Below are 57,671 nucleotides of genomic sequence, written 5' to 3'. Positions count from 1 at the left end.
TGAACTTGCCAGATGAGGGTTAATAGACCGATAATCTAAGTATGCAAATTTAACTAAAATCTAAAATATGGAAATCAACCGAAATCCTCTTGAATCGCTAACCGCTAAGGTGCAAGCAGCAGTTACCGATACTCAAAATTTGGCTAACCAAGCCATTTCTAAAGTTCAAGAAACTACAACTCAGATCGTCGATTTTGCTCAAGCAGCGCCCAGTTCCATAGCTAGTGCTGGTATAATTGCTACTCAGGAAGCTTTCAAAATAGCCAACAATATCCGGTTTGAGAACTTGCCAGCAAGTTTGCAACTCAAATTTGCACGGGCTGGTGTGCGCGGTGGAATGCGAAATATTCAAGAAGCAGCGAAAGTATTTGAAAGCATTCCGGCACAAATTCGCGCTCAAGGCCCAGAGGCAATTCGTGAATTTTGTCAAGATAAAGACTGGAGCCATATTCAAGCTCATGTCAATGGTGGCGGAAGCGAAGCTACTAACGGCATTTTTGAGCAATTTTGGGTTAATCGCGCCCGTGGTGGTGTGGATATGACTCCAGAAGAACTAGCAGTTGCCAAGCAGGTTTTGGCTGATGCAGCATTTAAAGCAGCAGTTGCAGAGGTAGTTGGCGCAGTTATCAAAGGAGCAGTTGCCGCCGCAGTAATTGAGTTAGTATTCTCCATATTGGAAAACTCATTATTATGGGTTGAAGGGAAAATTACACAGCAGGAGTTAGTGCAGAAAGTCGCCATCGCTACCGCCAAAGCTGGCATTTCTGGTGGTGTAATTACAGGAATTCTTTTAGCAATCTGCATGATATTTCCGCCAATTGCGGCACTTTTAGGCGCAGCAGCAATTCCCTTGGCAGTTGCAGGTATTGGTTTTATGGGAGTTCGCGCTTGGGAAATATTCTGTCATGCAGATAGCTTATTTGGTATCACCGCACAAACACAAAAATTCTTGGGAATGACCCAAGCAACGAGTTAAATCCAACTTTAAAAAGATTCTTCCTGAGATCTATCGCTAAACAAACCTAAAATTGGCCCCAGAATCGCCCCAAAAATAAAACCACCGGCATGGGCCCAATAAGCGATTCCGCCACCCTCCATGCCGATGTTGGTAGGTGCTTCTATCGTAGCGACTCCGTAAAAAGCTTGTTGGAGAAACCAAAATCCTAAAAAGAAATATGCAGGAACACGAAAGGTAGGGAAGAAAATACCTAGAGGAACCACACCAAGAATTTCAACGTTGGGAAAACGGAAAATGTATGCACCCATTACACCAGCTATGGCTCCACTCGCACCCAACGAAGGAATGTTAGAGTTTTGAGAAAAGTACCATTGGGTTAATGATGCTAAAACACCGCAAGATAAGTAAAAAAGTAAATATTTAAAATGACCTAATTTATCTTCGACATTGTTACCAAAAACCCAAAGAAATAACATATTTCCAGCTAGGTGCAAAAAACCACCGTGCAGAAACTGGGAAGTAATTAAAGTTGCCCATTCTGGCACTGGTTGATGAACAGAAATTCCTGCAAAGCTTAAAGTAAGTTCCTTTGGTACTACAGCCGCAAGATGTAAAAACCCATTTAATGCTTGGGGAGGAAGACTAGCTTCATAAAGAAAAGCGAGGACATTGGCAGCAATTAGCCCATAAGTCACATAGGGCGTAATTTCTGTAGGATTGTTGTCTTTAAGGGGAACCACTGGCGTTTTCCTGATTTTTGATCCACTAGCTTCAAGGTAACGAATTTTGCCAGTAGTCGCTTCTATCTAGAGGGCAATTTTTGTCTAAAACACTTTTCAGTCTTTTACAGTTTATGATTTAATTATCACAGGCATTACGATAATCTACTTAGAAAGTGACTAATATGGACTTTGTTATCTTAGATACTGAAGGCAACCCAAATTTAAGTGAATTAGCTATTGTTAATAGTCAAGGTGTGGTAATTTATGAAGGTTTTTGTGATGGTAATTCTCATGGTTTTGAAAATGTCTTAAATCTCAAAAGTCTGAAAACATTATTAACGGAATTTCTGACTATTGTTGAAGATAAAAAAATCATCTGTCACTATGCAGAACATGATATTGATATCCTCAAACGTAGTTTTCGACAAGTTGGTTTAGCTTGGGAAAATTTACAATTTGATTGTACCTGGATTCTAGCTAAAAACTGTTTTCCAGATTTAGAAAGTTATTCTTTAGAGTATTTGAGTAAATATTTTAATCTTCGAGCTAATAATCAATATTTTCTTCCTAATATGGCACATACTGCTCGCTATGATGCCACTTTTACATACCATCTTTATAGGAAAATTATGTTAGAAAATCTCAAACAAAAACCTAATCCATTTAGTAGCAGTCGAGTTGATACTCCTTTCCAACATCATCCAGATTATCTTGATACTTATCATCGAGAATTCCAGATTTTACAAACTGCTTTAAATAGCATCAAATCAGATTCTAATCATCAGAGTAAAGGTGTAGTGGTGATTGGAGAACCAGGTACTGGTAAAACTCATTTAATGATGCGACTTGCCAATGAGAGATTATCCAGTAATAGATTACTGTTTATTCGTCAACCAAATAATGCTCAATCTGTACTTTATCATATCTACAGTAGAATTTTAGAATCCCTAGTTGAAAAAGCAGTAAATTTACCTCAATTAGACTCTTTAATTATTAACAGCTTTCGCAAAATAGTTAGTCTGAATGATAGAGAAGTTAAACAAAAAGACATAGAGATTATCAAAGCTTTATATGATTTAGAAGATAATAGTATTAATGCTCTGGGTAAAGAAAATACTCAACGTAAACGGGAATATTGGCAATACATAGAAAAAACTATTAATGAATGGTGGATAAGCAATTATGCTGCCGGAAGTTTTGCTTTATCTATCATTAAAGGAATGGTTAAATATTGCAGCTATACAGATTATAAATATAGAAATGTCATCACTCGCTGGTTAGCAGGAAATATTTTAACTGACGAAGAAGCCGAAAAAATTAGTTTACCAAATTGGGGAGAGGAAATTAGTAAAGAAGCTTTTTCTCTAGAAGCTATTTCAGTTTTAGGTAAATTATCTACTCTCGATGAACCTTTAATTATTATTTTTGATCAATTAGAAGGTTTAGGACTTTCTCATAATCAAGAAATTTTGTTAAATTTTGGAGAAGCAATTAAAGAAATTTTTACCCATGTTCCGAATAGTTTAATTATATTGAATTTATTTCCTGACAGGTGGGAAAAGTTTCAAACAACATTTGATCAATCTATTATTGGACGAGTAGGTCAATATCAAGTTTCTTTACGTCAACCTACAGAAGTGGAAGTTAAATCTATTCTCAAGGTGAAAATGCAATCTGTAGATATTACCTTAGAACAGCTATTTTCCCCTGAAGATTTAGAGGATATTTTAGGAAAACAACCTATTCGTGCTGCTTTAAATCGTGCGGCTAAATACTATGACTATAGAGTTAATGGTATTCCTTTACCAGATGAAAGAAAACCCATCCGTGAATTAGATAGTAATGAAAAAATAGAACAGCAATTAAAATTTCTACAGCAACAACAACAGACATCAATAGAAGTTTTGAGTCAACTAATTCAAGCTATACAAACATCTAATTCTATTGATTTCAGTAACTTACAGGATCAATTAGCACCCTATTTATTCGGTGAAACTGCTATTCCTCCAAATCCGGTGATTGAATATTTAAATGAACATGGAACAGAGTTGGAACAAAAATATCATAATGCAGCGATTATTAGTGATGGTGATGATATTGGTAAATTGAGGAATATTGCTGAAGCTTTAACTCACATCCAGTCATTTAAATTAACACAATATCGTTTAGGTAAAAGGGTATTACCAGAACATATTGTCATAGAACATGGGCAGAAACATCATGTAATTGCTTTTCTAGAAATTAGTGGAACTCCATTTACGAGTCGTATTAATAATTTCAATGAATTAGTTATTAATAATCCTCAAAGTAAATTTGATTTAATTAGAGATGAACGTCAACCAGAGATTACTGGTAAGGTAGGCAAGGAAAGAATCAAACAACTAGAAAATAGTGCTAATGGGAATTTTATTTTATTCAATAAAAAAGATAGAATTCTCTTTGATTTGATTTATGATCTCATTATCAGTATTTATAACAAAGATTTAGATGTAGATTTGGAATCAGCTTTAACTTTTGTGACTACTCATCAAGAATGGTATCACTGGATTTTTTCTATATTTGGTTTTACTCCACCCAAAAAATAAAATATCAGGAATAATGGTGGGTTACGCTGCGCTCACCCACCCTATAATTTTTGTTTTTGTTTTGGTTTTGGGTAATTTATTTTTTGGTGTTCCCTTAGAGGATGTTTTAAAAATCGCCAAGTTTACTAGAAACCCTTCTCCATAGACGCGAAGCAGCTTTCCCTAGGGTATCTCCCACAGAGAGCGAAGCTTTGATTCTTACTCCCATTACCTGGTAGGGAAAGGGTTGGGGGTTAGGTTTCCAGCAATTTGATATCTAAATAAAATACTTTGAAAACATCCTCTAAATTTTCTAGAACTTAATAAGAGTATTGTACTTATTAAGGCTTATACTAGATTAAGCTGTATATATTTCCTCTGTATCGGTTTTCAGGTGCAATTAGACTATGCTACTAGGTGGACGTTATGAGATGATCGAAGTCTTAGGAACTGGTGGTTTTGGCATTACCTATAAAGCTACAGACACCCAAAAACCCAGTAAACCTATATGTGTGGTGAAGGAACTTCTACCTCAACACCATTTCAATACTCGCATTGCCAATTTTTTTGAAAAAGAAGCGAGAATATTAGAAATGTTGGGTACACATCCCCAAATTCCTCACCTACTAGCGTACTTTGAGGAAAACCAAAAATTCTATATAGTGCAAGAATTTATTCAGGGACGGTGTTTAGACAAAGAAATTCTGCGGGGTAAGCCGCTGAGTGAAGGTTATGTTACTAAATTATTACAGGATGTTTTAGAAGTTTTAGCTTTTGTCCACCAGCAAGGGGTTATTCACCGCGATATCAAACCGCCAAATCTGATTCGGCGACAGCAAGATGGCAAAGTATGTCTAATTGACTTTGGTATAGTCAAGGAAATGGCTTCCCAAATCGTGAATAGTCGTGGTAATCCGCAAAGTTCCATTGTGGCAGGTACTTATGGTTATATGCCATCAGAACAAGCTAGAGGAAAAACGGTTTTTCAAAGTGATATTTATGCCGTGGGGATAACCGCTATTCAAGCATTAACAGGCTTAAGCCCGCAAAGTCTCGAAGAAAACCCGGAAACAGGAGAGTTAGAATGGAAACAAGAAATTCAGCTAAGTGATAATTTAGCGGAAGTACTCACAAAAATGGTGCGTCGTCACTATAGTTTACGCTATGCCAATGCTCAAACGGCTTTGGATGATTTAAAAAAATTCACTTCTTCTGTACCTTCAGCAATTCCAGCACCCCCAGTTATTGTTAATCCTCCCAGAAATATATATTTTCAGGAAGTGGCTAGTCGCGCTCAACAAAGTCAGGGAGATTTTTCTGTTGTGGCGTTGAAAGTATTGGAACTAAAAAGAATTGAGTTAGGTTTATCTGAACTCGAAGCACGGGAAATTAGAGCAGAAGTTTTACAACCCTATCGCGAGTCTCAACTTCATCAACAAAAACTGCATCAAGAACAAGAACGCAAGTTAAAAAAGTATGAACAAATATTTACCGCTGCTGTTAATCAAGAATATCCTTTTAGTGCAGAGATGATTAAATACCTGCAAGAATATCGTCAGTATTTAGGGTTAAAAAATGAATATATATCTGTTATAGAAAAAAAAGTTCTGGCTTTAAAAGAGGCAGAGTATGAACGTCAGAGACAAGAAGCCAAAAAATTTCCTCAAAATCAGCAACTAGTTTCAAAAACAGAGGAAAATTATAAAACTGAAGATCGAAATAGACAGGAACCTCTAGCAAATAAATTGAGTGATAATGCCCGATCTTCATCCAATTTTAAAACTAGCTTATTTGAGTTTGAGACAGCAAAATTAATTTTAAAACCTGGATTTTTTGGTTTAGGAATAAAGTGGGAAATTCAGCGCCTTAGGAAAACAGCAGCTTTATTTTTAGAAGAATTAGAAAATGGCATAATTTTAGAATTAGTTGCAATTCCTGGTGGTAATTTTTTCATGGGTTCGCCAGAAAATGAACTGGAAAGCACGGATAGGGGAAGTCCTCAACATCCAGTGACTATTAAACCTTTTTTTATGGGAAAATTTACTGTCACCCAAGCACAATGGAAAGCCGTTTCTAGTTTACCAAAAGTTAAAATAGATTTAAACCCAGACCCATCTCATTTTAAAGGTGCTAACCGACCAGCAGAACAGATATCATGGTATGAAGCACAGGAGTTTTGCGCGAGATTATCACGGAAAACAGGTAAATTATATCGCTTACCCAGTGAAGCAGAATGGGAATATGCTTGTCGCGCAGGTACAAATACACCGTTTTATTTTGGCACTACCATTAGCACTAATTTAGCAAATTACAATGGTGAATATGTTTATAATAATGGCGCAAAAGGTGTTAACCGCAAAGAAACTACAAATGTAGGAACTTTTCCCGCTAATGCTTTCGGTTTACATGATATGCATGGTAATGTATGGGAATGGTGCGAAGATGGTTGGTATGATAATTATATAGGTGCGCCAATTGATGGTAGTGCGCGATTGAGTGGAAGTGATAATCACCCTCGTCGTCTGCTGCGCGGAGGTTCTTGGTCTTACCGTCCTGTCTACTGCCGTTCTGCGTATCGCGTTAGTTACGTTGCGACTTGCAAGGATTTCAATCACGGTTTTCGTGTTGCTTGTTCTGCTCCGTCGAGTTAGTAGTTCTTTATATTCCTACTTCACAAAATAAGATTTTTCAATTTCACAAATCATGTTTTCTACCAATTCTCTAGAGAATCAACTTCAACGCTGGAACGAAATTATTCGTAATCAACCAAATAATCCTAATGCTTACATTCAGCGAGGGATGTTTTACTTTAAACTGGCTAAAATTGAGGAATCAATTCAAGATTTTGACACCGCAGAAAAGTTAGATTCTAGAATCACACCCTATCTTTGGCAACGGGGTTTATCTTATTATTATGCCCAAAGATTTGCTGATGGTGCAAAACAGTTTGAAAGAGATTTAACTGTAAATTCTCAAGATGTGGAAGAAACAGTTTGGCGATATCTTTGTATTGCTCGTTTATCAGGTGTGACAGAAGCGCGTAATTCTCTCTTACCTGTGAAAAATGACTCCAGACAAATTATGCGCTCTGTCTATGATTTATTTGCAGGAAATTGTACAACTGATGATGTGTTAAATGTTGGGAAGTTGCAAGGAGTAAAGGGTAATTTTTACAGTCATCTTTATTTAGGTCTGTATTACGAAGCTGAGGATAATATTGAATTAGCGCAAGAGTATATTGTTAAGGCTGCTGATAATTATAAGATTGATGATTATATGTGGTATTTAGCGGTGGTGCATAAGAATGTGCGAGGATGGTTTTGATAAAATACTAAAGTAGGGGAATCGAGCAGTTTGAGTCAAAAAGATAGAGCTTCTCAAGATGATTATCAACTTGTGGAAGTTGTGCAATTGGAAATAACTAATCCTAATATAGAAGTAGGAAGCGGGTATGAGTGGACAGGGAAAGGAGCAGAACCACAATGGGACAACTTTAAATCAACCAAAGCCTATGATCATATTGAACGTCATCATGGACCGAAACTAACACCAGAGCAGTTAAGGGGAAGAATGGCGAGTAAAAATAAAAACCAAGGTCAATGGTTAAATGCTGATGACTGGGTAAAAGCACAACAGCTTACCTAAGTATCCTGGTAGATACATTATAGATTTTAAACGTCCTATTGGTAGGGTTTATCACCCAAATGGAACTCTAACGGAAAATGTAACTCGTGCATTTGTACAAAGAAATGATGATGGAACCCTTAACTCTGCATATCCTGTACCAGATAGCTATATTTTGACATCATTAAATAGGAGTGACAAAAGTGAATAGTACACAAAAATTTTCTATTCAATTAACTGAACGTTGTTGTGAAAATTGGTTTCTACCTCCTGAAGATACATTGGGAGAACTTTCTCATTTAGAAATGGGACTAAGACGTTTTTGTTTTGAGCATAATCAAAAAGTATTACTAGAGATGGGAGACAAAAAACAAGAACTTTTTTTAGATCCTGATATTATTCTTATTTTGGATGAACTACCAGAAAAAATATCTCAACTTTTGAGTAATCAAAAAATTGAATTAAGCTTTCCTGAAAGTTCGATAGTCATATATTTAGAACCTATAGATTCTCTAAATATGAATTTTATATGGAAAAATTACGGTTATTCAGTCTCAGAACAAAATTTTCTGGTGGAAAAATATGATGTCATAAAAATGCTCAAGAATTTGCTAGGGAAAATTATAAATCAGGCAGTGCTAACAGGTTATATTACAGATAGTGAAAAAGAAGAATTCTATAACCGCACAGCTAGTGACACAAGACAAGTATTAACGTCATAAAGTTTTATCTATTGGGTGAAATATTCCCGTTTCCGCCATTTGGTGATATTCTGTAACGGTAATTTGACGAATGTTAGTTAGCATAAGATTTAGTTAATTTTTTCCTGTTATCTACCCAACATTTTATCTCGAAGATGCTTAATGCGATCGCGCAATTTTGCAGCATCTTCAAATTCCATCTTTTTCGCTGCTTCCTTCATCTGTTTTTCTAACAAAGTAATTAACTCTGGAATATCTTCTAACGATAATTCATCTAAATGTTCATCCACCACCTTTAAATCACCTGAATTTAACCGCCGAGATACATCTAAAAACGACAAAATTGCATTACCTGATTTTTTCACAATTGGTCGCGGTGTAATTCCGTGCATTTTATTATGTGCTATTTGAATACCCCTTCTGCGGTCGGTTTCCTCAATAGCTTTAATCATGCTCTGTGTTAAATTATCAGCATACATGATTGCTTTTCCGCGAATATGACGTGCTGCGCGGCCAATGGTTTGAATTAAAGAACGTTCCGCACGTAAGAAACCTTCTTTATCTGCGTCCATAATTGCAACTAAAGAAACTTCTGGTAAATCCAAACCTTCTCTCAGCAAGTTTACCCCAACCAACACATCAAATTTACCTTCGCGTAAATCTTGTAAAATCTCAATGCGTTGAATTGAATTAATCTCAGAATGCAAATATCTGACTTTAATCGCTTTGTCTTCCAAATATTCAGTTAAATCTTCCGCCATGCGTTTAGTTAAAGTAGTAATTAACGTTCTTTCGTGGCGGTCAACTCTATCTTTTATTTCTCCTAACAAATCATCAATTTGTCCTTCAGTGGGACGGACAAAAATTTCCGGGTCAACTACTCCCGTGGGTCTAATTACTTGCTCAACTATATTATCTTCAGAAATTTCTAATTCCCAATTTCCAGGAGTAGCAGAAACAAAAATACATTGATTAGGCTTTTGCCAAAATTCCTCTGCTTTTAAAGGACGGTTATCCGCCGCACTGGGAAGGCGAAAACCATGATCAATTAATACTTTTTTCCGGGCTTGGTCGCCGTTATACATCCCTCGAATTTGGGGAACAGTAACGTGAGATTCATCTATTACTAATAACCAATCTTTAGGAAAATAATCAATTAAACATTCTGGTGGTTCTCCAGCTTGTCTACCTGCTAAATGACGAGAATAGTTTTCTACACCGTTACAATATCCGACTTCCCGCAACATTTCTAAGTCGTAACGGGTGCGTTGGTCTATGCGTTGTGCTTCTACTAATTTTCCTGATTCTTCTAATAATAATTTTTGCTGTTTTAATTCTGCGGAAATATCCTCACAAGCAACTTCTAACCGTTCTTCTGGAGTGACAAAGTGACGTGCAGGGTAAATATTTACAGCTTGCAAACTACTGAGAATTTCCCCAGTTACAGGGTCAATATAGCGAATTGCGTCAATTTCATCACCAAAAAATTCAACGCGAATAATTCTATCTTCGTAAGCGGGGCCAATTTCTAAAACATCACCTCGAACGCGGAATTTTCCCCTGCCCATTTCTATATCGTTGCGGCTATACTGCACAGATGTCAAATCGCGCAAAATCTGCCTTTGATCAACTTCCATACCGATCTGAAAAGGGATGGCTGCTTTTAAGTATTCTGCCGGCATTCCTAAGCCGTAAATGCAGCTAATGGAAGCCACAACGATGACATCCTTGCGTTCAAATAGAGAACGGGTGGCGGAATGTCGCAACATATCTATCTCATCATTAATCGCCGCTGTTTTTTCTATATAAGTGTCGGTGACAGGAATATAGGCTTCTGGTTGATAATAGTCGTAATAGCTGACAAAATACTCAACAGCGTTGTTGGGGAAGAACTCCCGTAATTCATTACATAACTGCGCGGCTAGGGTTTTATTATGCGCCAAGACTAAAGTCGGTTTCCCGATTTTCTCAATCACTGCGGCGATGGAAAAAGTCTTACCAGTTCCCGTCGCACCGAGTAAAGTTTGGTAACGATTACCTGCTTGGATGCTGGCTACAAGTTGTGCGATCGCTTGAGGTTGATCGCCAGTTGGAGTAAAGGGAGCTTGAAGACAAAATTCCGTCATACAGTTTTGCTGAAGATACCCTTTACCATAGTAGCTGCCCCATCTGTTACCGTGGGGTTTGACAGCAGAATTCTTGAGTCAGTAGGGGACGCGGGGATGGAGAGACGCGGGGACGCGGAGATGGGGGGATGTGGGGAAATAGGGAGAACTCAGCAGCGGATTTCGCAGGAAAATACCCTTGATACCTGATTTTTGGTTGAAATTTTCTACTGCATTTACCTGCAATCTGCCGTATATGAATTCACTTAATTTAAACCTACAGATGAATCGCCTTCCTCGTCTATTGATTTGTATCAATCTAAAAGTGAAACAGTATTGGTAATTAAAGCAATTATTAGCAATAATTTTTAACAAAATTTGACTCTTTACATTTACTTATGTATCAGTTGTAAAGAAACTTATCTTTAAAGGAGGTTTTTTAAGGTTACACTCTCATATATAGGAAAAAATATATCTTTCCTTACTTATTGTAAAATTCACTTAATAAGCCATAGGTGTTAATTTATCAAGCGCCTGAGCTTCACAGGAGACATAACAGTGGAAGAAAATAACCAGAGTAATAATTCAAACACAGAAGAAGGTTCTCAGGGAACAATTATAGTTGCTGGAGAGCGTCCCATTGGCAGCAGTGGCTTACAAGTCGCAGAAACAGTCTCAATCGCTGGGTTGCGTCCTATTGGCACGAGTAACTTGGAAGTGGTTGACACCTATAATGCTATGGGAATTCGTCCCGTCGGTGCTAACACATTCCAAGTCGTTAGTAGTATTAACCTGTCTGGTATTCGTCCTATTGGTTCCAGTTCAATAGTAGTTTCTGAAAATTATTCAGTCTTCGGTAATCGTCCAATAGCACCAAATATTGTTGATGATTCAGAAATTCTGATGGGTTTTCTAGATTAGAGCCGATCTAAAATTTTTTGGGCGGATATAATAGTGCCTCTAGCAGGCTACGATTTAGCAGTTACGTAGTTTGCCGGAGGCATAATTACTTGAAAATAATCACGTTTTAGCGATAATTAGGTTTAAATAACCAATCTTAAAAGTTAGTTTTATCGTTCCCATACTCTGTATGGGAATAAATTCTAGAAGGCTCTGCCTTTAATAACCGCTTGAGGCAGAGCCTCTGTGATCACATTACCAGTCAGAGACTGGGAACGAGATATATAACGTTTGACACTAATGGGCAATGCGCTTTACCCCTACAGAAATGATATTAGTAAAATTAGGGAAACAGCTATAAAATTTACGTAAATTTTCTATAGTAGGTTGTTAGCTGTATATGTATTAATCTTAATAAATAGCTGGCTTCTGCCCTGAATATGTGGATAATAACGTGGCAGTCTGCCTAGAGTATTAGAAAAATCGACATTATCAGCAGGGTGAAGATCAGCAATGGGTAAGGCAATAGGAATTGATTTAGGGACAACTAACTCTGTCGCTGCTTTTAAGTTGGCAGAAGTGGAAGTAGTGACAGCAAATGATAACACGCCTCCAGAGAGGAAACTGACGCGTTCTGTCGTTGCTTACGACCAAGGTAAATTTTTGGTCGGAGAACAAGCTTACAACCAGCTACGCCATGACCCCGAAAACGTGGTTATTTCGATTAAACGCTTGATGGGTAGGGGTTTTGGTGATTCAGCAGTTCAAAAGCAAAAATCAGAATTTGGTTACAAAATTTCCCAACCGACACAGGGAACAGACAACAGCATTGCGGTGTGGTTAGGAAATCAAGAATATCAACCAGAGGATATTTCAGCGGAAATTATCAAAAAAGTGGTGCAAAATGCCCAAGCTTATCGCCAAGGAATTGGTAAAATCGACCAAGCTGTAATTACTATTCCAGCTTATTTCAACGATAAACAGCGCTATGCTACCCGCACCGCCGCACTTAAAGCCGGACTAACACCCTTGGAACTGCTACCAGAACCGACAGCAGCAGCGATATCTTACGGGTTTTCACCTAATAGCGACGATGTTAAGACGATTTTAGTTTATGACTTTGGCGGTGGGACATTTGATGCTTCAGTAATTACCGCAGCCGGAACTTCATTTATTGAACAGGGGAAAGCAGGAGATTTATGGTTGGGTGGCGATGACATCGACTCCCGGCTAGTGAAGTTTGTCAAAGAGCAAGTTGCTCAACAAGAAAGAATTGGCGATATTGAGGAATTAATCGCCAAAATGCCCTACTACCAACGGGTAAGGTTTAACGCTGATTTAAAGATAGCGGTAGAAAGGGCAAAAGTAGAATTAAGTAGTTTTACCGTGGCGATGATTGCGCCTTCTACGCAATTATTTGATGAATTGGGAATTGCAATTCCCATTGAGGTGAAAATCACCCGCGAACAATTTGAAATCATGATTAGTGATTTGGTGGAAAATTCGCTGCAAATTTGCCGCCAAGCTTTAGAGTATGCTCAATATCACTTGGAAATGGTAGATGTGGTGCTTTTGGTTGGTGGTTCTTCTCAAATTCCTTTGGTACAAAGCAAACTCAAACAGGCTTTTGGCGCTAATAAAGTAGTTTTGCATCCCCGGCCTATGTACGCAGTGGCTGAAGGTGCGGCAATTGTAGCGGCTGGACAAACAGATAAAGTCACCACAGTATCCCGCGATTATGCCATTAAATTAGCAGATGGCAAGTATACAAAAGTGATTAATCGGGGTGATATTTTGCCCGTAAGGACATCCCACACTTTTAAAACTATCGCTGAGGGACAACGGTTAATTCATTTTCAGTTTTTCAGTCCAGATGAAAATAATAATTATGAAAGAATTGGGGAGATGTGGTTGGGTTTAGATGAAAAGTATCCAGCCGGAACCGAAATTACAGTGTATTTAGAGTTGGATGAAAAGAACAGCGATTTGCGAATGACAGCGACTTTGAAAAATGATCCTTCAGTAAAAGTTAGTTGTACTTTTTCTCGTGGTCGTTCCGATGAGAGAATATATCAAGATTTAGAAGATGCGATCGCTCAACTCAATCACCAAAACCTGACTATATTCGGTGTGGAAGAAGCGCTGAAGTTAGCAGTACCAGTGGTGCAATTAACTAATCAAATTATTAATCCTGTCACAGGAGAAGAACGCAGCGACTTACGTCTACGGGCTGGGGAGAATTTGCAAAAATTCCAGGTTTCTATGTGTCCAGAACGCCTAGAAGCAGAAACTCAGATGCATGAGTGCGATCGCATAGTCAGACTTTGTGGGTTTATGATTCTCAAACCCCAGCAAGAACGATTGCAAACACTAAGTCAAGAATTGGAATCTGCAATTAACACCAATAATCGCTCCGCAATGGAGTATCACAGCGAAGAAGCAAGACGAGAACTCACCAACCTACCCGAAGAAGTACAGGTAATTCAAGCTTGTATTATCGCCATCCAACAAGCCAAACCAGTCGCACCAACTCAAGCAAATGCGATGTCTGACAAACTTTCCCGCACACTTTTAGCAATGTCCAATGGTGATAGTAACGAAGCCGAACGTTTGTTGCGTGAATTGCAACCAGATGTCCAACATTGGCTAAATCAAGATTTACCAACTAATAGCATTATCACAGGACTGACGCGATGAATACCAAGCTCAACTGTCCTGTGTGTAGTTATCAAGAAATTGAGGGTAATATTTGCCCCAACTGTGATACTGATCTTTCCCTAATTCGCACACTTCAAGATTTACCTCAACTAGAAAAACCGCTTTCACAAAGCAAATTTAGTAAATGGACTTTGACTGTAGCTTTGCTAATGTTAATGATAGGTATTGGGTTAGGTGCTGGGGGCAGTTTTTTGATTTTAAAATCATCTTCTCCTACTTCAACTATAGTTAGTACTCCCAAACCATCTGTCAATTCATCGGTGACATTGAAACAGCCACAAAAATCAATTACTTACACAGTCAAACCAGGAGATAGCCTCAGTTTAATTGCTGAAAAAATCTGCCGTAAAGGAATTACTTGGGAAGTTATAGTTGAAGCTAATCCCCGATTAGAAAAACGGGAAAACTACTATATAGATCCTGGTGAAAAATTAACGATTCCTCGTAGTTGTCAGGAGAAGAATCAATGAGCCTTCTTGACAGCATTAAGGAAACCAGTCAGAAAGCCGAAAAACTCGCCCAACACAAGCAACTGCGAGAAGCTATTACCGTTGCTCAAACTGCACTCGCTGTTTGGGCAGAAAAACCTGCTTTTTGGGAACGTTGGCTGGGTAAATTATTCATCGGTAATCTTGTAGATAAGCTAGAACAACAATTAGAAGATTGGCGTAAACAAGTTGCACAAGCAGATAATTTAGCTCATCAAGCTCAATTGATTCTTCAACGAGATCATGGTGATCCTTTAGAAACTCAAGCTTTATCTAGTGCGATCGCACTTTATCATCTTCATAACCGAATTCTTCACGATAAGCAGGTATCATTAGCAATTCAAAACAGCCAACAGGAACTGGAAAAGCGAGAACAATTTCAAGTGTTGGTAAAACAAGCACAATCACAGGCAGAAAATCGCTATTTTATCAATGCACTCACCACATATCAAGAAGCTGAAAAGTTATACTCTACAGATTTAATAAAACAAGCTATTTCAGATATCCAAATCCAAGTTCACCAAGAAGAAATTTACACCTCATCCCTAGAGAAAGCAAAGCAAGCAGTATCTGAAGGCAGATTACGGGGAGCGATCGCACTTTTAGATTTTTCTTTGACAAACTTTCCTCGTTCCGACGGCATAAATTTACTCAAAAATATCAAATCAATAGTCCAAGGTAGAGAACTATTCCGTCAAGGATTAGCAGCCGAAAAAGCCGGTTATTTACCAACAGCTAAATCTTTGTATGAAAATGCAAAATCCCTTTTACCTGATTTTACAGATTGCCAAATTCGTTTAGGTTTAGTCGCAATTAAAATGCAAGATTGGGAAAATGCACTATCTCACTTACAAGGTTTATCAGGACAACAAGCCGCTTATCTGCGAGGGTTTGCACTAGCTCAACAAGCAAATTTACAATCAGCTTATCGAGAATGGCAAGATGTATCTGCTGTATCAATAACAGAACAACGAGAAATTATTAAACGCATTGCTCAACATCAACGTTTACTATCTTTACAAAATATTGAAGAGTTAGTCAAAGCTGAAAATCTAGCAGCAGCTAAAATAGCCAGTACAGAATATATCCAAAAATTTGGTGCTAATTCTGTAGTTGAAGTTAATCTTCAAGAACATATTCAACCAAGTTTAGAAGCCGCAGTTTGGAAAGATTCGGACTGGACGAATATTGCTAATGGAATGAAAAATATCTGGATTGCTAATCCTAATATTACGACATTACACAATTGGACAGTAGCAACTTATTATTATTCCCAAACTAACTCTGATAAATTATTAGATTTAATTATTTCTCTATCAACTGCAATAGCAAATTTAACAACAGATCCAACTCTTGAAGATGTACCTTGGCTGGGAAATAAAGCTGTTGATTTTACTTCCATATCTTTAGAATTAAAACGCCGTTTAGAAGCAGCAATTGATAATATCAAAAATACCAATATTGAAAATTATGAAGCTTATTTAAATCTGCGCGATTACTACCGTTGGGAGTTAGTTGCACTCAGATTTATGGGTGAACCTGCAAATTCAGGAATGCAAGTTAATGATGTATTTATTACTCCGGGCTGTTATCAAAAATTTAGTTCCCACTGGCAAAATATTATCATAGATAAAATACATTCTAGTCAAAAAATTCTCCGTTCTCTCTATACCCCTTGGGGTTTAGCTGTAGCTGCTTGTTTAGAAGGTGATAGTCAAAGAGCCATTGAAATCAAACCGACAACTCCACCTACTAATGAAATCGAACAATTTGCTTTTAACTTCATGGCTTATTATCAAGGTTGCTATTACTTACAGCAACAAAAATGGCAATTAGCAATTCTACCGTTGCAAGATGCTAAAGCCGAAATTCAAGATAATCAAGATTGGCAAAAAGAAATCGATAGACTTTTTAGTTTGCAACGTCAAACCATATCAGAATTTTCAGAACATTTAAAATTTGCTCAGTTTTGGTATGATATTTTCAGCAGTAATGCTGCTAAAAGTTATTTAGCTGAATATAAAGCCGAAGAAATCAGAAAGCAACTGATTAATGAAGAAATTACCGCAGTCAAAGCTTTAGAAAAACTGCAAGAAATTAAAAATATTGATGACAGTAATCCTGTTGTCATCAGCATGATCGAAAAAGTTGAATTTAACCAAGATTTGGAAGCAATTGAGCAACTTTTTCATCAAAATCGTTTTGAAGAAATGGTAAGTAACGCTAAAAAATCACGCTATGATAGAGTACGTTATATTGTCGCCGAACTTTTTATTGATTTATTAATTAATGGGATTAAAAATGATACTTTAACTGATGGTGAAGCCATGCTTAATCTGGGAAGATGGGCTTATGAAATCTGCCCAGATGAACCTGCATTCCAAGAAATTTACCGTAGCCTAAGATTGTGTTGAAAAAGGGTGAATGATGAAAAGTAATCCCTACGATATTCTCGGTATATCTCAAGCTGCATCAAAAGCCGAAATTACCAAAGCTGTAGCTTTAGCAATGAAGCGCAAGCAATATCCTGTAGATGTGATTGCTAAAGCGCAAAAAAGCTTAATGAAGTCAGAAGAAAGAATAATTGCTGACTACTTGCGTCCAATATTGCCAACTATTAAGCGCTTCAAGTATAGTAATTTAGAGGCGTTGACACAAACAGCACCGTCACTAACTTTATTATCAGAATTTGATAATTTAGATCATGCGATCGCTCAAGCCACCCAACAAGAAAACCTAGAACGCGAACCTTTACCAATTCCCTTATCAGAACTGTTCACCGAAGGCATGACAGCCTGTAGAGAAGGACGCTACCCCAAAGCGATCAAATACCTAGAAGACTACTGTCAAGGCTGTAAAGAACACAATAGTCAAAACTATCTGCAAGCGCAAATGTGGTTGATTAAAGCCTATCAAATGGGTGGACAATTACAAAGAGCGAAGGCCATTTCGCAAATGTTGAGTAATCATACTCATCCTCAAGTCAATACTTGGGCTAACAAAATCTTAGCTATGTTATCTAAACAAACGTAACCGTGTCTGAATTACCTCCAACTTATCCTCTAAGTCAAGAGTTACGCGATTTACTCATCCAAAAACTGGGTATTCTCGGAAAAGAAAATGTTGTCTTGCAACAATCTCTAAGAGAACAAAAAACTCAAACCGCAGCCCAAACTGAAGATTTATTTTTAGAACTGTTAGAAGTTGCTGATGCACTAGAAGCATTATTAGACTATCTGGAAAATAACCCCAACCCCAGTCCAGAATTTATAGAACGCTTACCCCGTTCCATAGCCGCAGTTAACCGTAAGTTTCTCAGTGTACTAGGAAAACGCCAACTTTTACCTATAGAATTGACAAGTACAGAACCAGATTTTAACTTGTGTCGAGTCATAGATCGAGAAGAAAGAACTGATGTTCCAGACCAAACAATTACTAAAATTGTCCGTCGCGGATTTCGTTGGGGTGAGAAAATTCTCCGTCCTACAGAAGTAATTACCGCTAAAGTAGAATCAAATTTAGATGATAATATAAATGAAACTATAAATGAAACTATAAATTAATATTCAGATTATTTATTTGTAAAGGTTCGCACAGAACCAAAAGTACTAATAAATATACATTTAGAGTCACAATAGTCAAGGTAGTTCCAAATTTAAACTTGCTGAAAAATACTATGAATCCTGACAAAAGTAATATTAAAGAAACTTCCACATCCGCAAAAACATGGCATGGTTGGCAAGAAAATCTGACGTTAATTGCGATCGCACTCACCTTAGCACTACTGATTAGAACATTTATCGCTGAACCTCGGTTAATCCCATCAGCATCAATGTACCCCACCTTACACACAGGCGATCGCTTGGTAGTAGAAAAAGTATCCTATCGTTTTCACCTTCCCAAAACTGGCGATATAGTCGTTTTTTCCTCACCACCAGAATTGCAACGTCGGGGATATGAAAAAAATCAAGCCTTTATCAAACGGGTAATTGGTATGCCCGGAGAGGTAATTAGTGTTAATCAGGGTAAAGTTTACCTCAATGGTCAACCCTTACCAGAAGACTACATCGCCGAACCTCCAAATCAGCCATTCCCACCCGTAACAGTCCCAGAAAATGAATTTTTTGTGATGGGAGACAACCGCAACGATAGCAATGACTCTCGCTACTGGGGCTTTTTACCACGCAAAAATCTCATCGGTCGCGCTACCTTTCGCTTCTGGCCTTTAGACCGTCTTGGGGTAATTTAATCATTAGTCATTAGTCATTGGTCATTGGTCATTGGTCATTAGTCATTGGTCATTAGTCATTAGTCATTGGTCATTAGTCATTGGGGAAAAGGTAATTAAATTATTCTTAATTGTCTCCGCGTCCCCGCGTCTTCCCATCTCCCCATCTCCCCATCTCCCCATCTCCCCATCTCCCCATCTCCCCATCTCCCCATCTCCGCGTCCCCGCGTCTCCCCATCTCCCCATCTCCCCATCTCCGCGTCCCCGCGTCTCCCCATCTCCCCATCTCCCCATCTCCCCATCTCCCCATCTCCCCATCTCCCCATCTCCCCATCCCCTAAAACCGCAGATAATACATTAACTGAGCGATCGCTTCACCAGATAATTCTAGCCGTTGTTGAAAATCAACCAGATTACGATAAGGCCCAGCAGTGGCACGATTCTGCACTACTGCTTGGGCTAGGGGTAAATCGATAAAGGGAATTTTTGCCAAACTCTCTAATGTTGCTGTATTCGCGTTCAGCAAATAAGTAGGTTTATCTAGAGATTCATCATCATAGTAACTAAAATTAAGTAGAGGTTTTAGTGGTTCTAGCCGCTGTACAGGCACACTCAAAGCCGCAGCAATATCCTCAATACAATAAAATTTAACACCAGAGCGGGAAAGTTCCACAAGCGATCGCCCTTGATGAATAGACAAACCAGGTAAACGCAGCCAATCATCAACAGTTGCTTGATTTGCATCAATACGCATACCCAGTTGTGCCGCCATCTGAATTTCTTCCCCAGATTGGAGACGATAGTAGGGATCGTTGAGCAGCTTGGCGCGGAGTTTTTGCAATTTCAGATTTAAAGGTAGCCAGTTGTTCATCGTTTGTGCTTGCCTTAAGAAATCTGGTCTAGGAGATGGCGGCGCTTTTGCTCAAATTCATACTCCGAAATTAAACCATCTTGGCGCAGAGTATCCAACTCACGTACAGCACTAGCTACTGATTCTACTTGATTACTGACCTGAAGAGAAACCTTAGCTGCTGACGACTTACCGAAATTAAAATTCCGGTCAAAAGCCTCTTCATCTTGGGCTAAATACCAAACTCCCTCTATGGCACTAGCCACCTTAGGGATTGGTGTCCAAGACAACAAAACATATAAAATTCCCCATAGTGGTTGTCCTAAGTAAAATTTATGTAATCCTGAAATTGTCATTGTGCCAGAAAAGGCTAAAATAGCAGCAATGCTTCGGCTTTTCCGTTTGTTTAAAATCATCTCCATCAGTCTCCAAATACCACAACTCCTAAGACAAAACCGTCATCATAGCAAATCCACTTAGATTAATTCAACATAGTGAACTATGAAACAAAAAATGCATATCTAAATCTATTTTATGGATTTAGTCAATAGTTATCGGTTACTCCTGACAAGTTAAGTAAATTCAAACAACTAAACTATGTACAATTCCTGTTTAATTGTTGGAAAAAAGCAAACAACATCTTTATTTTCTAACCTTCTGCCTTCTGCCTTGTCATAACTACAATTTTTAACGCCAACCTACTTAACTCTTAACAAAAAACAAGGGAAATCCGGGTACTGAGTTGTTTAAGCCCAGCCAGAACCCAAACCACTTTGGCTCTATCTTGGGTGGCCTTAGCCATACACTCCCCTCAGGTATACAAAAAAATCACATATAACTGCTATATGTAGCATCACAAACCCTTGGCATTAATTCACCTAATTCAACATTTCTGAGTCTGCACTTAGCTTTGCTGCCACCTTAAAGCTTTTATATGCAAATCTTACTAAAATGTCACAGAACTCCCTGCCACCAGAAGTACTTGAACTACTCATTGACCCATATGCTGTTTTGGGAGTTTCTGTAAATGCGGATGATCATCAAGTTCTTAAACGTTATCATGCCTTAGCAAAGCAACTACATCCTGATAACTATATCAATACGAATAATCGAGATGCTGAATTAGGCAGAGTCATATTGACCCGGTTAATTAACCCAGCTTACCAGGAATTAAAACAGGCAAAAAAACGGATTAACCTAGTAGGGACGTTGCGCTCAAAAGCGACAGACTTAGACAAACAGGCAGTTTCAGTTCTTCAAACTGGACTCAATGTCGATATCATGTCCATGTCTCCCAATGAGGCTGAGTTTTTCTATGAAAAAGCCATCACTTCTTATGCATCTGCCCAATATAAATCACTCCCGCAATCACATCAAGTTACTAAACAAATCAGTAAACTGAATTTAGTTTATTTATCCTTACACAAAAATAATGCTTTAAACACAGAACAGTGGACAACTTCATCGAAATCGATCATCCCCCGACCAGAAATCAAACCAGTCGGACTGAAATTACCTCAAGACAAAAATCTTACCCCGGTTCCGATCAACTATGCTCGACGTAACTATGAGCGGGCTGTTCAGTATGGAGAACAAGGAAAATGGGATCTAGCAGTACAAGAACTGCGCGATGCTATCAAGCTAGAACCAAATAACAGTGACTATTATGCTTTACTGGGGGTAGTACATTTCCAACAGAAATTCCTAGGAATGGCTAAAGTTTACATACGTCAAGCATTAAAACTAAACCCCAAGCAACCCCTAGCTTTGAAATACGCTGCTCAACTGAACATTCAACCTACTGAAAACGGTAATCCTAAATCAGTCGCCAAAGCTTTGGGTATTGCCGCCTTATTAAATCGATTTTTGTCTAAAAAAGATTCTTAAAGCCTCACAAGACAGGGGAAAGGTTACGTGAAATTTCGTAGTTGCCAGTTTCCCCTCAGCAGTTCTGGGGAATTTTCTGAAAGTGTCCACCTGTAACCACTAATTTGAATTTTGAATTGATTTGTCCCCTAGACTAAAATAGAAATAGAGGCAAAATTTGAAGTTACCGAGTAATCACACTCGGTTGAATAGAAGCAAAATGGGATTCTTTGATTCTGAAATAGTTCAGCAAGAAGCCAAACAGCTCTTTGAAGATTATCAAGCGCTGATTCAACTTGGCAACAACTACGGCAAATTTGACCGCGAGGGCAAAAAGCTGTTTATTGAGCAGATGGAAGCAATGATGGATCGATATCGCGTCTTTATGAAACGGTTCGAGCTATCAGAAGACTTCATGGCGCAAATGACCATGCAGCAGCTTAAAACTCAGATGGGTCAGTTTGGTGTCACTCCGCAACAAATGTTTGAGCAAATGAATGTCACCCTACAGAGGATGAAAACAGAGCTAGAAAAACAATTATGACTAGAGATGCGGGGACGAGGGGACGGGGTGATGGGGAGATGGGGAGATAGGGTGACGCGGTGACGCGGTGACGCGGTGACGCTCAAGATGGGGTGAAATAATTACCTACTGCCCCCTGCTACCTGCCCCCTGCCCCCTGCCCCCTGCTCCTTGCCTCCAGTAACACTAATTTGATTTAGGACGAGTAAACTGGGAGGGTGACTTGAACTTTTCTACAGGTACATCCTTGAGAGCTTTTACCATAAAATCACGCCAGATGGGAGCCACCATACCACCACCTGTTGCACCACTGGACAATTGACGGTTATCGTCCCTCCCTACCCAGACAGCAGTTGTGAGTTGTGGTACTGTACCCACAAACCAAATATCTTTTTCAGAGGAAGTTGTTCCCGTCTTACCTGCAACGGGTCTACCTATAGCAGCGCCTTTACCTGTACCACTTGTGACTACAGATTGCATGACATCAATAATTGCTGCCGATGCCCAAGGATCAAGGACTCGCTGCGGCTTGGGTGTGTTGTCGAGTAACACATTTCCACTGCTATCTGTGACTCGCACAATTACTGTTGGTGGCGACTGCCAGCCATAATTAGCAAAGGTAGCATAGGCACTAGCCATTTCTAGAGGTGTCACACCAATTGCACCTAAAGGCAAAGAAGTTACAGGTTCCATTGGACTCATAATGCCCAAAGTGCGGCAGATTTCAATTACTCTATTCATGCCCACAGCTTTACCAAGCTTAATCACGGGGATATTGCGAGACTGGGCAAGAGCAGTGCGAATTGACATGGCTCCGCTAAAGCCGCCATCATAGTTTCTCGGATAGTACCAACCATTACCATCTCGGTAGCTGACTGGGGAATCTACTACTGTGCTATCTGGGCCATATTTGCCAGTGGCAAAGGCTGCATAATAGACAAAGGGTTTAAAAGAAGATCCTGGCTGGCGTTGAGCTTGGGTGGCGCGGTTGAATTCACTGGCTTTAGGATCTACACCACCCACTAGGGCTTTGACAAAATGTGTCCGGGGATCAACTGCCACAAGGGCGAGTTGGTTCTTGTATAACCCTTGTCCCAGTAAAGTTTTATGCCACTTGCTGACCGTTGCCTCAGCCATTTCTTGAAATTTGGCATCAACTGTGGTTTGCACCCGCATTCCGCCTTTTAGCAGCGCTTCCCGCCCAAACTTTTTCGCCAATTCTTGGGCTACGGTATTGGTGATATAAGGTGAAGCACTGCCTTGAAATGACCTAATTCTACCAAGTTTAATTTCTTGCTTGAGAGCGTCGTCGTATTCCTTTTGGGTAATCCAAGTCAATTCCAGCATCCGCCCCAGAACTTCTTTTTGTTTATGTTTTGCCAGCTTCATATTGGCAAATGGGCTGTATTCTTCTGGGGCTGGGATTAAACCCGCAATCATTGCTGACTCAGCCAAAGTTAAAGTTTCTGATGACTTGTTAAAGTAACTGCGTGCAGCTGTTTGTATACCGTAGTTGTTATGACCCCAATAAACTTGATTGAGGTACATTTCTAAAATTTGGTCTTTGGTGAGAATTTGCTCTAGTCGAATTGCTAAAACTGCCTCTGCTAACTTGCGGGTAAAAGCACGCTTTTGAGATAAAAACAGGTTCTTCACCAACTGCATGGTGATGGTAGAACCACCTTCTTTCACACCCCCTGCTACCAAGTTGACTATCACAGCCCGCCCAATACCAGTAGGGTTAATACCGTGGTGAGTGTAGAAGTTAGCATCTTCACTGGCTAATACTGCCCGTTTGAGATGGGGGGAAATTTTATCTAGGGGTACAACTTCTCGGTTTGCTTCCCCGTGAACACTTGTTAAGAGTTTACCTTTAATGTCATATATGTATGTAGTTTCTGAAGGAGAAAAGTTACGTAGTTGTCTCACATCTGGCAAATTGCGGAAACTAATGGCTAGTCCAACCAGTCCTCCCGCTACAATAGAGCTTGCCAGCAATGTGATAGATAATAGAGTCCCGCCAGTTACCTGACCTACTCCTTTGAAAAACTCAAAACCAGATGAAGCCTGATCTGGTGGCTGTTTATCTTCAAAAGTCCTAGACGACACGGCGATCTCACTTCCTCACTTGTAAATTTAAATGTAATTCATTCAATGAAATCAGACGGCTAATTTTTTGCAATTATAGTAGTTTGGCAGCGCAGAAAACGGATAATTTGCCAGTGAACATAACTAACCTAATTTCTAAAGTGCAAAGTGTAGTTAATAGTGAATTCCCTAGTATGGCTCAAGATTTCTCTTGGCTGCATCGTGGTGTGGCAGAAATTTTTCCGGAACCCCATCATGATACTGAAACTGAAAGTCTAGAACAGCGTTTAGCAAATGCGAATCGTCCTTTAAGAGTCAAGCTGGGTATTGATCCTACGGGTGCGGATATTCATCTTGGTCATAGTATACCAGTACGCAAACTACGAGCTTTTCAAGATGCTGGTCATACAGCGGTTCTGATTATTGGAGATTTTACGGCACGTATTGGTGATCCTACTGGCAAATCTGATGTGCGTCGTCAACTGACTGAAGCTGATGTAGCACAAAATGCCCAAACTTATCTTGACCAAGTGCGTCCTATTTTAGATTTTGACACACCTGGCAGGTTGGAGGTGCGTTATAACTCGGAATGGCTTTCCCGTCTAGATTTGGGGAAAATTTTGGAGTTGCTCTCGACTATGACTGTTGGGCAGATGTTAGCCAAGGAAGGTTTTTCGGAACGTTATAAAAAGGAGAATCCAATTTTCCTTCATGAGTTCCTGTATCCATTAATGCAGGGTTATGATTCTGTGGCTGTTGATGCTGACGTGGAGTTGGGCGGAACTGACCAAAAGTTTAACATTGCTGTGGGGCGAGATTTACAACGCCATTTTGGTCTAAAGCCTCAGTTTGGGCTACTGCTGCCAATTTTGATTGGTACTGATGGTGTACAAAAGATGTCTAAGTCTTTAGGTAATTATGTTGCTTTGGGAGAACATCCTTCCCAAAAGTATCAGAAGTTGCAAGGTGTGCCAGATAATTTACTGTCACAGTATTTTGAGTTGCTGACAGATTTACCTTTGGATAGTCTGCCAGAAAACCCGCGCGATCGCCAAGAATTTCTCGCTTGGGAAATTGTCCGTCAGTATCACGGCGAACAAGCAGCTAATGAGGCGAAAGAGGCGGCAAAAAGCGGTGGGAAGGAAGGTGCTGTTCCCGAATTTTCTCTGGCTGCTATAGCCCAGTTTCCGGTTAAATTAGCTTATCTTCTCGGTGTTACTGGTTTGTGTAAAAGTACCGCAGAAGGTAAACGGAAAATTCAAGAGGGTGGTGTGCGATTAGATGGTGATAAGGTGACTGATGTGGATACGACTTTTGCCGAACCTGGGGATTTATACGGTAAGGTTCTGCAAGTTGGTAAAAAGAATTTTGTTCGTCTTGTACCATGATTAAGTTAATGAAACGCAGATAAACGCAGATGAACGCAAACGAAAGAGTTATTGTCGCTTTAGATGTACCCGATTTAGAAAGTGCGATCGCTTTTGTTGATAAACTTCCTCAAGTCACTTTCTGGAAAGTTGGTTTGGAGTTGTTTACCAGCACTGGTCCAAGGATTCTGGAAATTCTCAAATCACGCCAAAAGCGGATTTTTCTAGATTTGAAGTTTCACGATATCCCCAACACCGTTGCGGGTGCTTGTCGTGCTGCGGCTAGTTATGGCGTGGATTTATTGACAATTCACTCTACTAATGGTAAAGATGCTCTCAAAGCTGCGGTGGAAGCAGTGCAAGTAGGAGCAGAAAAAGCGGGGACTAAACCACCAAAGTTAATCGCTATTACTTTGTTAACCAGCATTTCTACAAGACAGTTGGCGTTTGATTTGAAAATTCCTTTAGAATTGCCGGAATTTGCTTTACAAATGGCGCTTTTAGCTCAAGAATCTGGTTTAGATGGGGCTGTGTGTTCTGCCCAAGAAGTGGGACAATTACGAGAAAGTTGTGGAAATGACTTTTTACTAGTTTGTCCAGGTGTCCGGCCAACTTGGGCTGAGAAAGCAGATCAAAAGCGATCGCTCTCCCCCTCTCAAGCTATACTTGCAGGTGCAGATTATCTAGTTATTGGTCGTCCCATTACTGCTGCGGCTGAACCTGAACTAGCTTGGAATCAGATTGTTGAAGAAATCAAAACACTCTCATGAAAGCAGGAATCAGCTGGCTTGTAACTTCTGGCTGCTGGCTTTTAATTTCTAATAGCCTTCATTATCCTGCATTTTCCAAAACTCTCACCCCAGATAGCAGCCAGGGGGAAAATGAAAAAACCGGTTTTTCCTGTTCTGAGCAAAGTTTAGAAACAATAACTACTCAGCTATTGCGTGATTTACCAAGTTATGCAAACCGTACCACCCAACGCGCCCGTCGTCTGGGACGAAGTGTAGATATTTTTCCTTATATTGTGGCAGCAGGTAAACCGGAGTTTCAATCTCTACCTTTAAATCCTGGTATTGATGCCGTCAAGTATGAATCAGAGGGAGTTGAACAGGTTTTCTTTACTACCTTGGAACGACAGTATATAAGTAAGAAAGCGATAGAGTTGCAACAATTTCACAGACTGTTTTTAACGAAAACTAAAAATGGTTGGAATGTGGTCATGATGTTGACTCAAACTGCTGCTTATCCAGCCAAATCAACTATTGCACCAGCAAAAGATAGTAGTAACGGTGCGATCGCTCAAGGTGTTAAACTTTGGTTACGCGATTGTCAAGCCGGAACTGTGCGAAGGCGATAAATTCATAGACTTCAGTTCCATCAGCCGTGATTTCGGATTTCATCAAACTTCGACCGCACTGCCTGTATATCCTGCCACATCAACCATTTAGGAGAACCCTTGTCTTTAGAAGGATTACGCAACAAGTAGGAAGGATGGAAAATCGGCATACATAAACGCCCTTCCCACTCCAGCCATTGTCCACGAATTTTCGTAATTCCCTGCTTACTTCCTGTAATGCCTTTGACAGCAGTTGCACCTGTTAATAAGATAATTTTCGGGTTAACCAGACGAATTTGTTCTAATAAATAAGGCTTACAAGCCGCCATTTCATCAAGTGTGGGAACTCGATTTTCTGGTGGACGGCATTTGACAATATTACAAATATATACGTCGTTATCTGGATTTAATTCTACAGATGCCAAAATTTTATCTAGTAATTGCCCTGATTTACCCACAAATGGTAAACCGGTTTCATCTTCTTGTTGCCCCGGTGCTTCCCCAATAATCATGATTGTAGCTTGCAAGTTGCCACGTCCCACTACAGCATGAGTGCGAGTTTTCCCCAATTCACAACGTTGACAGATCTGACAATGCTGTGCCAAATCTGCCATTTGGGGATAAGTTTCGGCAGGAATGGGAATTTTAGAATCTGTGGGAATGAGATCTTTTTGGTTAAAGCTTGATTCGTTAAAAAGGCTAAGTTGGGTATCGTTGCTCATGAAAATTGGGATTTTGGCTGGGCAATTTTTATAAAGTAGGTGCTTATTTAAATATTATTGTATATGAGTATTAGGGTTTTTATTTATTTTCTGTTGTGTTTTTGAGTGTATATTAAATTGATGTATAACCAGTATTCGGAAATTCAACTATTGGCTAAGGGAACACCAAAAAATAAATTACCCAAAAATCGTAGGGTGGGTTAGGTAGTCCGTAACCCACCATAAATTTAGGGGATAGTAATGGTGGGTTAGCGCAGCGTAACCCACCCTACAAATTGGGGATTTTTTTAATTGGAAGTCCCTAAGTGAAAACTTCCTGAGTTTTAGGACAATAGCAAGTTAACCAGGAATACTGACTTATTAGGGTGGCAAAGAATGAACAAATTAACCTTTTATATCGTTTTGTTACACAGTTTGTTTTTAGGAATGGGAACTGCTGGCGCTAAGTCACTACCAATCAATCGACTCAAACTAGGAACTGAAGCAGGGGTAAAAGTGGCTGAGAACACATTACCAACATCAAAAGTATGGGTGATTGATCATAATAAACAAGTAAAAAAACAACCTTTTATGTGGGTAGTGCAAGATCCACATAAAGCCAGACAGCAACCATTTTTACAAATTGCTAAAACTCCTAATCAGCCGACGAAAAAGCCTAACCCTACCACTAAACCCGCTAAACCGGACGAATTAGAGCAATTTAATGAACTAGTAAAAGATGCTGAAAAACTAGAAGGGATGTTTACTCTTTATCGTCAAAAAGAGAAAAATAAAATATATTTAGAGATTAAACCAGAGCAACTACAGAAAAACTTCTTAGCTACAGCCACCTTGGAATCTGGTATTGGTGAAAGAGGTATTTACAGTGGGATGCCATTACAAGATTTTTTATTTTATTTCCAACGAGTAGATAATAACTTACAATTTATCGTCCGTAATGTTAATTTTCGTACCCGTGAAGGAGACCCCCAAGCGCGATCGCTCTCCCGGTCTTTTAGTGACTCTATTCTATATACTATCCCAATTAAAAGTATTAATCCAGAACGCAAAACCGTTCTCATTGATTTAGGTGACTTGCTGCTGACAGATTTAGCGGGATTATCTGCGGGTTTAGAATTGGCTGCTAGTCCTGACCAAAACTATTTTGGAAATGCTAAAGTTTTTCCAGGAAATGTGGAAATTGAATCGGTTTTCAATTTCTCTAGCAGTGGTAAAAGTGGCAATAATCAAAACCAGAATTTTAGTGTGCTACCTGATAGTCGGGGCTTTACTCTGCGAGTTCATTACAGTCTTTCGGAATTACCTAAAAATAATTATCAACCCCGGTTAGCAGACGATAGAGTCGGTTATTTCCTCACGGCTTATCAAGATTTATCCACAGATGATCGTAATGATCCTTTCGTGCGTTATATTAATCGCTGGAATTTAGAAAAACAAGATCCCCAAGCAGCAATTTCTCCACCCAAAAAACCGATAGTTTTCTGGATTGATAATGCTGTACCTTTGGAATACCGGAGTGCGATTAAAGAAGGTGTCTTGATGTGGAATCAAGCCTTTTTAAAAGCGGGATTTAAGGATGCAATCGAAGTCCGACAAATGCCAGATAATGCCACATGGGACGCAGCCGATATTCGTTACAATACAATCCGCTGGATTAATACTGTAGATGGATATTTTGCGATGGGACCATCTCGTAGTAATCCTTTGACTGGAGAAATTTTAGATGCAGATATTCTGGTAGATGCAAGTTTTGTCCGGGTATTAAAAAAGGATTATCGTCAAATTGTTTTACCCAACCAAACACAAACTCGTACTTCCTTATCAGCATTGATGCAAAATCGTCTGCTTTGTAACAAAGGTGATAAAACGGCTAAAGGATTATTAGGTAATTTATCCAAACTAGCAGGAGAGTATGATTTATGCTACGGAATAGAATCTGCTAACCAATTTGCTTTTGGTTCGCTGGCAATGTCACTGTTGCCAAATATTACTCCGACCAAAGAGCAGGTGCAAGATTATATTCATCAATATTTACGTTTAATTATTGCTCATGAAGTTGGTCATACTTTAGGTTTGCGGCACAATTTTCGTGGCAGTACTCTCTTACCACCAGAGGAGATGAATAATCTAGAAATTAGCCGTAGCAAAGGCTTGACATCCTCGGTAATGGATTATATTCCCCCCAATATTGCCCCCCAGGGTACGCAGCAGGGAGATTATTTTCCCAGTATGGTGGGAACTTATGATGATTGGGCAATTCAGTATGGCTACAGTCCCTCTGACGCGAAAACTCCCATTGCGGAAAAACCATTTTTAGATAAAATTGCTGAACAATCAGTAAAACCAGAGTTGAGTTATTCTCCTGATGAGGATACATCTGATATTGATCCGACTTCGGCGGCTTGGGATAATAGCGGCAATGTGCTGGTTTATTCTCAATGGCAGTTGGATAATTCCCGTCTGATGTGGCAACGTTTAAATCAGGGTTATCCAATGGCTGGAGAAAGTTATAGCGATTTAAGCGATCGCTTTGAAACTGTATTAGGTAATTATTTACAGCAGCTATTTTATACTAGTAAATACATTGGTGGACAGTCTTTTTACCGAGTTCATCCCAGTGAAGGGAAAGGAAAATTGCCGTTTGTCGCCGTTCCAGTAGAACAACAAAGGCAGGCATTAGCAACGCTGCAAAAGTATGTTTTTGCTGAGGATGCGCTCAATTTTTCCCCAGAATTGCTGAATAAATTAGCACCTTCTCGATGGCGACATTGGGGTATTACTCCCAAGACAGGACGTTTAGATTATCCAATTCATGATTTGGTGTTGTTTGTTCAGAGTGCTGTGTTAGGGGATTTACTTTCAGGTGATCGCCTTTCTCGTCTCAAGGATATGGAATTGAAAAGTAAAGCTGGGCAATCATTGACTTTACCTGAGTTATTCGATACTTTGCAAAATGGAATTTGGACGGAAGTTTTACAACCCAAAGGTAAATTAAAAATTTCTAGTTTGCGGCGGGGTTTACAACGGCAATACCTGAATCTGTTGATGGCTATGGTGTTGCGGAAAGAAGGTGTACCAGAAGATGCTCGGACTTTAGCTTGGTATAAACTCCAACAATTGAATAGCAAACTTAGAGGAGTGAATTCTGAAGATGAATATACCAAAGCTTTCGTATTAGAAACGCGCGATCGCATTGAAAAAACATTAAACGCACCATTGCAAGGGAATTAACATCTTTCTTAAGACAGCGGTTTTCATCTAGCCTCCTATTGATTGCGGCAGATGGGGATTACTATATGAAGCAGGATTAAAAAACTTCCTTCGTCTATTCCTTAGTCTATAAATTGTTTATAACTTTTGTTAGATGAACAACTAGCTTTTTATTGCTAATTTTGAATTGTGGTAGTGGCGGCTAAATTGGTGATCAAACCAATATGATTTTGCTCAATCATTGCTAATTCAGATTATTAGCTAACCAATAAAGCTCTGCTAAGTGACAAGTTTATTTACATTGAATTGATGGAGTAAAATGATGGCAAATTTACTTACTAAAGCACTAGAGACTATTAAGTTTATATATCAAAGCTTGGAAATTAAACGCTTTTTTGCTGTTGCTTTAGTTGGTTTTTTAGTTCTAGCAACAAGCTTAGATTCTACTATTGAATCTGGACGTGGCAGCAACTCTGTAACCAAAAGACTAGACAAAGTTGTACATCAGGATGATGCTGATAGACCCAAAACTACAGGCGAATGGAACAAAGAAGCTCGTCAAACAGAAAATGCTGCTGGTGAAAGAGCCAAAAGAATTGCTAAAGAATCTGGCGAAGCTCTAAAACAATGGAGTTCTGTGTATCCAGACACTGCTAAGAGAAGTGCTAAAGACCTCGAAAACAGTAATCAGTAGTAGTGCATAATAAATTGCATATTGAGTTGAAGGAACAGGGAATAGTGTAGGAATACGGATTAAATCTGTACTGTAGAGACGTTTGATCAAACATCTCTACATTTTCCGCCCTTTAACTACTCAAAGCCTTGATAAAACGTTGCAAACTCTTAAACACACTGGGTTTTTTTGCAGGTGTTCCATCTGTGGAGTTTACTGGTTGTCCCTTCATGAGAATCAGATCTAACTCATCACCTGCGGGTCTTTTTGGTAATTCGGCAATTTTTTGATATTCGCCTTCAATTTCTAACCATACTTCCCACTGTCCAGGATAGCTACGCAAAACGGCGCTTTCGTCATCCACAGGGCGGAGGTAATAGCAAGATTCAATGGTGCTGATAAAACGGCGACGGGTTTCTCTAGCAGCGTAACCAATACCGACGACACCCGAATCTTCGAGACGAGGATTTAACATGATGAAAGGGCGCGTACCAATTATTTCACATAGCTTTTCTAATTGCGGTACTTCTACGGAAGTTGGGGCGATAAAGAGGAAAATTTCATCTTCTGGCTGAATTTTGGTTTGTAAAGAAGCAGCCCTACCTGTACCAATATCCTCAATTTTAAAGGGTACATCTTGCCAATCTCTACGGGCTAAAGCAGCTGCACCCGCATCAGCAAAAAAGACTTTCAGACGGGATTCATATTCAGCCAACACAGGCAGAAATTGTTCTGCAACTGGCATAAATTTGAGTTCGGGAAACAGAAAATCAACTTGAATGCGAGTCATGCCATCAGCTAAAGCAGATTTTACAGCTTCACGGGATTGGGCGATCGCATCTTCTAACGTTTTGGGTAGTTCTGGCATAATTTAGATATTCGATCAAGTCTCTGGATCAATATTCAATTCTCTCAGTTTGGCGGCTAGACGTTCAAATTTTTGTTTTTCCTGTTCTATTGCTGCTTTTGGTGTGGGTATTAGCTGTGCTTGTGAGGTAATCAGGTATAAATTTTGTCTGAATCAGGATAGCCTGGATTTAAGGATTTACAGGATTTTAATTAATAATTATCAATTTTGTATTGTTATGTTCAGTAAAGAAAATTAACCCACACAGGTGGGTTTTGTTTATGTAGATGCAATTTATAACCGTCCTAATATTATAGCGTTTCCTAATCTAATGAGGTACAAAGTTATCTGTGTTTATCTGCGTCCATCTGCGGTTAATTATTTCTTCGGTGTACCTCACTTGAATGAAAATTGCTATCTCATAAAATCTCAACCATTTTTATTTATAAATAACCACAACGATAAATACATAATTATCCTGAAAATAATTGAGATGTTGATTTATTTAATCCTGTAAATCCTTAAATCCTGGACATCCTGATTCTGACAATCATATTTTTCAACTCTTTAATAATTCCACATTTACCAATCTCTGCAAAACTTGTTTCAACACCATCGCTGTCCAATCAATATCAGCTGCTGTTGTCTGTTTCCCCAATGTCAACCGAATTCCTGACAAAGCCGCTTTTTGAGAATAACCCATTGCTAATAAAATCGGACTGGGGCTTAATTTTCCACTATGACAAGCAGCACCAGCACTAATACCAATCCCCGCCAAGTTTAGCTGACGTACCAATGTTTTCCCGCTGATTTTTTCCCCGTCGGCGTATTTTAAATAAAAACTGAGATGATGAGGAAGACGGTGGATTAAATCACCCGTAGGAACTAAACCGGTCACATCTGCTAAAAGAGAAAATAAGCGATCGCGCAATCCGATCAATCTTAACCTTTCCCCCACCAATTCTTGCGCCGCTAATTCCGCAGCCACACCAAACGCAGCAATAGCGGGTGTTGCTTGCGTACCAGAACGCATTCCTCTTTCTTGTCCACCTCCCCCCACCAAAGGCATTAAATCCACACCAGGACGCACATACAACGCCCCTGCACCCAAAGCACCATATAGTTTATGACTAGATAGACTTAGTAAATCTACAGGTAAAGTCTGCACATCTATAGGTAAACGTCCGGCAACTTGGACTGCATCTGTGTGAAATAAAGCACCATGTATTTTGGCAATTTTACCCAATTCTGCAATCGGTTGTACCGTCCCGACTTCACTTTGTCCGTAAATGACGGAGACTAAAACCGTGTTATGACGCAAAGCTGCTTTTAAATCTAGGGGATTGACTCTACCTTGATGATCAACACCCAAGCGGGTTACATCCCAACCCCAACTTTCTAACATTCGTGCCGGTTCAGAAATGGCAGAATGTTCGACACTAGAAATAATAATATGTTGGGGGACACTGTAACATCGCGCTACCCCCATCATTGCTAAATTGTCTGCTTCCGTTCCCCCAGAAGTAAAGATAATTGATTCAGGAATGGCGTTAATTAAGCCTGCAACTTGCATTCTTGCCTGTTCCAGAACCAAGGCTGAACGGTTGCCCCATTCATGTAAACTGGAAGGATTACCCCACTCTTGGGAGAGAACTGCTTGCATGATGGCGATCGCTTCTGGACGAGTGGGAGTAGTTGCACTGTAATCTAGATATATTTGCATAAAATCAATAATTGAGTTATACCCGGTTCGCCTATTTATTTATACTCAAAACGGTTAGGAATTTTACTTTCTCTTGACTAAAAAACTAGGTTCTAAGCCTCTCCCTGTGGACGGGGAGAGGTTTGGAGAGAAGTCAAGTTTTAAGCCGTTTACAGTATATCAAACAATAATTTCCCCATCTCCGTATTACTGAGTCAGTTCTAAATGCGGATCTATCCCATTTTGACGCAGTGGGTTTTCTATATAATTCGACATACACCTTTTGGGGAATAATAAAAACGTTAACCCTTAATTCACTTTGAGCAGATTACCGTGTCTATTTTCCCTCATCAAAGATATTTTTATTATATTTTTTTATTAATCTTCACTCTTTTTGGTTGTCAAAAAGTCAAGTCTTCAAATCAGCGTTTAGCACCATTACCCCAAGATCCATTAATTCAAGTTTACTTTAATCATTCCCAATCTTCAGAATATCAGGAAGTTTACCGTCAACAAACCCGCTTAGGAGATGACTTAGAAACACAGATTGTTGATGTTATTTCTCAAGCAACATCTACTGTAGATATAGCAGTACAAGAATTGCGTTTACCCAAAATTTCTCAAGTCCTAGCTGCTAAACATAAATCTGGGGTAAAAGTGAGATTAATTTTAGAGAATAACTATTCTCGTCCTTGGAGTAATTTCACATCAGCAGAAATCCAGAAATTAGCAAAAAGAGAACAAGACCGATATCAAGAATTCCGTAAATTTGTTGATATCAACCAAGATGATAAAATCACACCTGAAGAAATTAGTCAACGGGATGCTTTAGCAATTATCCAAAATGCCAAAATACCCTGGATAGATGATACCGCTGATGGTTCCAAAGGTAGCAGTTTAATGCACCATAAATTTGTAATCGTAGATAATCGTTTTGTGATTGTTACTTCCGCAAATTTCACCTTAAGCGATACTTCCGGTGATTTTACAAATCCCAGCAGTTTAGGAAACGCCAACAACTTATTAAAAATAGATAGTCCCGAATTAGCAACTTTATTTACAGAAGAGTTTAACATGATGTGGGGTGATGGAGTAGGAGGAAAACCAGATAGTATATTTGGTGTGAAAAAACCGCTGCGTTTACCCAAACAAATCACTTTAGCTAATACTAAAATTACCGTACATTTTTCACCGACTTCAGCAACTCAGATTTGGAGTAATACTAGCAATGGGTTAATTGGTAAAACCTTGGATACAGCAACTAAATCTGTAGATATGGCATTATTTGTATTTTCAGATCAACTATTAGCCAATATTCTAGAAAAGCGCCATGACCAAAATGTACAAATTCGGGCTTTAATTGAACCACAATTTGCCTATCGTTTCTATAGTGAAGCTTTAGATATGATGGGAATTGCTGTCAGTGATAACTGTAAATATGAAATTGATAACCGTCTTTGGAAAAATCCTATTTCTACAGTTGGAGTTCCAATTTTACCCAAAGGAGATTTTTTACATCACAAATTAAAACTATAGCTTTTAAAAACAATTCTTTAAAGTAAACAACAACAATCTTGACACCAAAACCTATTCATTGTAGAATAGTAAACATTAGCAATTCTATAAAGTAGACGTAATCTACAAAGTGAAGTGAAAGTTCAAAAAGTAAAACTTCCTAATAGCGATAAATTTACTTGGATGGTTTTAGGAGACGATTACTTACCGATTAAACCAATCCAAGAATTCTTGAGCTATTTGAAAAACGTTGAAAAATCTCCTAACACTATTAGATCCTATGCTTATCACCTAAAGCTTTATTGGGAGTATCTTGAGAACACGAACAAAGACTGGACAAAAATTAAAGAATCAGATATTGCTGATTTCATAGCTTGGTTGAGAAGTCCACAACCAAACATTGCTTCTATCTATGAGCAAAAAGCCAAAAGAACCGAATCAACAGTCAATCTAATTATTACTTCAGTGGCAATGCTCTATGACTATCAAGAAAGGCTAGGAGTAGTTGCAGGTATTCCACTTTATACATCGAGGATGCAGCCAGGAAGGAAATATAAGCCCTTTCTTCATCACATCAGTAAAAGTAAACCCATTAGAACTAAGCTGATTAAACTGAAAGAGCCAAAGCAATTACCCAAAACTTTATCAAAAGAAGAAATTCAGCAATTGATTACTGCGTGTCATAGATTAAGAGATAAATTTCTAATCTCTTTACTTTACGAAAGTGGTATTCGCATCGGACAAGCTTTAGGCATGAGGCATTCTGATATTCAGTCTTGGGATAATCTTATCTGGATTGTACCAAGAGATGATAATGCTAACGGAGCTAGAGCAAAAACAAAGAACAAGTATTCTATCCACGTTAGCCAAGAACTAATGGGTATCTATTCAGAATATTTGCTTACAGAATTTAACGATACAGATAGCGATTACATTTTTGTCAATCTTTGGGAAGGCAAGATTGGGCAAGCAATGACATACGGTGCTGTCGCACAATTATTTTTAAGATTGAGCGAAAAAACTGATGTATATGCTCGTCCTCATATGCTCAGGCATAGCCACGCAACAGAGTTAATTCGAGCAGGATGGGATGCTGCTCATGTTCAGAAAAGATTAGGACACGCTCAAGTTCAAACCGTCCTCAATACTTACACTCACCTCAGTCAAGATGACATGAAAGAGGCTTATCAAGATTATCTAAATAAGAGAGATAAATAATGGAAGCATTGCAAATTAGATGGTCTTTAGAAAAGCAACAAAAATTAGCTGATCAACTTCAAGGTTATTGGGCAGAAGATAGATGGCATATTGGTAGCTGCCCAATCCAAGATAAAACTTCTCTAAAATATCACGGCAATAAAAATGTCTACTTCAAGTGTCTATCTCCATCGCTAAATGCAGAAATAAAGTATGCCTGTTGGCAAAAAATGGAGATAAAAGAATGGCAGATTGGTACTCTATGGCGTAAAGCTGCTGAAATCAAACAAATTTGTTGTTGGCTAAATACTATATCTGATAAATTTTCTTCTTTAATAGAGCGCGATGTTCACTATTTAGCAACATCATTTCGTTCTTATTTACTTATGAATGGTATGTATAGATCCGGTAATGGCACTGCATTACGCAGCAATCAACAATTAGTAGAATACTCTACCGAAGATCCACGCATCTATACATTAAGTCAAATATATAAGTTTGTTCAAGATTTTTATGATGAAAGAGATGAGTATGTAAAAGATTTGTGGGATATTGGTAAACTTGGCATAAAATGCAATCCATCACGTTCCATACGTACTCTGAATTTTTCTCGCATTCAGCAATTATGGCTGCGTGATGGAGCAAAAAGATTTATAAAATATACTTTAGCCATATATTCTTTGCAAGAAGCTATGTCTAGATTGCAAGGATTAGTCAATTTTTCGATTTTTGTTAGCAAAAAATATCCTCAACTATTGCCAGAAGAAATTAACCGTTTACTAGTTGAGGATTATTTAAGTTATTTGTTATCATCCAATTTAGCAGAAGCGACTAGACACAGAAATATTAGTATACTGAAGGCTTTTCTAGAGATTTGTGTGAGAGAAGAATGGTTGAATGTACCGGATAAGCGTCTAATTTATCAAGAGGACTTCCCTGGTATTCCTAAAAGACAGCCTCGCTTTATTCCTGAAGAAGTGATGCAGCAACTAAATCAAAATTTAGACAAGTTAGAGCCTACTTTTCAGCGAATGGTGCTAATTATTCAAGACGGAGGAATGCGAATCAGCGAATTATGTAGGATGCCATTTAATTGTTTGACTCAAGATTTAAGTGGCGATTATTTTCTTCATTACTATCAGTATAAAATGAAGAAAGATCATAGTATTCCCATTTCTTCAGAAATAGCTGCGGTAATACAAGAACAGCAAAAAGAGATTAGAAGACAGCATGGTGACTACCCTTATCTATTCGCCTCCACCTATCATTCGCACAAAAAAGAGGCTATAAAACAGGGAGCATTTTCTAAAGCAATCAATCAACTAGCTTACGATTGCAATATTTGTGATAAATCAGGTACACCTTGGCGATTCCAAGCACACCAATTCCGTCACACAGTTGGTACTCGGATGATTAATCTTGGCGTTCCTCAGCATATTATTCAACGTTTTTTAGGGCATGAGACACCGGAAATGACCAGTGTTTATGCACATATTCATGACCAAACCTTAAAAGAGGAATTTGCAAAGTTTAAACACAGGATGGTTGACATAACTGGCAAGGTAGTAGAGCCAGATAATATTAAAGCTGAAATGACTGAGGGGATTGATCCAAACAGTATAGATGAGCAGTGGATGAGAAAGAATATCCTGGCTCAAGCCCTTCCTAATGGATTATGTGGCTTGCCAATTGTTCAAGGCGCTTGTCCTTATGGGGCTAACAAGTGTTTAAGTTGTACGCACTTTAAAACTGATACTCGATATCTTGATAAGCACAAAGACCACTTAAACCGTACCACCACAATAGTTGAGTGGGCATACGAAAATCAAGATAGCAAGAGGTCTAGAGAGATTCTTAAAGAAAACTTACCTGTCAAAGAAAATTTAGAGCGCATCATCACTGCGTTGGAGGCAGAAAATGAAGCATGAAAGGAATACTAATGGCTTGAAGGAAAATGCCACTAAGAAAAGGGATGAAGCTTTAGCAAAAACCGATAAAGCTATCCAGCAGTTGATTAAGGATAAGAAAAAAATCAACTTTAACACCGTAGCTGAAGCTGCTGATGTTAGTAAAGCTTGGCTTTACAAAGAACCAGTAATTAAACAGCGAATTCAGTCTCTCAGAGAACAGTGTTTGGAAGAGAAGAAATTGCCACCACAGGAAAGAACATCTGAATCTTCGTGGAAGGCGAAATATCAAACCTTGAAAGATAGGCTACAAAGAGTTGAAGCTGAAAACAGGGGATTAAGAGAACAATTAGAGGTTGCCTATGGGCGAATTTTATCAGTCTCGGAGTTAGAACACAGAGTAGAATATTTGGAAAAAGAGAATTTGCATCTGAGAGATGAACTAGATTTACGCCAATCTCAGTCACCTAAAAATTCATCACCCGAAAATCCGAATATTTTAAATCTTTCAGCCAAAAAGTCGGTAGGTGTAATTAACGACACTATCAAAAATGAGTTAGAAGTATTGGGTATTCCAATGAATTCTACATTGCAAAAGTTGATTAAGTCTACGCCTGACGAAGTAACGCTTAAAGCTATTGCTACTCTTAAAGAACAATTGTCCAAAGAAAAAGAAGTTCCAAATATGGCTGGTTTTTTAGTTGCCGCCATCAAAAATCGTTGGATTCCTAATCAGGATTATGAAGAGAAACTTGAAAATGCTGTTTTTGATGAATGGTATCCACTAGCCAAATCTCTTAAGCTAATTGCTGCGTCTACTAAAATCGAAGGACTCCTTCATGTTTTAACAACTGAGGAGCAATGGATACCATTCGGTCAAATGCTTGAGAGATACCCTTTGGATACGCTAAAAACGTTACAGAATGTTAAGCATTAGTTGACTAAAATAATAAAATAAGCCACATTAGTTTACTAGTATATACGAGTAAACTAATGTAGGGTGTATGGCTGTTTCCTTGCTAGAACAAGCATTTCATGAGGTTTTCCCAAAAGATTGGTGTCAAGACACTCTCAGGGCTGTTGCAAAGGCTTATGAAAAAACTATGGAACATTGCGTTCCACCTCTGTTCGGACAAGATGAAGCGCACGATGTCAGATCGCATTATTGCAGGGGCATATTTGAAGCAGAATGGCGAAGGCTATCGAATAAGTATCCTAAAATTAAAGCTGAAAGTAGGCGGAATAAAGCTGGGAACTACTCTCATACATATGTCAAGTCGGGAAACATAATTTTGACTGCTTCTGCTGTCCCAAGCCCTGCATATAAGCCGAGGCGTGCGGATTTTAGAGATACCTATAACGGGAATGGGCAATTAGGGCTTTTTGAGCAAGACAGTATTGCAGATGCAGAAGATATTTATGCGATTTTACTCTACGGTCCACCGCAATCTGTGTCTCCTGGATTTGTCACAATCGCCTTCCCAAGCAACCATTGGCATTCGTATGTTGAACGAATTAATTTATTGGCACTACATCCCAATATCATTAGTACAATTATACCAGAAGCAGATCCGATTGAGGTAAAAGAGCCGATTATTCAACCGATTAGAGTATCTCCAGAAGAGAAGATTGAAGAGCCACTGCAACCTCAAATCCGTCGCTTCAACAAGCAAGTAGGAGAAAAAAGGCAATGAAACCGAGTACGCCAGGTTTTATGGGAGCAAATTTAAGGAGAGCGAGGAAAGCAAGAAATGTCACTGCTGTATCTCTTGCAGATAAGCTAGGAGTAACAAAGCAAGCAATATCAAATTACGAGAGTGGACGGCAAACTCCTAGTCCAGAAATAACAGAAAAAATCTGCGAAATCCTGAACTTTCCTGTATCTTTCTTTCTTCAAAAAAGTAGGGAAATAGTTGTAGGGGAAACACCTCACTTCTATCGTTCAATGAGTGCAGCTACAAAATCAGCACGAGAAATGGCAGAAGAAAAATTTCACTGGTTACTAGATTTTGTAACGTTAACAGAGATGTTTATAGAATTCCCTTCTGTAAAGTTTCCTAACATCAATCCTCCCGCTGATCCTACTAAGATATCAGATGAATATATAGAACAAGCATCTTTTCAAGTACGTCACTATTGGGGGCTTGGGGATGGACCAATCAGTAATTCTGTTTGGCTGCTTGAAAATAATGGAGCAATTATTGTTCGACGCTCCTTAGAAGCTGAAACACTAGACGCTTTTTCTCTTTGGGTTTCAGGTCGTCCATATATAATCCTTGGGACAGACAAAAACTGCGCTGTCCGTTCTCGATTTGATCTAGCTCATGAATTAGGACATTTAATTCTTCACCGTAATATATCTGATATTTACTTAAATAATCCCAAGTATTTCAAGTTAATTGAAGACCAGGCTAGTAGGTTTGCTGGAGCTATTCAGTTTCCATATACCTCATTTAGCAAAGAAGTAAAGAAGACAAACTTAGAGATGTTTCGCTTATTAAAGCGCAGATGGAAGCTATCTATAGCTATGATGATTAAAAGAGCAGAACATCTTGATTTTTTGAATGAGGAGAAGGCGCAGTCTTTATGGCGTAGTTATACTAGAAGAGGCTGGCGAACCAATGAACCTTTTGATGATGAGCTAGAAATAGAAATACCAAAGCTAATCAAAAATGCTGTTGAACTTTTGATTAAAGAAGGCATTCTGAGTGGTGCAGATATTTCAAATGAGTTAAATCTCCACCATTTAGATATTGAGGATAGTGCTGGTTTGCCAATTCACTTTCTTAATCCTCAAGCTGGCGAGGTTATTAATTTACGTCATCGCTTTAGTCAAGAGCCTAAAGACTTGTTTAATGGTAAACCAGGTGAAATTGTTCAATTTCCTTCGCCAAGCAGATTACGGAAATAAATTAAAAGGAGCAGCGGATAATCGCTGCTCCTTTTAATGGCAATCATGGGCGATGCGGGCTGCCAGTCGTGCCTCCTAAGCTCCGTGCTGAGGGGTTCAATTCCCCTATCGTCCACAACTTCTTATTCTAAAACATTATTCTTCTTTAAACTTCTAAAGTTGTTAATTACTGTATTAGTCTTAAAATCAAGGCTTACAGACAGTTGTATCTTAAATTTCACAACCAATCACAAAAAGTTAATGACAATGACTGTAACACTTATTTAGCAAGGTTTTGAAGAGGATTTGCAGAAGTATTTAGTATAATAAGTTATGAAGAACCCTAATTATCAAATTCTTATATTCAAGACGAAAGGTGATCTAGATCAAGAGGATCGCTCTGAATATATTCTTTTGCTGTGATATCTTCAAAAGTAATTACTTGTCCATTAACCGATTTAAAGCGATCTGATTTAGGCACTAAATTCAACCATTTTGTCATTTGTTCATTCCATCCAGTGCCTTGAAAATCCAGTTGCTCCTCATCCCTAATAAACCAAAACATAATTTCAACATCAGGAGCATCCCAAGAAGGTAACGCTTGTACCCGAATTTCACATAAGGCGCGTAATGCTGCTCCTTCAGTGCTATTTTTATTATGTTTCTTTTTGAATTGGTCTGTAAGTTGTGCAACCAGGTTAATAAAATCATCAGGGAAAGCAAAACGCATTCGTTTTCGTGCAAGTGCTTTACCGAGTTCTCTGATATCTTGATCACTTAAACATCCTCTTTTCCGATCCCATCGCGTAATTACGGATTTTTCCAAAGTCATCACACGATCAAGGTCGGCAACGAGGCAATATTCTCCTGCCCCTGGAATAAAAGCGTAGCGTGGTCGTCTACACCGTTGAATTTCATTCAACTGTTCTTGAGGAACTTCCACAAGAGGCATTACTTCTACAAAAGGACGTTCAGAACATGAGCGCACAATATCGCAAGTTTGCGTAACTACAACAAACCCCTTGACCGCACTTTCTACGATATTAACTCTTGGCTTCTTGGAAACTTTTTTAGAAAAGTCTGTCAATGGAAATTCGGGATCAAAGCGATGAGAAAAAGAATGCTCATCGCCAATTACGTAATCACCTTGCTGCCATTGTTGGAGATTAGCATCTATTTTCTCAAAATCAACATCTACTCCTTTAGTTAGTCCCCACAACTTTGGCAGTTTTAGCTGGCCAGGAACGCCCAATATCGCGGTGGATCGTATCTTGTAGAGCGCCGACCAAATTTCCTGGATTAGACGGCATACGTGAAGCTTCAGCATCTTTAGATAATGGAGTCAATTGTGGTTTTTGAGGGGCATTACCATTTCCAAGAAGCTGTTTAACTTCCTCAAACTTACCTATTGCTAAAAGCTCATAAGGAGTTTCGCCATCAAAAGAATTTAGCAACATATTCCGGTTAATACCTGCGCTACCTCGGTTGATGTATCTAACAACTTCCAGTAATTGAGTGAACCTTTCTCTGTCGGAATATGGTAATGGTTCTCCACTTGCCCAAAGATTGATTTTTTCAAGTGAAACACCAAATAGCTTGGCAAGATGTTCCCATGTTAATCCACTGATTTTTCTAAGCTCATGGAGTGAATGCCTTATTCCTTCATTGTCAGAAGCAACAGAACGCAGCTGTTCAAATTTTTCGTCTTGCTCGTCAATCAGAATTGGTTTCCGTCTTAAAACGCAAGGCGAAAGCTTACCATGCCCTGGGATGCTAACTTCTATATTTTCTTTAAGGTTAGAAAAGTGTGATGTAAGTCCTTCCTCACATATATTACTGAATGAAAGTGAATGACTGGCGACAGAAGAACTATTCCTTAGATTTTGTTTTGGTGATCTTGGTGAGTCAAGTTCCAAAATTTTAGGTTTTGTTTTCATCTTGGCTCCGAAGAAAGTTTATTTTAACTGGTAAAGTTAAACGAGCAATTTCAAATTCTTCTAATTCAACAATAATTAGTAGTTCATTAGATAATTCATCCTCCTTAACGCTTGCCGGAATAAATAAGTCCTCTATATTAACTATAAAAAAAGTGGAATCTTCATTTTCGTCTATTGATAATTCTAATTGCTCAATAGATGAGCTTTTAACAATAGATGAACTTTTAACATTAGATAACTGAATATAAACCGATAAAGTTTCAGAAATTGCTGTTAAAAGTTGATCTTGTTTTTTACAAAAAAAGAAAACCGAAGAAAAGTTACCTAATTGAATAGGTATAACATCAGGAAGTCCTTTTGGAAGGCTTATATCTAGTTGGATCGAAGGAGTAATATCAATCAAAGATATTAGCTTAGTATCTGTATCTACTATTGCTCTTTTGCAGAAAGTTGCCCAATTCAACTCAAATAATATATCTTTAGACATCTATCCGTGCCAGCTAAATGCAAATAGGGTTTAACAAATATCGAAGATAAAACTAGATGCCCAAATTAAACCCAGATTAATCTACACATACAATTTGCTTTATAGTCTTACCTCCAATTCTTTTTTAGCAATCTTTGACTATATATTCCATATATCTTGTGACGGTTTTTTTAAAAGAATGTATTTTTAGATACACATTACAATCATACGAGAGTTAGTATAACATCGTATATCCCTAATACACAAAACTTCACATAATCTTTAATAAACGAATATTAATCTTCCTCGACTTCTAATTGATAAACCCGTAGAGATGGATGTTCTGTCATCAGTCGCCAGAAACAATGCTCCGGTGCTGTCGAAAGTTGGTCATTGTAACGATAGATGAACAATGGCTCATCTTTCTTTCTAGCAGATTTCGTCCATAAAATCTGTTCTTTGTTGAATACACTGCTCAATATTTTACAAAATCTTTACAAAAGTACAAGTATTTTCGGTAGATGTGTGGTAACAGAAATTAATGACTACCCATAAATGAGGATCAATAGTTAAACTTCTGATGTACTATCATTTTGCCCTGTTTCTATTTGTCTAAATTTAGCTCCTGAATTGAGGGATTCAGGCACAAAAGAGGAGGAATGTCCGGGCAGACAGTATCTATCTCTGTTTAAAATTGCTTTGTAATATTCCTGTCTTGAAGTTTTATATTGGTCAACCCACAAATCTGGGTTGCATATTTCTAAGCAAATTTGAATAATTTTGTCTTTGACATAAAAAAATTGGTTTCCGATGTCACCTTGTTCATCTTGATAGGTTTGCCTTATAGCTGGATAAAGTTGATTCCAAACAAAATCATCTAGTCTTACTGCATCTATATATATTTTTTCAATATATTTTTCATCAGCGTGTTTTTGAACCTCATTCAAAGCTTCTAGACCATCTTCTGTAATGCCGCAAGGAGAAATGAACTGAAACACTAATGAAGAAGAGGGCATCACTAAACGCGAACGATGAATAAATTGATTATAAGCTAAATCAATATATCTTTTAACTTCATAAGCATATTTTACATCTTCATAATCAATATAATTTGATTTAAACTCATTAAGTATAACAACATTGCTCAGTTTTTTATACATTGAGACTTTTGGCTGGAATAGCAAATCGAATCTTCTAGCTTTATTTTTTGATGTTTTATAATAAGTTCTTTGTGCTACTTGCCTCCACGGGCTAAGATTTGCATAGCTCGCAAGCGAGACTATTAATTGCTCCATAATATCTTCACTCCCAGCCCAACCATAACCATTTCTAATATCTTTTGTTATTTCTGTAATTGGGTTGTCTTTTGACCCTAATGGCGGCTCTTTAAAAGAAGCTAGATATTCAAGCTTTAAAATCAATGTATCATTCGCAACCAAGGAAGGAAGTGCCTCTATCATATCTAGAGCAACATTTCTTACCTGCTTTGCTATTTCTGAATCTCTAAGGGTAAACCCCATACGCATAACTGCACGAGGCGGGAATAACTTAATAGAAGGAGCTTTAGAGGATGTCAGGTTCATAATGAACCTGACATCCTCTAAAGCTTTGCCACGTAAGACTTGTACGCCATCAGACTGAAATTCATCTCTATGCCGTTTAAAGCTTGTATCTATGGTTTCTTCAGGAACTTCATAGAATTCTGCAACTTGCTTTGATGCCATCCATCCTTCACCGTCCCATACAGCAAAAAATATTTGTTTTACCTTATTCAAGATATTTTCTGCTTCTTGACTAGAACTTGTTGATAGTTGATTGTCACGAGCGGTTCTAGATTCAATAAAAATTTCTTGCGAGAATCCCATATTATTCTTAATTTAGCTAGATATAAATGCTTACCTGTATTCATATACTAAGCTAAATTTATAACCTATACCCTTCGTTATTACGAAAATTACCTATTTTTACTTAAACTTCATAAAGTGTAATTTTGTCGGGCATATTTCAGCAAAGCAAGCTTTTTATTAATCTTCCTCGACTTCTAGCTGATAAATCCGTAGAGATGGGTGTTCTGCCATCAGTCGCCAGAAACAATGCTCCGGTGCTGTCGAAAGTTGGTCATTGTAACGATATATAAACACTGGCTCATCTTTCAAAAGCGCGGTCAATGCTACCTGCCTCCAATCTTGACCGCCCAAATCCCAAATCAAATGCGATCGCCCAACGTATCCCGCATTTAACAAACTAGCAAATAACCATTCCATGACTGCTTGAATTTGTTCTGGAGGCAGAGGACAATCTGCTTGTCCGTAACCTTCAATTGTTGATTTTTTGGGCTTGAATACCGAGGACAAGGATTTTAGTAGATTCTTCATAATCATTTTTATAGATATGTCTGTAAAACGTAGTCTATATTTGGTTTAGCAGTAAATTACTCGTGGTTAATACAGTAATTTACTGCTAGAAAATTTAATTAGATGCAGTCAGATTTTAGCCAGTAAATTTATTAGTATACTGACGAGTTTACAACAAATAAACACTTATGGTTTTTGTCCGCTACGTCCTCCTATTACCCACTTATTGCCATCACGCACCCCCCAGTTCCAATCACTATTAGGTAAATCGTCAGGCAGATCCTTGCCCGCACGTCTAAGGTCGCTAGACGAATTTTTTCTATCACCATAGATAATACCGTTGCCATCTTGTCTAAGCCAATCCCAGGATGCTGCTATGGCAGCAGAAAGAGCGTTAACACCTCCTGCGACACCAATCAGTAATGCTGGTGGAACCGCCCCACCTCGAAAAGATTCTTCCTCGGCCAATGTAAGGTTGGTAAAAAGCTGCGATTCGTTGGTTTGCTTCATATTTTTATCGTCTTATATACTTGGCAATAGATAAATTCATAAAAATTCAACACAGAAACCTGGTTGCGTTCTGAGATGAAAGCTTATTAAGTCCAGGAACTTAAACAGCTTGCGTTTTTATGAAAATCTATAAATTTAATAATTAATTATTTAGAAGAATAGTCCGTACTTCTGTAGGTATAAAAAATTAATTAATTCGTACTAAAATGGAGTGAAAAAGAAGATTGCTGCAAAAGTCAATTAGAAGTTTTTAGCTTTTTAAAATATTGAATAATGTCAAGCCGTTATTGGTAATTGCTGTAAAGATTTAATGTGAGCATAAGCTTGGGCGAGAACCGTCTTATGAAAAAGTGAATTGTACATTGTTTATATGTCTACAAAGTAAAGCTATTGTATAGCAAGGTTATGCAGATATTAGCTATAGATAAAAACTTTGCTGTAGTTGACAACCAAACTGTAATTACAGGTTCACATAATTGGTCAGAAGCAGCTAATCATGGTAATGATGAAACTTTAGTAGTCATTGAAAATCCTACAGTAGCGGCTCATTATCAACGTGAATTTAATCGACTTTACACAAATATTAAACCAGGTTTACCGCCAAGAATTCAAACTAAAATTGATGCAGAAATCAAAAAATGTCCCCAAATCAAAACTCCTTCATCTTTGGAAAAGTTAGAAACTGCAACAATCAATCTCAACACAGCAACCCAGGAAGAATTAGAAACTCTCCCCGGTGTAGGGAAGAAATTAGCCGAAAGGATAATTATTGCCCGTCAACAGCAAAAATTTACATCTTTACAAGATGTAGAAAAAGTTCCAGGAATTAGTGCGAAAACTTTAGAAAAATGGCAAGAACGTGTAACTTGGTAATGTGAATAATCTGTATTTTTTAGATCAAATGTAAATAAAAATTTTGGAAGATACCGCAGAATATGGCTTACGCCACGCCATCAGGAGTCAGGAGTAAAACTGGCTTGGTGTCTAGGTTTCAATTTAGATTCTGTACCTCATTGATCTGCAATCTGCTGTATAGCATTTCCTAGTCTAATGAAGTACAAAATTATCTGCGTACCCTGCGGGAAGCAAGCTATATCTGCGTCCATCTGTCTTGAAAAGTTTCCTACGCCGGGAAACCCGGCTACGAGGAACTTTTCGCTGCGTTTAATTATTACTTCTTATACCTCACTTTAATGGGAATTGCTATAGTATTTTAATATTTGTCGATTAAGTGAAAAAAATAAAATTGTATTTGTTGGGTTGCGCTATCACTTAACCCAACCTACAAAAATTATTAACTGAAAAGTATTAGATGGTATTTTACCAATGCAATTAATTTTTGCCAGTTAAAGGTAAAATAACTAAGTACATAAAGAAAGTGATTATGACACCGACTCAACTCTATCTAAAGTATAGTCACGCAAATATCTACTGATCGAAAGAGGAAAAATAATCACTCTCATTAGTAACATAAACCTAACTTAGATCAACGGAGTCGGTTTATGCCTTATAGCAAAATAGATGAATTACCTCAAGACATCCAAGCACGACTACCAGAACACGCACAACAGATTTTTGTTGCTGCTTTCAATGCTGCACAACATGATGGAATGAGTGAAGAAGGTGCAACGGAAGTAGCTTGGAATAGTGTTCACAATGAATATGAACCAGATAGGGAAGGTAACTGGCGTAGAAAACCAGAAGATCCTGCTATACATCATAAAGCTGTAACATCTGGTGGGAATTAATTATCTTTTAAATCAATGTTGCATTGCTGACGGTTTATAATTTATGTAGACCGTTTTTTTATAGCCATATTGAATATGCTAATTATTAAAGACGAAATTAAACTTCGTCCTATGCAAGATGATATATATGATTATGAATTAATGGAAAAGTGGCGCACAGATGAGCAAGTATTAAAATATTATGGAGGACGAGATGATCCTCATTACCTAGAAAAAGTTATCGCCACCTATCAACCTAGAATTCAGGGAAAAGAACCTGTAATTCCCTGTATCTTCTCCTATAAAAATCAGGATATTGGTTATTTACAATATTATTGTCTCAATCAAATACCAGAAGAAATTAGACAAATGTATTGTTTAGAGAATACAGATAATGTCTATGGAATTGACTTATTTATCGGCGAAACTCAATATTGGAATCAAGGAATTGGTACACAAGTGCTTTCATCAGCCGTAGAGTTCATTTTTACAGAACTACAAGCTGTTAGAATAGTAATTGATCCAAGTGTAAAAAATCCCCGCGCTATCCGCTGCTATGAAAAATCTGGGTTTGTGAAAATTAAGCTGTTACCCTCCTATGAACTGCACGAGGGTAAATATCAGGATTGCTGGCTAATGGCAATAGACCGCAATAAATCATTACACTAAAATAAATACCTGGCTGGGATTTAGCTTTCTATAAAAAACCATGACTCAACCAACTACAAGAATTTGTATCCTAGGTGGCGGCTTTGGTGGCCTCTACACCGCCCTTCGTTTAAGCCAATTACCTTGGGAATCTAGTTCCAAACCTGAAATTATATTAGTAGATCAGAGCGATCGCTTTATCTTCTCTCCCCTACTCTACGAACTCCTCACCGGCGAACTCCAAACCTGGGAAATTGCCCCTCCCTACCAAGAACTGCTACAAGGTACAGGAGTGCGTTTTCATCAAGCAGTTGTCTCAGGAATTGACATAGACAAGCAACAGGTACAGTTACAAGATGGTTCAGGAATTTCCTACGACCGGCTAGTATTAGCTTTAGGTGGCGAAACACCTCTAGATTTAGTACCAGGCGCGACAGAATATGCCTATCCCTTCCGTAGCATCACTGACGTTTATCGTTTAGAAGAACGCCTGCGAATTTTAGAAGAATCAAATACTGAAAAAATTCGCGTCGCCATCGTTGGTGCTGGTTATAGTGGCGTAGAATTAGCCTGTAAACTCGCAGATAGAATTGGCGAAAAAGGACGCTTTCGCCTCATTGAAATCAGCGATCAAATTTTACGAACTTCCCCAGAGTTTAACCGCCAAGCAGCCAAAAAAGCCTTAGATACCAGAGGCGTGTTTATTGACTTAGAAACCAAAGTAGTATCAATTGCAGAAGATACCATCTCCCTAGAGTATAAAGATCAAATAGACGAAATTCCCGTAGATTTGGTAATCTGGACAGTAGGAACAAGAGTCGCCCCGGTAATCAAAACCCTCCCCCTCAAGCAAAACCAGCGTGGCCAAATTATCACAACACCTCAACTGCAAGTATTTGAACATCCAGAAATTTTTGCCTTAGGAGACTTAGCCGACTGTCTTGACGCAGAAGGAAAGCAAGTACCCGCCACAGCCCAAGTCGCCTTTCAACAAGCCGATTATACAGCATGGAACATCTGGGCTTCTTTAACCAATCGTCCCCTACTTCCCTTCCGCTATCAACAATTCGGGGAAATGATGGCCTTGGGAGTAGACAACGCCACCTTCACAGGTTTAGGCATCAAACTAGATGGTTCTTTAGCATACCTCGCCCGTCGTCTAGCTTATTTGTATAGGCTACCAACTTTAGATCATCAACTCAAAGTAGGCTTTAACTGGCTAATTCGTCCGATTATCGAAACCATTTCTTAGTAAATCACTTTCGATCTGTTGAGGCTGGGTGTGGGGTGTAGGGAAAGAAAAAATTGGTAAATACATTCAACCGTAGGGTGGGCATTGCCCACCTAAATCATTGCTGCGGTTGGCATTTCCCACCCTAGGAGACTTAAAATTTTATGGCAACGCCACGCAAGCTATCATATCCTGTCCGGTTGAATACTTATCATTTAGACTGACGCGGAGAGAGGGAGACGCGGGGACGCGGAGATTTTTTTTGCCTAAGTCCCGTTAGACGGACATGATATCAGATATCATTGATAATTCCTATATCAGTCCTAATTGAACCCTATTGATTTATACAGCAGAATTCAGGAGTCAGGAGACGCTTCGCAGACCTCCGGTTCAGGAGTAAAACTGGCTTGGTGTCTAGGTTTCAATTTTGATTCTGTACCCCATTGATCTGCAATCTGCTGTAAGTAATTAGCATTAGGTACTATTATTATTTATTATGAAAAAACCGAAAGTTATTTTTGTAGATGCTGTAGGTACACTCTTTGGTGTCAAAGGCAGTGTAGGTATAGTTTATAGTCAAATAGCTCAAGAATTTGGCGTTGTGGTTTCCCCCGAAATCCTGAATAAACAATTTTTTAAAAGCTTTAAAGCTGCACCACCACCTATATTTCTGGATGCAGATATTAAGGATATTGCCCAACGGGAATTTGATTGGTGGCGAATCATAGCCCTAAATACCTTTGAAGGTGCAGGTGTTCTCAAAGAATTTTCTGACTTTTCTGCTTTCTTTAGTGAACTCTATATCCACTTTGGCACTGCTGAACCTTGGTTTGTTTATCCAGATGTTCCCCTAGCTTTGGTGAACTGGCGACGGTTGGGGGTAGAATTAGGTGTGTTGTCTAATTTCGATTCTCGACTGTACTCAGTTTTACAAAGCTTGGGACTCAGAGATTATTTTAAATCCATTACCATTTCTACTCAAGTGCGTGCAGCTAAACCAGATCCGCAAATTTTTCAACTAGCCCTGCAAAGCCATAGCTGTTCCCCAGAGGAAGCATGGCATATTGGTGACAGCATTACAGATGATTATCACGGTGCTAAAGCTGCCGGAATCAGGGGGATTTGGATTAACCGCGAGCAAAATTATTAAATTCTTCGTAACTCCCCTCAACTTTTTTACCCAGGAGAAGATTAGGGGAGAGAATTGTCAAAAAAGCGCAAATGACGCAATTATGACTGGTACCGGCGGAAACCCAGTTACCATCTAAAAGAGGCAAAAAGCTGATGAAACAAGCTTTTTTAAGTTTTTATTTTTATTTTTAATTCTCAGAAAGCGGTACTAGCCTCTACCAATAAAGATATATTTAAAAATCTATCCCGTACAAATTCACTGTTTGTTTTTGAATCTATGAAGTCTTATTTAGCCGCCGCTATTCAAATGACCAGTGTGCCTGATCTACAGAAAAACTTGACACAGGCAGAAGAATTAATTGACTTGGCTGTGCGTCAGGGTGCGGAATTGGTAGGTTTACCAGAAAATTTCTCCTTCATGGGAGAAGAAAAAGACAAACTCACACAAGGGGAAGCGATCGCTTTTGAATCAGCAAAATTTCTGAAAACGATGGCACAACGCCACCAAATTACCATCCTTGGCGGCGGCTTTCCCGTCCCTGTAGACGGCACAAGCAAAGTCTACAACACGGCTTTACTAATCAATCCTAACGGTGAAGAACTCGCCCGTTACCACAAAGCACATCTATTTGATGTCAATGTCCCTGACGGCAACACTTACCAAGAATCTAGCACTGTTATGGCTGGAAAAGCTTTACCCCCAGTCCATTTTTCCGACAACTTGGGTAATCTAGGACTTTCTATTTGCTATGATGTCCGCTTCCCCGAACTGTATCGACATTTGTCAGACAAGGGAGCGGATGTTGTCTTTGTGCCTGCGGCTTTCACTGCTTTTACAGGTAAAGACCATTGGCAAGTACTACTACAAGCTAGAGCCATTGAAAATACTTATTACGTAATTGCACCAGCCCAAACCGGTACTAACTACGCCCGTCGTCAAACCCACGGCCACGCGATGATTATCGACCCTTGGGGTGTAATTTTAGCAGATGCCGGAGATAAACCAGGAGTAGCGATCGCAGAAATTAAACCCACCAGACTAGAACAAGTACGTCGCCAAATGCCATCTTTACAACATCGAGTATTTTAGAATCTAGATAGGGCTTGCTGAGAAAGTCTTTCCGTGAGGGGATAGGAGTCAGGAGTCAGAAGTCAGGAGTCAGGAGGAGGTTTGAAAATTCCTTTCCCATCTCTCGAAATACCAAAAAATGCACACTTTTTGACGTATACCCTTCAAAACCCTTGCACTTTTTTCCTATTTATCAGCCTCAAACTTTTGATTTATCTGCGTTTTGCATTTTTTCAGCAAACCCTAGATAGAAAACCCACTTCTGTGGGTTTTAAATTCTCTTTCATAACCTAGCTAACAGTGATATTCACGTTACCAGAATATGCACAACAGCTTAGTATTTACACTAGCGTAATATTACCGGAAATTCATCAAAAATTAAATAAACTTTTGCAACAAATTTTTATTGAGGCAAGCAAAATCACAGAACAACAGTCTTTACTCAGGTTTTATAGCCAGGAAAAAGATGTTAGTCAGTATATTTAATTGTATTTTTTCTGTGAAGATAGCTACAAAGAGTTGACAAGACAGTTAGAGTATGAAATTATTCTCTCAGTGAAGTCACTGAAACGTGCAAATCACATAATTATCAGTATAAATTCCACTATTTATTTTTAGGAACGAATTGAATGACAACTTTAAGCCTGCTTCAAAAAATTTCGGTATTAGCTGCGACCTCTGCAATAGCAGTAATGGCTACCACAGGAAAAGCATCAGCTACCACCTTCTATCTGGGAAATGGACTGAATCTACCTCAAATAAGTTCCAGCTTTAGCTACAGTGAAGATGGTATTTCACTAGTAGCAACAGGAACTCAAAACAGTGGTGCATCTAGAAATGTTTACCAAAGCATATTAGGGCTAGGAGTAGCAAACAATAATAATATATTGAATGTAGGAGGGAATCAGATTGATGGGGGAACTGGCCTTGGAGAAACACTCAAATTGACTTTTACTAACACAGCAGTAAAACTACTTTCTGCCACCTTTAGTCGTGTCGGCAGCAATGACAGCTTTAAACTGTTAGTAGATGGAAATCAATTTATTGCTGCTGATATTCCTGGTGGTAATTTCTTGGATCTTGACATTAGTAAGTTCACCTTTAGCCCTTCTCCAACAGGCACTGTTTTTGGATTCACTGTTACCGATGGTAATGATGACTATTTAGTGAAATATGTTGAAGTTGAGGCTGTTCCCGAACCCGCTTCTGTATTAGGTCTTTTAGCTTTTGGTGCTATGGGTGCAGGATCTATGATTAAGCGTAAACAGCAACAAAAAGCAATGGTGAAAGCATAGCAATTATCCTTAAAAATCAAAGATAATCACTGAGAAGAAACATCTTGTAAATCCTGATATGGCTTGCGCCACGCTACGCTATCAGACAAATAAAGCGATTAAAGAATTTATTTGTGCCATTTTCTAACCTAAAAACAAAAAACCGGGAAACAGTAACGTCACCCGGTTTTTACTATATGGGCATAGCATCGCTACACCCTAATTAATTATTGCTGAAAAAGATTAAACTTTAGCAGCTGCTCTCATTACCAATTCACCTTTAGCATACTTAGCAGCAAAATCTTCTAAAGAAACTTGCTTAATCTTGCTTGCGTTACCAGCAGTACCAAACTGTACATAACGGTCAGCACAAACCTTCTGCATATATTTAATAGAAGGCTTGAGGAAGTGACGAGGATCGAATTCCTTGGGATTAGCAGCCAAAGCTTCACGCACAGCCGCAGTGATAGCCAAACGGTTATCGGTGTCGATATTTACCTTACGAACACCACTCTTGATACCTTTTTGGATTTCTTCTACAGGTACACCGTAGGTTTCAGGAATAGCACCACCATATTGGTTAATCAGTGCAATCAAATCTTCAGGTACAGAAGAAGAACCGTGCATTACCAAGTGGGTGTTAGGTAGACGACGGTGAATTTCTTCAATGCGGCTGATAGCCAAAATTTCGCCAGTAGGCTTACGGGTAAACTTGTAAGCACCATGACTTGTGCCAATAGCCACAGCCAAAGCATCTACTTGAGTTGCTTCTACAAAGTTAACAGCTTCGTCGGGGTCAGTTAACAGTTGAGAATGGTCTAGTGTACCTTCAAAACCGTGACCATCTTCAGCTTCACCAGCACCAGTTTCTAGAGAACCCAAACAACCTAGTTCACCTTCAACACTCACACCCAAAGAGTGAGCTACGTTGACAACTTCGCTAGTCACTTTAACGTTATACTCGAAACTTGCTGGGGTTTTAGCATCAGCTTCTAAAGAACCATCCATCATCACGCTGGTGAAGTTGTTCTTAATAGCTGAATAGCAGGTAGAAGGAGCATTACCATGATCTTGGTGCATGACAATGGGAATCTCTGGATAGGTTTCTACCGCAGCCAAAATCAGGTGGCGCAGGAAGTTTTCACCTGCATAATTACGAGCGCCGCGAGAAGCTTGTAAAATTACGGGGCTATCTGTGTCAGCCGCCGCCTTCATAATTGCCTGAATCTGCTCTAAGTTGTTTACGTTAAAAGCGGGGATGCCATAACCGTTTTCAGCAGCGTGATCCAAAAGCAACCGCATTGGTACAAGCGCCATATATAATCCTCCTAATTTGGGTATCAGCCAGTCAGTTTAATAGAAGCGTAATCTTTATTTTAATGTAATTGTTACGCTAATCTTAAGGTTTTTTTCAACTTATAGGAAATTATAACTAGTAGCGGATGCTTATGCTGAAAAACTTTGCGACCTTACTATATCAAAATAATCTATCATTTCCATGTACTGCTGTGATATTCGCTACCTTAAACTCAGAACGTTTGGTCGCTGGGCATACAAGAGGCAGAGTACAGGGGGAAAGATGGTTTTACCCTAGTTCATATTTTTCTACTTAGTTTGGTTTTTTTGCTGTCTTGTCAGACTAGAGCATTTTGCTCAATAACACTTCTTTATTATGAAAACAAAGATTACAAACTAAAATAAATTCAATGCTGACCCGAATTAAAGACTTAGCCACCACTCTAGCACCCCGCTTAGTGGAAATTCGCCGCCATATCCACTTACACCCAGAACTCAGCGGACAAGAATATCAAACATCTGCTTTTGTTGCTGGTGTATTGTCTTCTAGTGGCTTACACGTAGAAGAGGGCGTGGGGAAAACAGGTGTCATTGGTGAACTACAAGGCACTAAGCAAAATAATCGGGTGTTGGCAATTCGTACTGATATGGATGCTTTACCGATTCAAGAGCGTAGCGGATTGGACTATGCTTCTCGTATAGAAGGTGTAATGCACGCTTGTGGACACGATGTTCACACTACGGTAGGGTTAGGTACGGCAATGGTACTATCCCAAGTGGCGACAGAGTTGGAGGGTAACGTCAGGTTTTTATTTCAGCCAGCAGAGGAAATTGCCCAAGGGGCAAACTGGATGGTAAAAGACGGGGTGATGGATAATGTTTCAGCTATCTTAGGGGTTCATGTTTTCCCTTCTATTCCTGCTGGTTCCATTGGTATTCGTTATGGGGCTTTGACCGCAGCCGCAGATAATTTAGAGATTATAATTATTGGTGAATCAGGACATGGTGCGCGTCCCCATGAAGCAGTTGATGCAATTTGGATTGCGTCCCAAGTGATTACGGCGCTGCAACAAGCTATTAGCCGCACTCAAAATCCTTTACGTCCTGTAGTGTTGAGTATTGGACAGATTAATGGTGGCAGAGCGCCGAATATAATTGCTGATAAAGTACAATTGTTGGGGACTGTGCGATCGCTCCACCCAGAAACCCGCGCCCAACTACCAAACTGGATTGAAGGCATTGTCTCTAATCTTTGCAATTCTTACGGTGCAAAATACCAAGTTAATTATCGTCAGGGTGTACCAAGTGTACAAAATGATTATGCTCTGACACAATTATTACAATCATCAGCAGAAGAAGCTTGGAGTAGCGAATCTGTCCAAGTCTTACCTGAACCCTCTCTTGGTGCTGAAGACTTTTCTGTGTATTTGGAACACGCCCCCGGTTCGATGTTTCGTTTGGGTGTCGGTTACAAAGATAGAATTATTAATCACCCCTTACATCATCCTCAATTTGAAGTAGATGAGTCTGCGATTATTACCGGTGTTGTGACTTTAGCATATGCAGCTTACAAGTATTGGCAACTAAAATAAATGCCTCTCCCAGCAAGGTTTTCACTCGCCGTCAAATTATTTTTGAGTAGTAAATGAGTAGTAAGATTCTCAACAACTCAGCTGCTTATTGAGAATGGGTTAGAAATCCGGACAATCAGCTTCAACGACGTTGGGGTGACAGTAGTGCTTCAAAACTGTGGCCACTTCATCCCCAATCCATAGCGCTACTTTATCTGGGGTAATTCCCGATGCGATCGCCCAAGTCGCAAAGGTGTGGCGTGTGGAATAAGGATTTGATCTTGTTGAATATAAAATTTTATAGATACTCAAAATAAATCCCTGGTTTTTGTCCAGGGATAAACTGTTACATTTCCTCTAAATCTTCTTCTTCAACCTCTGCCCATTCGCTATCCTCCAATATCCAATCTGGGTGATCTTCTGGGAGGTTAACCGCATATACCCATTCAGCACCACTAAACCTAAGTCCATCTATATATACAGGATGGAGGATTTCACCGTTCTTTTTCCTGATCCTGTGCAGCAAGGACTACCAGAGATAAAGGCAAGGCTGCAAGAATTGTCAGAAAGAACTGGAATTGAATCTAGTGAGTTAATATATGCGACTGGTCGAGGACATGGAGCTACTAGGGAGCAACGCGATTTTGTGAGGTAGGGCAAAAAAAGTGCGATCGCCAAGTTAAAAACAGGCATCACTAAAAAATCTTTACCGTACAAAAAAATGATTTTACACATAACAAATAAATAATATTACT

Annotated in this window: 52 protein-coding genes and 1 pseudogene; 35 read left to right on the top strand and 18 right to left on the bottom strand. The window is 38.9% G+C overall.

Annotation, left to right across the window (positions count from 1 at the left end):
- Nucleotides 1-67: 67 nt before the first annotated feature.
- Nucleotides 68-976: a hypothetical protein gene (locus H6G59_RS18960; RefSeq protein WP_190717145.1), complete on the top strand. Its 909-nt coding sequence runs from the start codon at nucleotides 68-70 to the stop codon at nucleotides 974-976.
- 8 nt (nucleotides 977-984) lie between these two features.
- Here H6G59_RS18960 and H6G59_RS18955 read toward each other — a convergent pair whose 3' ends face one another.
- Complete coding sequence (locus tag H6G59_RS18955; protein WP_190717143.1) at nucleotides 985-1,698, bottom strand: rhomboid family intramembrane serine protease; 714 nt, start codon at nucleotides 1,696-1,698, stop codon at nucleotides 985-987.
- A 164-nt stretch (nucleotides 1,699-1,862) separates the two neighbouring features.
- Here H6G59_RS18955 and H6G59_RS18950 point away from each other — a divergent pair, with 164 nt between their 5' ends.
- The 5 genes from H6G59_RS18950 to H6G59_RS18930 all read left to right on the top strand — a co-directional run bounded on the left by H6G59_RS18950 (nucleotide 1,863) and on the right by H6G59_RS18930 (nucleotide 8,590).
- Nucleotides 1,863-4,265, top strand: a complete 2,403-nt coding sequence (locus tag H6G59_RS18950; protein WP_190717142.1) for an exonuclease domain-containing protein — start codon at nucleotides 1,863-1,865, stop codon at nucleotides 4,263-4,265.
- Nucleotides 4,266-4,651: 386 nt separating this feature from the next.
- Nucleotides 4,652-6,895 carry a bifunctional serine/threonine-protein kinase/formylglycine-generating enzyme family protein gene (locus H6G59_RS18945; RefSeq protein WP_190717140.1) on the top strand — a complete coding sequence of 748 codons (2,244 nt, stop codon included), beginning with the start codon at nucleotides 4,652-4,654 and terminating at the stop codon, nucleotides 6,893-6,895.
- A 52-nt stretch (nucleotides 6,896-6,947) separates the two neighbouring features.
- The gene (locus tag H6G59_RS18940; RefSeq protein WP_190717137.1) at nucleotides 6,948-7,568 is read left to right on the top strand and encodes a tetratricopeptide repeat protein; all 621 of its coding nucleotides are present in this window, start codon (nucleotides 6,948-6,950) and stop codon (nucleotides 7,566-7,568) included.
- 30 nt (nucleotides 7,569-7,598) lie between these two features.
- Entirely contained in the window at nucleotides 7,599-7,889 is a 291-nt protein-coding gene (locus H6G59_RS18935; protein ID WP_190717134.1) for a hypothetical protein, read from the top strand.
- A gap of 182 nt (nucleotides 7,890-8,071) precedes the next feature.
- Complete coding sequence (locus tag H6G59_RS18930) at nucleotides 8,072-8,590, top strand: hypothetical protein (RefSeq protein ID WP_190717132.1); 519 nt, start codon at nucleotides 8,072-8,074, stop codon at nucleotides 8,588-8,590.
- Nucleotides 8,591-8,697: 107 nt separating this feature from the next.
- Here the strand turns inward: H6G59_RS18930 and uvrB are convergent, their stop codons facing one another.
- Complete coding sequence (gene uvrB / locus H6G59_RS18925; RefSeq protein WP_190717130.1) at nucleotides 8,698-10,695, bottom strand: excinuclease ABC subunit UvrB; 1,998 nt, start codon at nucleotides 10,693-10,695, stop codon at nucleotides 8,698-8,700.
- Nucleotides 10,696-11,232: 537 nt separating this feature from the next.
- Between uvrB and H6G59_RS18920 the strand changes: the two genes are divergently transcribed.
- The 7 genes from H6G59_RS18920 to lepB all read left to right on the top strand — a co-directional run bounded on the left by H6G59_RS18920 (nucleotide 11,233) and on the right by lepB (nucleotide 19,029).
- Nucleotides 11,233-11,595: a hypothetical protein gene (locus tag H6G59_RS18920; protein ID WP_190717129.1), complete on the top strand. Its 363-nt coding sequence runs from the start codon at nucleotides 11,233-11,235 to the stop codon at nucleotides 11,593-11,595.
- A 492-nt stretch (nucleotides 11,596-12,087) separates the two neighbouring features.
- On the top strand, nucleotides 12,088-14,271 hold the full coding sequence (locus tag H6G59_RS18915; RefSeq protein ID WP_190717126.1) for an Hsp70 family protein: 2,184 nt from the start codon (nucleotides 12,088-12,090) through the stop codon (nucleotides 14,269-14,271).
- A complete protein-coding gene (locus tag H6G59_RS18910) occupies nucleotides 14,268-14,762 on the top strand; it encodes a LysM peptidoglycan-binding domain-containing protein (RefSeq protein ID WP_190717124.1) in 495 nt (164 codons plus the stop codon). Before H6G59_RS18915 ends, H6G59_RS18910 begins: the two co-directional genes overlap by 4 nt.
- Nucleotides 14,759-17,194, top strand: a complete 2,436-nt coding sequence (locus H6G59_RS18905) for a tetratricopeptide repeat protein (protein ID WP_190717122.1) — start codon at nucleotides 14,759-14,761, stop codon at nucleotides 17,192-17,194. The genes H6G59_RS18910 and H6G59_RS18905 overlap by 4 nt, the downstream gene beginning before the upstream one ends.
- Before the next feature lie 10 nt (nucleotides 17,195-17,204).
- Nucleotides 17,205-17,813 carry a molecular chaperone DnaJ gene (locus H6G59_RS18900; RefSeq protein ID WP_242038919.1) on the top strand — a complete coding sequence of 203 codons (609 nt, stop codon included), beginning with the start codon at nucleotides 17,205-17,207 and terminating at the stop codon, nucleotides 17,811-17,813.
- Nucleotides 17,814-17,815: 2 nt separating this feature from the next.
- A complete protein-coding gene (locus H6G59_RS18895; protein ID WP_190717120.1) occupies nucleotides 17,816-18,343 on the top strand; it encodes a nucleotide exchange factor GrpE in 528 nt (175 codons plus the stop codon).
- Nucleotides 18,344-18,456: 113 nt separating this feature from the next.
- Nucleotides 18,457-19,029 (top strand): signal peptidase I, encoded by a 573-nt coding sequence (gene lepB / locus H6G59_RS18890; protein ID WP_190717118.1) that lies wholly within the window; start codon nucleotides 18,457-18,459, stop codon nucleotides 19,027-19,029.
- Between the two features lie 95 nt (nucleotides 19,030-19,124).
- On the opposite strand, the gene H6G59_RS18885 is transcribed toward lepB, so the two are convergent.
- Genes H6G59_RS18885 through H6G59_RS18875 form a run of 3 tightly spaced genes read right to left on the bottom strand, consistent with a single transcriptional unit; the run spans nucleotide 19,125 to nucleotide 20,272 of the window.
- Complete coding sequence (locus H6G59_RS18885) at nucleotides 19,125-19,343, bottom strand: isopentenyl pyrophosphate isomerase (RefSeq protein ID WP_190717116.1); 219 nt, start codon at nucleotides 19,341-19,343, stop codon at nucleotides 19,125-19,127.
- 3 nt (nucleotides 19,344-19,346) lie between these two features.
- A complete protein-coding gene (locus H6G59_RS18880) occupies nucleotides 19,347-19,880 on the bottom strand; it encodes a ComEA family DNA-binding protein (protein WP_190717113.1) in 534 nt (177 codons plus the stop codon).
- 14 nt (nucleotides 19,881-19,894) lie between these two features.
- Complete coding sequence (locus tag H6G59_RS18875; protein WP_190717260.1) at nucleotides 19,895-20,272, bottom strand: NINE protein; 378 nt, start codon at nucleotides 20,270-20,272, stop codon at nucleotides 19,895-19,897.
- Nucleotides 20,273-20,810: 538 nt separating this feature from the next.
- Between H6G59_RS18875 and H6G59_RS18870 the strand changes: the two genes are divergently transcribed.
- Nucleotides 20,811-21,746, top strand: coding sequence for a J domain-containing protein (locus tag H6G59_RS18870; protein ID WP_190717111.1), 936 nt, complete (start codon nucleotides 20,811-20,813; stop codon nucleotides 21,744-21,746).
- Between the two features lie 199 nt (nucleotides 21,747-21,945).
- Nucleotides 21,946-22,269 (top strand): DUF1825 family protein, encoded by a 324-nt coding sequence (locus H6G59_RS18865; protein WP_071190669.1) that lies wholly within the window; start codon nucleotides 21,946-21,948, stop codon nucleotides 22,267-22,269.
- Between the two features lie 165 nt (nucleotides 22,270-22,434).
- Here H6G59_RS18865 and H6G59_RS18860 read toward each other — a convergent pair whose 3' ends face one another.
- Entirely contained in the window at nucleotides 22,435-24,357 is a 1,923-nt protein-coding gene (locus H6G59_RS18860) for a PBP1A family penicillin-binding protein (protein WP_190717108.1), read from the bottom strand.
- A gap of 173 nt (nucleotides 24,358-24,530) precedes the next feature.
- Between H6G59_RS18860 and tyrS the strand changes: the two genes are divergently transcribed.
- The 3 genes from tyrS to H6G59_RS18845 are packed head-to-tail and all read left to right on the top strand — an operon-like array spanning nucleotide 24,531 to nucleotide 27,060.
- Nucleotides 24,531-25,724: a tyrosine--tRNA ligase gene (gene tyrS / locus H6G59_RS18855; RefSeq protein ID WP_199332079.1), complete on the top strand. Its 1,194-nt coding sequence runs from the start codon at nucleotides 24,531-24,533 to the stop codon at nucleotides 25,722-25,724.
- Between the two features lie 29 nt (nucleotides 25,725-25,753).
- Nucleotides 25,754-26,473 (top strand): orotidine-5'-phosphate decarboxylase, encoded by a 720-nt coding sequence (pyrF, locus tag H6G59_RS18850; RefSeq protein ID WP_190717105.1) that lies wholly within the window; start codon nucleotides 25,754-25,756, stop codon nucleotides 26,471-26,473.
- Nucleotides 26,470-27,060, top strand: coding sequence for a hypothetical protein (locus H6G59_RS18845; RefSeq protein WP_190717103.1), 591 nt, complete (start codon nucleotides 26,470-26,472; stop codon nucleotides 27,058-27,060). Before pyrF ends, H6G59_RS18845 begins: the two co-directional genes overlap by 4 nt.
- Before the next feature lie 20 nt (nucleotides 27,061-27,080).
- Here the strand turns inward: H6G59_RS18845 and H6G59_RS18840 are convergent, their stop codons facing one another.
- On the bottom strand, nucleotides 27,081-27,761 hold the full coding sequence (locus H6G59_RS18840) for a uracil-DNA glycosylase (RefSeq protein ID WP_190717101.1): 681 nt from the start codon (nucleotides 27,759-27,761) through the stop codon (nucleotides 27,081-27,083).
- Nucleotides 27,762-28,136: 375 nt separating this feature from the next.
- Here H6G59_RS18840 and H6G59_RS18835 point away from each other — a divergent pair, with 375 nt between their 5' ends.
- Together H6G59_RS18835 and H6G59_RS18830 are read left to right on the top strand one after the other, a co-directional pair.
- Entirely contained in the window at nucleotides 28,137-30,992 is a 2,856-nt protein-coding gene (locus tag H6G59_RS18835; protein ID WP_190717099.1) for a zinc-dependent metalloprotease, read from the top strand.
- Nucleotides 30,993-31,293: 301 nt separating this feature from the next.
- Complete coding sequence (locus tag H6G59_RS18830; protein WP_190717259.1) at nucleotides 31,294-31,665, top strand: hypothetical protein; 372 nt, start codon at nucleotides 31,294-31,296, stop codon at nucleotides 31,663-31,665.
- Nucleotides 31,666-31,777: 112 nt separating this feature from the next.
- On the opposite strand, the gene H6G59_RS18825 is transcribed toward H6G59_RS18830, so the two are convergent.
- Together H6G59_RS18825 and H6G59_RS18820 are read right to left on the bottom strand one after the other, a co-directional pair.
- Nucleotides 31,778-32,512, bottom strand: coding sequence for a DUF1995 family protein (locus tag H6G59_RS18825; RefSeq protein WP_190717097.1), 735 nt, complete (start codon nucleotides 32,510-32,512; stop codon nucleotides 31,778-31,780).
- A gap of 538 nt (nucleotides 32,513-33,050) precedes the next feature.
- Entirely contained in the window at nucleotides 33,051-34,214 is a 1,164-nt protein-coding gene (locus H6G59_RS18820) for a cysteine desulfurase family protein (RefSeq protein WP_190717095.1), read from the bottom strand.
- A gap of 312 nt (nucleotides 34,215-34,526) precedes the next feature.
- Here H6G59_RS18820 and H6G59_RS18815 point away from each other — a divergent pair.
- From H6G59_RS18815 to H6G59_RS18790, 6 genes and pseudogenes are all read left to right on the top strand, one after another.
- Nucleotides 34,527-35,717: pseudogene (locus H6G59_RS18815) on the top strand (phospholipase D-like domain-containing protein); the annotation flags it as partial.
- 126 nt (nucleotides 35,718-35,843) lie between these two features.
- A complete protein-coding gene (locus H6G59_RS18810) occupies nucleotides 35,844-36,926 on the top strand; it encodes a tyrosine-type recombinase/integrase (protein WP_190717093.1) in 1,083 nt (360 codons plus the stop codon).
- A complete protein-coding gene (locus H6G59_RS18805) occupies nucleotides 36,926-38,833 on the top strand; it encodes a tyrosine-type recombinase/integrase (RefSeq protein ID WP_190717091.1) in 1,908 nt (635 codons plus the stop codon). The genes H6G59_RS18810 and H6G59_RS18805 overlap by 1 nt, the downstream gene beginning before the upstream one ends.
- On the top strand, nucleotides 38,823-39,749 hold the full coding sequence (locus H6G59_RS18800; protein WP_190717088.1) for a DUF6262 family protein: 927 nt from the start codon (nucleotides 38,823-38,825) through the stop codon (nucleotides 39,747-39,749). Before H6G59_RS18805 ends, H6G59_RS18800 begins: the two co-directional genes overlap by 11 nt.
- Nucleotides 39,750-39,816: 67 nt before the next feature.
- On the top strand, nucleotides 39,817-40,506 hold the full coding sequence (locus H6G59_RS18795) for a hypothetical protein (protein WP_190717086.1): 690 nt from the start codon (nucleotides 39,817-39,819) through the stop codon (nucleotides 40,504-40,506).
- On the top strand, nucleotides 40,503-41,723 hold the full coding sequence (locus H6G59_RS18790) for a helix-turn-helix domain-containing protein (protein ID WP_190717084.1): 1,221 nt from the start codon (nucleotides 40,503-40,505) through the stop codon (nucleotides 41,721-41,723). Before H6G59_RS18795 ends, H6G59_RS18790 begins: the two co-directional genes overlap by 4 nt.
- A 343-nt stretch (nucleotides 41,724-42,066) precedes the next feature.
- Here H6G59_RS18790 and H6G59_RS18785 read toward each other — a convergent pair whose 3' ends face one another.
- The 7 genes from H6G59_RS18785 to H6G59_RS18755 all read right to left on the bottom strand — a co-directional run bounded on the left by H6G59_RS18785 (nucleotide 42,067) and on the right by H6G59_RS18755 (nucleotide 46,927).
- Entirely contained in the window at nucleotides 42,067-42,954 is an 888-nt protein-coding gene (locus H6G59_RS18785) for a hypothetical protein (protein WP_242038918.1), read from the bottom strand.
- Nucleotides 42,905-43,639: a hypothetical protein gene (locus tag H6G59_RS18780; protein ID WP_190717082.1), complete on the bottom strand. Its 735-nt coding sequence runs from the start codon at nucleotides 43,637-43,639 to the stop codon at nucleotides 42,905-42,907. The genes H6G59_RS18785 and H6G59_RS18780 overlap by 50 nt, the downstream gene beginning before the upstream one ends.
- Nucleotides 43,623-44,126 (bottom strand): hypothetical protein, encoded by a 504-nt coding sequence (locus tag H6G59_RS18775; RefSeq protein WP_190717080.1) that lies wholly within the window; start codon nucleotides 44,124-44,126, stop codon nucleotides 43,623-43,625. The genes H6G59_RS18780 and H6G59_RS18775 overlap by 17 nt, the downstream gene beginning before the upstream one ends.
- Nucleotides 44,127-44,401: 275 nt before the next feature.
- Nucleotides 44,402-44,584 (bottom strand): hypothetical protein, encoded by a 183-nt coding sequence (locus tag H6G59_RS18770; RefSeq protein ID WP_190717078.1) that lies wholly within the window; start codon nucleotides 44,582-44,584, stop codon nucleotides 44,402-44,404.
- A gap of 90 nt (nucleotides 44,585-44,674) precedes the next feature.
- The gene (locus H6G59_RS18765) at nucleotides 44,675-45,970 is read right to left on the bottom strand and encodes a hypothetical protein (RefSeq protein WP_190717076.1); all 1,296 of its coding nucleotides are present in this window, start codon (nucleotides 45,968-45,970) and stop codon (nucleotides 44,675-44,677) included.
- A gap of 159 nt (nucleotides 45,971-46,129) precedes the next feature.
- The gene (locus H6G59_RS18760) at nucleotides 46,130-46,480 is read right to left on the bottom strand and encodes a hypothetical protein (RefSeq protein ID WP_242038917.1); all 351 of its coding nucleotides are present in this window, start codon (nucleotides 46,478-46,480) and stop codon (nucleotides 46,130-46,132) included.
- A gap of 165 nt (nucleotides 46,481-46,645) precedes the next feature.
- Nucleotides 46,646-46,927 carry a hypothetical protein gene (locus H6G59_RS18755; protein WP_190717074.1) on the bottom strand — a complete coding sequence of 94 codons (282 nt, stop codon included), beginning with the start codon at nucleotides 46,925-46,927 and terminating at the stop codon, nucleotides 46,646-46,648.
- A 432-nt stretch (nucleotides 46,928-47,359) separates the two neighbouring features.
- Here H6G59_RS18755 and H6G59_RS18750 point away from each other — a divergent pair, with 432 nt between their 5' ends.
- The 7 genes from H6G59_RS18750 to H6G59_RS18720 all read left to right on the top strand — a co-directional run bounded on the left by H6G59_RS18750 (nucleotide 47,360) and on the right by H6G59_RS18720 (nucleotide 54,070).
- Nucleotides 47,360-47,842 carry a DUF655 domain-containing protein gene (locus H6G59_RS18750; RefSeq protein WP_339327979.1) on the top strand — a complete coding sequence of 161 codons (483 nt, stop codon included), beginning with the start codon at nucleotides 47,360-47,362 and terminating at the stop codon, nucleotides 47,840-47,842.
- 629 nt (nucleotides 47,843-48,471) lie between these two features.
- The gene (locus H6G59_RS18745; protein WP_190717071.1) at nucleotides 48,472-48,717 is read left to right on the top strand and encodes a ChaB family protein; all 246 of its coding nucleotides are present in this window, start codon (nucleotides 48,472-48,474) and stop codon (nucleotides 48,715-48,717) included.
- A gap of 75 nt (nucleotides 48,718-48,792) precedes the next feature.
- On the top strand, nucleotides 48,793-49,365 hold the full coding sequence (locus tag H6G59_RS18740) for a GNAT family N-acetyltransferase (protein WP_190717069.1): 573 nt from the start codon (nucleotides 48,793-48,795) through the stop codon (nucleotides 49,363-49,365).
- A gap of 40 nt (nucleotides 49,366-49,405) precedes the next feature.
- Complete coding sequence (locus tag H6G59_RS18735; protein ID WP_190717067.1) at nucleotides 49,406-50,596, top strand: NAD(P)/FAD-dependent oxidoreductase; 1,191 nt, start codon at nucleotides 49,406-49,408, stop codon at nucleotides 50,594-50,596.
- A 475-nt stretch (nucleotides 50,597-51,071) separates the two neighbouring features.
- Nucleotides 51,072-51,725, top strand: coding sequence for an HAD-IA family hydrolase (locus H6G59_RS18730; protein WP_190717065.1), 654 nt, complete (start codon nucleotides 51,072-51,074; stop codon nucleotides 51,723-51,725).
- Between the two features lie 258 nt (nucleotides 51,726-51,983).
- Nucleotides 51,984-52,796, top strand: a complete 813-nt coding sequence (locus tag H6G59_RS18725; RefSeq protein ID WP_190717063.1) for a carbon-nitrogen hydrolase family protein — start codon at nucleotides 51,984-51,986, stop codon at nucleotides 52,794-52,796.
- Nucleotides 52,797-53,404: 608 nt separating this feature from the next.
- On the top strand, nucleotides 53,405-54,070 hold the full coding sequence (locus H6G59_RS18720) for a PEP-CTERM sorting domain-containing protein (protein WP_127056266.1): 666 nt from the start codon (nucleotides 53,405-53,407) through the stop codon (nucleotides 54,068-54,070).
- A 222-nt stretch (nucleotides 54,071-54,292) separates the two neighbouring features.
- Here the strand turns inward: H6G59_RS18720 and fba are convergent, their stop codons facing one another.
- Nucleotides 54,293-55,366 (bottom strand): class II fructose-bisphosphate aldolase, encoded by a 1,074-nt coding sequence (gene fba / locus H6G59_RS18715; protein WP_127056267.1) that lies wholly within the window; start codon nucleotides 55,364-55,366, stop codon nucleotides 54,293-54,295.
- 389 nt (nucleotides 55,367-55,755) lie between these two features.
- On the opposite strand from fba, the gene H6G59_RS18710 reads away from it, so the two are divergent.
- A complete protein-coding gene (locus tag H6G59_RS18710) occupies nucleotides 55,756-56,937 on the top strand; it encodes a M20 family metallopeptidase (protein WP_190717061.1) in 1,182 nt (393 codons plus the stop codon).
- Between the two features lie 99 nt (nucleotides 56,938-57,036).
- Here H6G59_RS18710 and H6G59_RS18705 read toward each other — a convergent pair whose 3' ends face one another.
- Nucleotides 57,037-57,228 carry a site-specific integrase gene (locus H6G59_RS18705; protein WP_242038916.1) on the bottom strand — a complete coding sequence of 64 codons (192 nt, stop codon included), beginning with the start codon at nucleotides 57,226-57,228 and terminating at the stop codon, nucleotides 57,037-57,039.
- Between the two features lie 172 nt (nucleotides 57,229-57,400).
- On the opposite strand from H6G59_RS18705, the gene H6G59_RS18700 reads away from it, so the two are divergent.
- On the top strand, nucleotides 57,401-57,571 hold the full coding sequence (locus H6G59_RS18700; protein ID WP_190717059.1) for a ribbon-helix-helix domain-containing protein: 171 nt from the start codon (nucleotides 57,401-57,403) through the stop codon (nucleotides 57,569-57,571).
- The last annotated feature ends 100 nt before the right edge of the window (nucleotides 57,572-57,671 follow it).

The organism is Anabaena lutea FACHB-196, assembly GCF_014698305.1.
Classification (GTDB): Bacteria; Cyanobacteriota; Cyanobacteriia; order Cyanobacteriales; family Nostocaceae; genus Anabaena; species Anabaena lutea.
The sequence above is the reverse complement of the archived record's forward strand: the minus strand, read 5'-3'. Positions and strand labels throughout refer to the sequence as shown.

Coding starts and splice junctions, on each gene's coding strand:
- H6G59_RS18960 (WP_190717145.1), top strand. CDS start 68: ATGGAAATCAACCGAAATCCTCTTGAATCGCTAACCGCTAAGGTGCAA.
- H6G59_RS18950 (WP_190717142.1), top strand. CDS start 1,863: ATGGACTTTGTTATCTTAGATACTGAAGGCAACCCAAATTTAAGTGAA.
- H6G59_RS18945 (WP_190717140.1), top strand. CDS start 4,652: ATGCTACTAGGTGGACGTTATGAGATGATCGAAGTCTTAGGAACTGGT.
- H6G59_RS18940 (WP_190717137.1), top strand. CDS start 6,948: ATGTTTTCTACCAATTCTCTAGAGAATCAACTTCAACGCTGGAACGAA.
- uvrB (WP_190717130.1), bottom strand. CDS start 10,695: ATGACGGAATTTTGTCTTCAAGCTCCCTTTACTCCAACTGGCGATCAA.
- H6G59_RS18915 (WP_190717126.1), top strand. CDS start 12,088: ATGGGTAAGGCAATAGGAATTGATTTAGGGACAACTAACTCTGTCGCT.
- H6G59_RS18910 (WP_190717124.1), top strand. CDS start 14,268: ATGAATACCAAGCTCAACTGTCCTGTGTGTAGTTATCAAGAAATTGAG.
- H6G59_RS18905 (WP_190717122.1), top strand. CDS start 14,759: ATGAGCCTTCTTGACAGCATTAAGGAAACCAGTCAGAAAGCCGAAAAA.
- H6G59_RS18900 (WP_242038919.1), top strand. CDS start 17,205: ATGATGAAAAGTAATCCCTACGATATTCTCGGTATATCTCAAGCTGCA.
- lepB (WP_190717118.1), top strand. CDS start 18,457: ATGAATCCTGACAAAAGTAATATTAAAGAAACTTCCACATCCGCAAAA.
- H6G59_RS18885 (WP_190717116.1), bottom strand. CDS start 19,343: ATGGGGAGATGGGGAGATGGGGAGATGGGGAGATGGGGAGATGGGGAG.
- H6G59_RS18880 (WP_190717113.1), bottom strand. CDS start 19,880: ATGAACAACTGGCTACCTTTAAATCTGAAATTGCAAAAACTCCGCGCC.
- H6G59_RS18870 (WP_190717111.1), top strand. CDS start 20,811: ATGTCACAGAACTCCCTGCCACCAGAAGTACTTGAACTACTCATTGAC.
- H6G59_RS18865 (WP_071190669.1), top strand. CDS start 21,946: ATGGGATTCTTTGATTCTGAAATAGTTCAGCAAGAAGCCAAACAGCTC.
- tyrS (WP_199332079.1), top strand. CDS start 24,531: ATGGCTCAAGATTTCTCTTGGCTGCATCGTGGTGTGGCAGAAATTTTT.
- pyrF (WP_190717105.1), top strand. CDS start 25,754: ATGAACGCAAACGAAAGAGTTATTGTCGCTTTAGATGTACCCGATTTA.
- H6G59_RS18845 (WP_190717103.1), top strand. CDS start 26,470: ATGAAAGCAGGAATCAGCTGGCTTGTAACTTCTGGCTGCTGGCTTTTA.
- H6G59_RS18840 (WP_190717101.1), bottom strand. CDS start 27,761: ATGAGCAACGATACCCAACTTAGCCTTTTTAACGAATCAAGCTTTAAC.
- H6G59_RS18835 (WP_190717099.1), top strand. CDS start 28,137: ATGAACAAATTAACCTTTTATATCGTTTTGTTACACAGTTTGTTTTTA.
- H6G59_RS18830 (WP_190717259.1), top strand. CDS start 31,294: ATGGCAAATTTACTTACTAAAGCACTAGAGACTATTAAGTTTATATAT.
- H6G59_RS18825 (WP_190717097.1), bottom strand. CDS start 32,512: ATGCCAGAACTACCCAAAACGTTAGAAGATGCGATCGCCCAATCCCGT.
- H6G59_RS18820 (WP_190717095.1), bottom strand. CDS start 34,214: ATGCAAATATATCTAGATTACAGTGCAACTACTCCCACTCGTCCAGAA.
- H6G59_RS18805 (WP_190717091.1), top strand. CDS start 36,926: ATGGAAGCATTGCAAATTAGATGGTCTTTAGAAAAGCAACAAAAATTA.
- H6G59_RS18800 (WP_190717088.1), top strand. CDS start 38,823: ATGAAGCATGAAAGGAATACTAATGGCTTGAAGGAAAATGCCACTAAG.
- H6G59_RS18795 (WP_190717086.1), top strand. CDS start 39,817: ATGGCTGTTTCCTTGCTAGAACAAGCATTTCATGAGGTTTTCCCAAAA.
- H6G59_RS18790 (WP_190717084.1), top strand. CDS start 40,503: ATGAAACCGAGTACGCCAGGTTTTATGGGAGCAAATTTAAGGAGAGCG.
- H6G59_RS18780 (WP_190717082.1), bottom strand. CDS start 43,639: ATGAAAACAAAACCTAAAATTTTGGAACTTGACTCACCAAGATCACCA.
- H6G59_RS18775 (WP_190717080.1), bottom strand. CDS start 44,126: ATGTCTAAAGATATATTATTTGAGTTGAATTGGGCAACTTTCTGCAAA.
- H6G59_RS18765 (WP_190717076.1), bottom strand. CDS start 45,970: ATGGGATTCTCGCAAGAAATTTTTATTGAATCTAGAACCGCTCGTGAC.
- H6G59_RS18760 (WP_242038917.1), bottom strand. CDS start 46,480: ATGAAGAATCTACTAAAATCCTTGTCCTCGGTATTCAAGCCCAAAAAA.
- H6G59_RS18745 (WP_190717071.1), top strand. CDS start 48,472: ATGCCTTATAGCAAAATAGATGAATTACCTCAAGACATCCAAGCACGA.
- H6G59_RS18740 (WP_190717069.1), top strand. CDS start 48,793: ATGCTAATTATTAAAGACGAAATTAAACTTCGTCCTATGCAAGATGAT.
- H6G59_RS18735 (WP_190717067.1), top strand. CDS start 49,406: ATGACTCAACCAACTACAAGAATTTGTATCCTAGGTGGCGGCTTTGGT.
- H6G59_RS18730 (WP_190717065.1), top strand. CDS start 51,072: ATGAAAAAACCGAAAGTTATTTTTGTAGATGCTGTAGGTACACTCTTT.
- H6G59_RS18725 (WP_190717063.1), top strand. CDS start 51,984: ATGAAGTCTTATTTAGCCGCCGCTATTCAAATGACCAGTGTGCCTGAT.
- H6G59_RS18720 (WP_127056266.1), top strand. CDS start 53,405: ATGACAACTTTAAGCCTGCTTCAAAAAATTTCGGTATTAGCTGCGACC.
- fba (WP_127056267.1), bottom strand. CDS start 55,366: ATGGCGCTTGTACCAATGCGGTTGCTTTTGGATCACGCTGCTGAAAAC.
- H6G59_RS18710 (WP_190717061.1), top strand. CDS start 55,756: ATGCTGACCCGAATTAAAGACTTAGCCACCACTCTAGCACCCCGCTTA.
- H6G59_RS18700 (WP_190717059.1), top strand. CDS start 57,401: ATGGAGGATTTCACCGTTCTTTTTCCTGATCCTGTGCAGCAAGGACTA.